The 57,671-nt window shown below is 62.5% G+C and carries 50 protein-coding genes, 1 other RNA gene and 1 pseudogene (1 of these 52 cut by a window edge); 30 read left to right on the top strand and 22 right to left on the bottom strand.

What is annotated here, in order from left to right:
- Both VRB54_RS04225 and VRB54_RS04230 read left to right on the top strand, forming a co-directional pair.
- Positions 1-1,441 carry the 3' portion of a LuxR C-terminal-related transcriptional regulator gene (locus VRB54_RS04225; protein ID WP_338479641.1) on the top strand. It extends 1,289 nt beyond the left edge of the window, so 1,441 of the gene's 2,730 nt are visible here — the last part of the coding sequence; its start codon lies off the left edge, out of view; the stop codon is at positions 1,439-1,441.
- Positions 1,442-1,716: 275 nt separating this feature from the next.
- Complete coding sequence (locus VRB54_RS04230) at positions 1,717-2,490, top strand: OmpA family protein (protein ID WP_338479642.1); 774 nt, start codon at positions 1,717-1,719, stop codon at positions 2,488-2,490.
- Between the two features lie 69 nt (positions 2,491-2,559).
- Here VRB54_RS04230 and VRB54_RS04235 read toward each other — a convergent pair whose 3' ends face one another.
- The 4 genes from VRB54_RS04235 to VRB54_RS04250 form a co-directional block, all read right to left on the bottom strand.
- A complete protein-coding gene (locus tag VRB54_RS04235) occupies positions 2,560-3,141 on the bottom strand; it encodes a BON domain-containing protein (RefSeq protein WP_004371998.1) in 582 nt (193 codons plus the stop codon).
- Positions 3,138-3,731: a phosphoheptose isomerase gene (locus VRB54_RS04240; protein WP_007904374.1), complete on the bottom strand. Its 594-nt coding sequence runs from the start codon at positions 3,729-3,731 to the stop codon at positions 3,138-3,140. Before VRB54_RS04240 ends, VRB54_RS04235 begins: the two co-directional genes overlap by 4 nt.
- A 92-nt stretch (positions 3,732-3,823) precedes the next feature.
- Entirely contained in the window at positions 3,824-4,195 is a 372-nt protein-coding gene (locus VRB54_RS04245; RefSeq protein ID WP_338481047.1) for a YraN family protein, read from the bottom strand.
- The gene (locus VRB54_RS04250; protein ID WP_338479643.1) at positions 4,195-6,006 is read right to left on the bottom strand and encodes a penicillin-binding protein activator; all 1,812 of its coding nucleotides are present in this window, start codon (positions 6,004-6,006) and stop codon (positions 4,195-4,197) included. Before VRB54_RS04250 ends, VRB54_RS04245 begins: the two co-directional genes overlap by 1 nt.
- A gap of 207 nt (positions 6,007-6,213) precedes the next feature.
- Here VRB54_RS04250 and rsmI point away from each other — a divergent pair, with 207 nt between their 5' ends.
- The 20 genes from rsmI (at position 6,214) to VRB54_RS04350 (ending at position 28,260) form a co-directional block, all read left to right on the top strand.
- On the top strand, positions 6,214-7,086 hold the full coding sequence (gene rsmI, locus VRB54_RS04255) for a 16S rRNA (cytidine(1402)-2'-O)-methyltransferase (protein ID WP_338479644.1): 873 nt from the start codon (positions 6,214-6,216) through the stop codon (positions 7,084-7,086).
- Between the two features lie 95 nt (positions 7,087-7,181).
- An RNA gene (gene rnpB, locus VRB54_RS04260) (RNase P RNA component class A) lies at positions 7,182-7,532 on the top strand.
- 354 nt (positions 7,533-7,886) lie between these two features.
- Positions 7,887-8,342, top strand: coding sequence for a division/cell wall cluster transcriptional repressor MraZ (gene mraZ / locus VRB54_RS04265; protein ID WP_004371993.1), 456 nt, complete (start codon positions 7,887-7,889; stop codon positions 8,340-8,342).
- On the top strand, positions 8,339-9,286 hold the full coding sequence (gene rsmH, locus VRB54_RS04270; RefSeq protein WP_422396074.1) for a 16S rRNA (cytosine(1402)-N(4))-methyltransferase RsmH: 948 nt from the start codon (positions 8,339-8,341) through the stop codon (positions 9,284-9,286). Before mraZ ends, rsmH begins: the two co-directional genes overlap by 4 nt.
- Entirely contained in the window at positions 9,283-9,576 is a 294-nt protein-coding gene (gene ftsL / locus VRB54_RS04275; protein WP_004371991.1) for a cell division protein FtsL, read from the top strand. The genes rsmH and ftsL overlap by 4 nt, the downstream gene beginning before the upstream one ends.
- On the top strand, positions 9,576-11,318 hold the full coding sequence (locus tag VRB54_RS04280) for a peptidoglycan D,D-transpeptidase FtsI family protein (protein ID WP_163000907.1): 1,743 nt from the start codon (positions 9,576-9,578) through the stop codon (positions 11,316-11,318). The genes ftsL and VRB54_RS04280 overlap by 1 nt, the downstream gene beginning before the upstream one ends.
- Complete coding sequence (locus VRB54_RS04285; RefSeq protein ID WP_338479645.1) at positions 11,318-12,781, top strand: UDP-N-acetylmuramoyl-L-alanyl-D-glutamate--2,6-diaminopimelate ligase; 1,464 nt, start codon at positions 11,318-11,320, stop codon at positions 12,779-12,781. Before VRB54_RS04280 ends, VRB54_RS04285 begins: the two co-directional genes overlap by 1 nt.
- Entirely contained in the window at positions 12,774-14,144 is a 1,371-nt protein-coding gene (locus VRB54_RS04290; RefSeq protein WP_338479646.1) for a UDP-N-acetylmuramoyl-tripeptide--D-alanyl-D-alanine ligase, read from the top strand. The genes VRB54_RS04285 and VRB54_RS04290 overlap by 8 nt, the downstream gene beginning before the upstream one ends.
- Positions 14,144-15,226: a phospho-N-acetylmuramoyl-pentapeptide-transferase gene (gene mraY / locus VRB54_RS04295; RefSeq protein ID WP_004371987.1), complete on the top strand. Its 1,083-nt coding sequence runs from the start codon at positions 14,144-14,146 to the stop codon at positions 15,224-15,226. Before VRB54_RS04290 ends, mraY begins: the two co-directional genes overlap by 1 nt.
- A 6-nt stretch (positions 15,227-15,232) precedes the next feature.
- Entirely contained in the window at positions 15,233-16,579 is a 1,347-nt protein-coding gene (murD, locus tag VRB54_RS04300) for a UDP-N-acetylmuramoyl-L-alanine--D-glutamate ligase (RefSeq protein ID WP_338479647.1), read from the top strand.
- Positions 16,576-17,799: a putative lipid II flippase FtsW gene (gene ftsW / locus VRB54_RS04305; protein ID WP_422396075.1), complete on the top strand. Its 1,224-nt coding sequence runs from the start codon at positions 16,576-16,578 to the stop codon at positions 17,797-17,799. The genes murD and ftsW overlap by 4 nt, the downstream gene beginning before the upstream one ends.
- Entirely contained in the window at positions 17,789-18,859 is a 1,071-nt protein-coding gene (murG, locus tag VRB54_RS04310) for an undecaprenyldiphospho-muramoylpentapeptide beta-N-acetylglucosaminyltransferase (RefSeq protein WP_338479648.1), read from the top strand. Before ftsW ends, murG begins: the two co-directional genes overlap by 11 nt.
- Positions 18,852-20,297 (top strand): UDP-N-acetylmuramate--L-alanine ligase, encoded by a 1,446-nt coding sequence (gene murC / locus VRB54_RS04315; RefSeq protein ID WP_338479649.1) that lies wholly within the window; start codon positions 18,852-18,854, stop codon positions 20,295-20,297. The genes murG and murC overlap by 8 nt, the downstream gene beginning before the upstream one ends.
- Positions 20,294-21,250, top strand: a complete 957-nt coding sequence (locus VRB54_RS04320; RefSeq protein ID WP_338479650.1) for a D-alanine--D-alanine ligase — start codon at positions 20,294-20,296, stop codon at positions 21,248-21,250. The genes murC and VRB54_RS04320 overlap by 4 nt, the downstream gene beginning before the upstream one ends.
- Positions 21,251-21,253: 3 nt before the next feature.
- On the top strand, positions 21,254-22,123 hold the full coding sequence (locus tag VRB54_RS04325; RefSeq protein ID WP_338479651.1) for a cell division protein FtsQ/DivIB: 870 nt from the start codon (positions 21,254-21,256) through the stop codon (positions 22,121-22,123).
- Positions 22,124-22,138: 15 nt separating this feature from the next.
- Complete coding sequence (gene ftsA / locus VRB54_RS04330; protein ID WP_057006830.1) at positions 22,139-23,401, top strand: cell division protein FtsA; 1,263 nt, start codon at positions 22,139-22,141, stop codon at positions 23,399-23,401.
- 67 nt (positions 23,402-23,468) lie between these two features.
- Positions 23,469-24,665, top strand: a complete 1,197-nt coding sequence (gene ftsZ, locus VRB54_RS04335) for a cell division protein FtsZ (RefSeq protein WP_057006829.1) — start codon at positions 23,469-23,471, stop codon at positions 24,663-24,665.
- A gap of 112 nt (positions 24,666-24,777) precedes the next feature.
- The gene (gene lpxC / locus VRB54_RS04340; protein ID WP_003171886.1) at positions 24,778-25,689 is read left to right on the top strand and encodes a UDP-3-O-acyl-N-acetylglucosamine deacetylase; all 912 of its coding nucleotides are present in this window, start codon (positions 24,778-24,780) and stop codon (positions 25,687-25,689) included.
- Between the two features lie 150 nt (positions 25,690-25,839).
- Positions 25,840-27,045 (top strand): ISL3 family transposase, encoded by a 1,206-nt coding sequence (locus VRB54_RS04345; RefSeq protein WP_338481051.1) that lies wholly within the window; start codon positions 25,840-25,842, stop codon positions 27,043-27,045.
- Between the two features lie 207 nt (positions 27,046-27,252).
- Positions 27,253-28,260, top strand: a complete 1,008-nt coding sequence (locus VRB54_RS04350; protein WP_338479652.1) for a hypothetical protein — start codon at positions 27,253-27,255, stop codon at positions 28,258-28,260.
- 44 nt (positions 28,261-28,304) lie between these two features.
- On the opposite strand, the gene VRB54_RS04355 is transcribed toward VRB54_RS04350, so the two are convergent.
- From VRB54_RS04355 to VRB54_RS04380, 6 genes are all read right to left on the bottom strand, one after another.
- Positions 28,305-29,801 (bottom strand): sensor domain-containing diguanylate cyclase, encoded by a 1,497-nt coding sequence (locus tag VRB54_RS04355; protein ID WP_338479653.1) that lies wholly within the window; start codon positions 29,799-29,801, stop codon positions 28,305-28,307.
- 87 nt (positions 29,802-29,888) lie between these two features.
- Positions 29,889-31,205 carry an OprD family porin gene (locus tag VRB54_RS04360; protein WP_338479654.1) on the bottom strand — a complete coding sequence of 439 codons (1,317 nt, stop codon included), beginning with the start codon at positions 31,203-31,205 and terminating at the stop codon, positions 29,889-29,891.
- Positions 31,206-31,311: 106 nt separating this feature from the next.
- Entirely contained in the window at positions 31,312-32,676 is a 1,365-nt protein-coding gene (locus tag VRB54_RS04365; protein ID WP_338479655.1) for a heavy metal sensor histidine kinase, read from the bottom strand.
- Positions 32,666-33,343: a heavy metal response regulator transcription factor gene (locus tag VRB54_RS04370; RefSeq protein WP_338479656.1), complete on the bottom strand. Its 678-nt coding sequence runs from the start codon at positions 33,341-33,343 to the stop codon at positions 32,666-32,668. Before VRB54_RS04370 ends, VRB54_RS04365 begins: the two co-directional genes overlap by 11 nt.
- Positions 33,344-33,352: 9 nt before the next feature.
- On the bottom strand, positions 33,353-36,439 hold the full coding sequence (locus tag VRB54_RS04375; protein WP_338479657.1) for a multidrug efflux RND transporter permease subunit: 3,087 nt from the start codon (positions 36,437-36,439) through the stop codon (positions 33,353-33,355).
- Positions 36,436-37,602 carry an efflux RND transporter periplasmic adaptor subunit gene (locus VRB54_RS04380; protein WP_338479658.1) on the bottom strand — a complete coding sequence of 389 codons (1,167 nt, stop codon included), beginning with the start codon at positions 37,600-37,602 and terminating at the stop codon, positions 36,436-36,438. Before VRB54_RS04380 ends, VRB54_RS04375 begins: the two co-directional genes overlap by 4 nt.
- Positions 37,603-37,813: 211 nt before the next feature.
- Here VRB54_RS04380 and VRB54_RS04385 point away from each other — a divergent pair, with 211 nt between their 5' ends.
- The 3 genes from VRB54_RS04385 (at position 37,814) to VRB54_RS04395 (ending at position 40,350) form a co-directional block, all read left to right on the top strand.
- On the top strand, positions 37,814-38,047 hold the full coding sequence (locus VRB54_RS04385) for a hypothetical protein (RefSeq protein WP_338479659.1): 234 nt from the start codon (positions 37,814-37,816) through the stop codon (positions 38,045-38,047).
- A gap of 132 nt (positions 38,048-38,179) precedes the next feature.
- Positions 38,180-39,007 (top strand): transporter substrate-binding domain-containing protein, encoded by an 828-nt coding sequence (locus VRB54_RS04390; RefSeq protein WP_422396076.1) that lies wholly within the window; start codon positions 38,180-38,182, stop codon positions 39,005-39,007.
- Positions 39,008-39,192: 185 nt separating this feature from the next.
- Complete coding sequence (locus VRB54_RS04395) at positions 39,193-40,350, top strand: transporter substrate-binding domain-containing protein (RefSeq protein WP_338479660.1); 1,158 nt, start codon at positions 39,193-39,195, stop codon at positions 40,348-40,350.
- Between the two features lie 9 nt (positions 40,351-40,359).
- Here the strand turns inward: VRB54_RS04395 and VRB54_RS04400 are convergent, their stop codons facing one another.
- The 5 genes from VRB54_RS04400 to VRB54_RS04420 form a co-directional block, all read right to left on the bottom strand.
- Positions 40,360-41,103, bottom strand: a complete 744-nt coding sequence (locus VRB54_RS04400) for a YkgJ family cysteine cluster protein (protein ID WP_338479661.1) — start codon at positions 41,101-41,103, stop codon at positions 40,360-40,362.
- 108 nt (positions 41,104-41,211) lie between these two features.
- Positions 41,212-41,694 (bottom strand): GNAT family N-acetyltransferase, encoded by a 483-nt coding sequence (locus VRB54_RS04405; protein ID WP_338479662.1) that lies wholly within the window; start codon positions 41,692-41,694, stop codon positions 41,212-41,214.
- Positions 41,695-41,697: 3 nt separating this feature from the next.
- Positions 41,698-42,600, bottom strand: coding sequence for a chemotaxis protein (locus VRB54_RS04410; protein WP_338479663.1), 903 nt, complete (start codon positions 42,598-42,600; stop codon positions 41,698-41,700).
- Between the two features lie 136 nt (positions 42,601-42,736).
- Positions 42,737-43,711 carry a D-glycerate dehydrogenase gene (locus VRB54_RS04415; RefSeq protein WP_338479664.1) on the bottom strand — a complete coding sequence of 325 codons (975 nt, stop codon included), beginning with the start codon at positions 43,709-43,711 and terminating at the stop codon, positions 42,737-42,739.
- A gap of 345 nt (positions 43,712-44,056) precedes the next feature.
- Positions 44,057-45,025, bottom strand: a complete 969-nt coding sequence (locus VRB54_RS04420) for a LysR family transcriptional regulator (protein ID WP_209988790.1) — start codon at positions 45,023-45,025, stop codon at positions 44,057-44,059.
- A gap of 181 nt (positions 45,026-45,206) precedes the next feature.
- Here VRB54_RS04420 and VRB54_RS04425 point away from each other — a divergent pair, with 181 nt between their 5' ends.
- From VRB54_RS04425 to VRB54_RS04440, 4 genes are read left to right on the top strand one after another with little or no spacing between them, the layout of a single operon-like run.
- Positions 45,207-46,664, top strand: a complete 1,458-nt coding sequence (locus tag VRB54_RS04425; RefSeq protein ID WP_338479665.1) for an efflux transporter outer membrane subunit — start codon at positions 45,207-45,209, stop codon at positions 46,662-46,664.
- Positions 46,661-48,796 carry an FUSC family protein gene (locus VRB54_RS04430; protein WP_338479666.1) on the top strand — a complete coding sequence of 712 codons (2,136 nt, stop codon included), beginning with the start codon at positions 46,661-46,663 and terminating at the stop codon, positions 48,794-48,796. The genes VRB54_RS04425 and VRB54_RS04430 overlap by 4 nt, the downstream gene beginning before the upstream one ends.
- Complete coding sequence (locus VRB54_RS04435) at positions 48,786-48,986, top strand: DUF1656 domain-containing protein (RefSeq protein ID WP_338479667.1); 201 nt, start codon at positions 48,786-48,788, stop codon at positions 48,984-48,986. Before VRB54_RS04430 ends, VRB54_RS04435 begins: the two co-directional genes overlap by 11 nt.
- Positions 48,987-48,996: 10 nt before the next feature.
- Positions 48,997-49,857 carry an HlyD family secretion protein gene (locus tag VRB54_RS04440; protein ID WP_338479668.1) on the top strand — a complete coding sequence of 287 codons (861 nt, stop codon included), beginning with the start codon at positions 48,997-48,999 and terminating at the stop codon, positions 49,855-49,857.
- Between the two features lie 229 nt (positions 49,858-50,086).
- On the opposite strand, the gene VRB54_RS04445 is transcribed toward VRB54_RS04440, so the two are convergent.
- From VRB54_RS04445 to VRB54_RS04475, 7 genes and pseudogenes are all read right to left on the bottom strand, one after another.
- Positions 50,087-50,989, bottom strand: a complete 903-nt coding sequence (locus tag VRB54_RS04445) for an HlyD family secretion protein (RefSeq protein WP_338479669.1) — start codon at positions 50,987-50,989, stop codon at positions 50,087-50,089.
- Positions 50,986-51,636 (bottom strand): annotated as a pseudogene (locus tag VRB54_RS04450) (ABC transporter ATP-binding protein); the annotation flags it as partial. The gene VRB54_RS04445 and the pseudogene VRB54_RS04450, both read right to left, overlap by 4 nt.
- Before the next feature lie 109 nt (positions 51,637-51,745).
- Entirely contained in the window at positions 51,746-52,876 is a 1,131-nt protein-coding gene (locus tag VRB54_RS04455) for an ABC transporter permease (RefSeq protein ID WP_338479671.1), read from the bottom strand.
- Positions 52,876-54,258 (bottom strand): efflux transporter outer membrane subunit, encoded by a 1,383-nt coding sequence (locus VRB54_RS04460; RefSeq protein ID WP_338479672.1) that lies wholly within the window; start codon positions 54,256-54,258, stop codon positions 52,876-52,878. The genes VRB54_RS04455 and VRB54_RS04460 overlap by 1 nt, the downstream gene beginning before the upstream one ends.
- Before the next feature lie 221 nt (positions 54,259-54,479).
- Entirely contained in the window at positions 54,480-54,881 is a 402-nt protein-coding gene (locus VRB54_RS04465) for a DUF4440 domain-containing protein (RefSeq protein WP_338479673.1), read from the bottom strand.
- Complete coding sequence (locus VRB54_RS04470) at positions 54,882-55,694, bottom strand: SDR family oxidoreductase (protein WP_338479674.1); 813 nt, start codon at positions 55,692-55,694, stop codon at positions 54,882-54,884.
- A 14-nt stretch (positions 55,695-55,708) separates the two neighbouring features.
- Positions 55,709-56,173, bottom strand: coding sequence for a multidrug transporter (locus VRB54_RS04475; RefSeq protein WP_338479675.1), 465 nt, complete (start codon positions 56,171-56,173; stop codon positions 55,709-55,711).
- Between the two features lie 278 nt (positions 56,174-56,451).
- Between VRB54_RS04475 and VRB54_RS04480 the strand changes: the two genes are divergently transcribed.
- Positions 56,452-57,657, top strand: a complete 1,206-nt coding sequence (locus tag VRB54_RS04480) for an ISL3 family transposase (RefSeq protein ID WP_338479005.1) — start codon at positions 56,452-56,454, stop codon at positions 57,655-57,657.
- Positions 57,658-57,671 lie beyond the last annotated feature (14 nt).

The raw sequence follows: 57,671 nt of genomic DNA on the forward strand, positions 1-57,671 counted from the left end.
GCCGCGCTTGATCGTGCTGTACAGCTGGGCATTGGGCCTGGCCTGCCAGTTGGATGCGGCAGAAGAATTGTCCAGCTACCTCAGTCGCTTTCTGCCGGCGCCGTCGGCCACGGCACAAAGGTCGATGCTGGCGCAGTGGCTGGCGCTGAGCGGTATCATCGCTCGGGGTCGGGGCGACCGCGAGTTGACCCAGCGTTATTGCAGCGAAGCGTTGGAGAGCCTGCCGCAGCGGCGTTATGGCCAGCGCCTGATATGCCTGTCGACGCTGTCCAACCTGGCCATCGTCGACGCCGATCTGTGGCACGCCCGTGGTCTGAACCGTGAGTCCCTGGAGCTGGCGCAACGCGTCGGCAACCCGTTGTTCGAGGCGCTGGCTCATTACGACCGCGCGCGGGTCTTGCAGGCGCGCGGCGAGATCCTGCGGGCCCTTGATGAGGTTCACCAGGGGCTGCAGCGCTTGAACGGCCTTGCGCCGCAACGGTTGTATGCGGTGCGCGCGCGGCTTTCGTTGTACGAAGGGTATCTACTGCTGATGCGCAATCAGTCCGACGCCGGTATCGCTCGCCTGCGCGCGGGCCTGACCGAGGCACGGGCGTGCCGCGATATCAGCGTACTGATCGGTCATTGCGTGATCGCCAGCTTCGAAGGGCGCCGTGCAGATTTCGCCAAGGCCTTTGCCGAACTGGCCGAGGCCGAGCGTCTGATGCATATCTGGGACGTACCGCCGATCTACTACCTGGCGATGATCACCCTGATCAAATGCGAACTGTGGCTGGCCCAGGGCCGCACCGACCTGGCCGAAGCCTGGCTGGCGCGGCTCGCGCAAACCTACAGTGGCGAGCATGCGGCCGCTGCGCCGGAATTTCATCCGCACCTGGCGCAGCATATCGAGCTGCAGCAGGCGACCCTCGATGCGATCCGCCATCAGCCCGATGCCGCACTGCAACGTCTCGACGATCTGGCGCAACACGCCCACGACAGCGGGCGGCAGATGATCGCCCTGCTGGCGCTGACCCAGCAGGCGCAATTGCTGCTCGACTGCGGACAGGAAGCCAAGGCGCGGCCGGTACTGTCGCGTGCACTCGAAGCGGGGGCGGGCGGCGCGCTGCTGCCATTCCAGCGACTGCTGGACGCGTACCCGGAGTGGATGCGCGAGCAACTGGGCAAAGACGCCCACGGCGTGCTCAATCAGGCCTTGCTGGCGCTGCTGCCGGCAACGCTGGCGCCAGATGCCACGCTTGCCCATGAAACCCTGAGCAATCGAGAGCTGGCGGTGCTGCAATTGATCGCCCTGGGCTGCTCGAACCAGGAGATCAGCAACCGGCTGTTTATTTCCCTGCACACGGTCAAGACCCATGCGAGCCATATCAACAGCAAGCTGGGGGTGGAGCGCAGAACGCAGGCGGTGGCGCGGGCGCAGGCGTTGAGGTTGATTGGTTAGCGGAAAAGGGGGAGGGGACAACCGGTTTCATGGCGCAATGATTCTGGCGACATTCGTCCGAAAAACGTATCGCCTTGCGCGCAGCGTTGCAGCAAAACCGCAGGCCGCGTTCAGCCTGAGTCTGCTACGGTCTGTAAAGCGACAAGAACGGGTTGCCCTCGATGCCCCTCGGCTAGCTGCCACGGAATCTTTGCCATTTGTCGCGTTCCAAACTCGGCACAGGCCAGTTGCCAATGTCCTCTGCATCACAGAATGCAAAAGTAGGAGCTCTCTACATGTTCACTCCGCGTCGTCTGCTTGTTGTCGCCACCGCCGTAGCCCTTTTGTCCGGCTGCGCTTCTCCTAATCCTTACAGCGGCAATCAGGGTCAGGCCAGCAATGGTTCCGAGGGCGGTATGAGCAAGACCGCCAAATACGGCGGCCTTGGCGCCCTGGCCGGTGCGCTGGCCGGTGCCGCCATTGACCACAACCATCGTGGCAAGGGCGCGCTGATCGGTGCGGCGGTTGCCGGTGCCGGCGCTGCCGGTTACGGCTACTACGCCGACCAGCAGGAAAAGAAACTGCGTGAAAGCATGGCCAACACCGGGGTTGAAGTGCAGCGCCAGGGTGACCAGATCAAGCTGATCATGCCGGGCAATATCACCTTCGCCACCAACTCGGACGCGATCGCCAGCAGCTTCTATCAGCCGCTGAACAACCTGGCCAACTCCCTCAAGCAGTTCAGTCAGAACACGATCCAGATCGTCGGCTACACCGACAGCACCGGCAGCCGCCAGTTGAACATGGACCTGTCCCAGCGTCGTGCCCAGAGCGTCGCCAATTACCTGACTTCCCAGGGCGTCAGCCCAGCCAACCTGAGTGCGCGCGGTGCCGGGCCGGATAACCCGATTGCCAGCAACGCCGATGTGAATGGCCGTGCGCAAAACCGTCGCGTCGAGGTCAACCTCGGCCCGATCCCTGGCCAGCAATACGGCCAACCTGCCGGTCAGCAGCAGGCGCCACAGCAAAACAACCAGTTCCAGGGCAATCCGTACCAGCAGTACCAATAAACGCTGGCCACTAAAAAGGGCGCCGTGCAATCAATGCACGGCGCCCTTTTTCATGGCGGCGGGTTTACATCAGTCGATGTATTCGAACACCTTCACAATCTTTTGCACGCCGGACACGCCCTGTACCAGGTTGGACGCGCGAGTCGCTTCCGCCTGGGTCAACAGGCCCATCAGGTAAACGATGCCGTTGTCGGTGACCACTTTGATCCGCGAGCCTGGCACCGCATTGTCGGTGAGCATCTGCGCCTTGATCTTGGTGGTCAGCAGGGCGTCGTTGCTGATGGCCAGCAGCGTGATCGGGTCCATGACCTGCAGCTCGTTGTGCACTTTCTTGACCCGCTGAACCGCCGAGGCGGCCTGTTCGGCCTGGGCCTTGAGGTCGGCGCGCGGCGTTTGCCCTGCCAGCAGCACAACGCCGTTGAAGCTGGTCACTACAATGCGCGAGGCGCCATTGCCCAGGTCGGTCGCGGCTTTGGCCACATTGACCTTGACCTTGGTTTCGATCAGCGAGTCATCAATGGTGCTGCCGAAGGTACGCGTGCCCCTGTCGTCCTGGATGGGGGTATCCCTTGTCGCGGTGATGGCCGTGCTGCAACCGCTGATGCCGAGGCACAGCGCAATAGTCACCAGGCTGAGTCGTTTAACGGTCATTCTTCACTCCCGAACAGTTGACTGTCGATCAGATCGCACAGGCAGTGGATCGCCAACAGGTGGACTTCTTGAATACGTGCGGTGACATTGGCCGGGACGCGAATCTCAACGTCTTCGGGCAGCAGTAGCGAGGCCATGCCGCCGCCGTCGCGTCCGGTCAATGCTACGACAATCATTTCGCGATCATGTGCGGCCTGGATCGCCTGAATAATGTTCGCCGAGTTGCCGCTGGTGGAAATCGCCAGCAGCACATCACCCGGTTGACCCAGAGCACGGATCTGTTTGGAGAAGATTTCGTTGTAGCTGTAGTCGTTGGCGATCGAGGTGATCGTCGACGAATCGGTGGTCAAGGCAATGGCCGGCAGGCTCGGGCGTTCACGCTCGAAGCGGTTGAGCAGCTCGGAAGAGAAATGCTGGGCATCGCCGGCCGAACCGCCGTTGCCGCACGAAAGCATTTTGCCCTCGTTGAGCAAGGCGTTGACCATGACCTGACTGGCTTGCTCGATGTGCGGTGCAAGTACGTCCATCGCCTGTTGCTTGGTGTCGATGCTGGCCTGGAAAAGCTGGCGAATTCGGGATTGCATGTCCATCTGTGTGACCTTAAGTAGCGCGGCTGTTTGGCACAGAAATGTGCAGCCCGCAAAGCAAAGAGCAAAAGTGTGGGGTGAAGATGCCCGGCGTATCAGCTGTCGAAGGCACTTTTGATCCAGTTCAGATCAGCCTTGCCAGACGGTGTGCTTTCTATGGCAACCACGTCGAAACGGCAGGGGGCGTCTGACCAGCGATGCTCCTTGAGCAGGAAAAACTGCGCGGCGAGTATCAGCTTCTGACGTTTGCGCCCGTCGATACTGGCGAGCGCGCCACCCCATTGTGCGTGTTTTCTGTAGCGGACTTCGACGAATACTACTGTATCGCCGTCAAGCATGACCAGATCAAGCTCTCCGCGTTTACACAACCAGTTCTGCGCCAGCAGGCGCAGACCCTGTTGCTGCAGGTAATTCAGAGCTTGCAGTTCGGCATCCTTGCCGCTTTGTGCGCTGGACCGCTCGGGCATCAGCGTGGGGTATCGGGCAGGCGCTGGACCTCGCCACCGACGAACTTCGCCCATGGCAGTTGGCGGTCAACGCGCTGGTTGGTGCTGATGCCCAGGCTACCCGACAGACCGTCAATGCGGCTGTCCGGCAGTGCCTTGAGCTGGCCCAGGCGCGGTGCCAGGCGGTAGGCATCGACGCCCATCGCGTACAGACGGCCGAGGCTGCCATTGGCTTGCGGCCACTGTGCAGCCACCTGGTTGCGCAGTGGATCGGTGGTGTTGAGCAGCCATGGTGTTTCGCAGAACATCACATTGGTCATGTCCAGGTACTGGTTTTTGTCACCGCTGGCGCTGAACACGTGGGACGTGGCATACACCGGCACATCGCCGGCGTACTGGAAATTCAGGGTCGGCTTGATCTGCTGGGCCAGTTGCGGCGGCACCGCCAGGAAAATGAACTCGATGTCCTGACGACGCGAAGGTTGGGCTGCGACGTCAGTACCTACAGTGTTCTGCAGGCTCTTGGCGCGGCCTTCGCTTTTGCGCAACTGGAACAGTTCGGCGATCTGCTGGGCGAGGGCGACCGGCTGATCGACGTACTCGACGCCCAGCACGGTACCGCCATTGGCTTCCCAATCCTCACGGAAGGCCTTGTAGACACGCTCGCCCCATTCGCCACGGGGCACCATCGCGGCGGCGCGGTGCAGGCCGTCGGCGCGGGCGCGGCGCGACACTTCGCGGGCTTCGTCTTCAGCCGCCAGACCAAACTGGAACAACTGCGCCGGGCTTTGATCGGCTTCGCTGTAGTTCAGCGCCAGGGTGGTGATTGGCAATTGAGGGCGCGCGCTGAGCTGCTTGACCAGCGGCTTCTCCAGCGGACCGACCACCAATTGCACGCCGGCCGCCTGGGCCTTGGCATAGAAGTCATCAAGGGAAGTCAGGCGCGAGCTGTCGTAGAACTCGATCACCGGCGCCTTCTGCCCAGCCTGTTCAGCCTGGTAGTGCGCAGCCATGAAGCCTTCACGCAGCGCCTTGCCGACGGCTGCCAGCGGGCCGTCCTGGGGCAGCAGCACCGCGATCTTGTTCAGGGGCTGGCTGGCCAGTTCCTTGAGCTTGGTCAGCGGCGTCGGCAACTGCACGGCGGCAGGATGGCCAGGGTTCTGCGCGCGCCAGGTGTCGATTGCCGCCTGTTGTTGCTCCAGGGTGCCGGCACCCTTGACCGCCTTGGCCAGGCTGATCCAACCGTCCAGCGTCGGGTTGCCACTGGCTTGCAGTTGCTCTGCCGGCAGTGCGGCAATCAGGGCCCAGATCGCGTCATGGTTGCTGTTGGCGGCATCGCCTTTGAGCAACGGTGCCATTGCCACGCGCTCGCGCGCAGCAGCGAGGGTCTGGCCATCGGCTTCATAGGCACGTGCATGCACGGTACCCGTACGCACCTGTTGCTCTGCGGGCAGTTGATTCAGGTTTTGCAGGCTTGGATGGTTCAGCGCGGCCAACGCTGCCTTGGGCTGGTTGCGCGCCATCGCCAGTTCGGCCGCCAGGGTGCTGGCAAAGACTTGCGGGGCCGGTTTGAGGGCGTCCAGGGGCACTTGCGCAAGAATCTGCGCCGAGCGGCCGGGGTTGTTCTGCCTGTAGGCCAGGTCGGCCGCGCTCAGGCGCAGCAGCGCAGCCTGTTCGGGCGTTTTGGCGGTAGTCGCCTGTTCGAGCAGTTGCTCGATACTGGCGTCCGGGGTCCGTGGAAGGTCGCCAAGGTTGGACGAGGGCGAGCTGGCACACGCGGCCAATAAGGCGGCGAGGCAGAGGGCGGAGAGCAGCCGCAGGCAAGCGATCATGTAAGTGTCCTGATACCGATCAAATTAGCGTGGAAGTGTACCCAAGCACTGGCCCAGGCGCGATGTTAGTGGCGTTAAAGCGTTGAATAAGGTCGTGCAAAAGGTGTTCATGACCACCGGCTGCCGAGCAGGCGCAGGCCGTGATGGCACATTCTCAGGGCATCTACGCGCTACAATGCGCATTTGCCAATCATCGAGGTGTGCGTTTTGACTGCTCCAGGTCCTTTGAATTCCACTGCAGGCTCGCTTTTTGTCGTGGCGACGCCTATTGGTAATCTGGATGACATCAGTTCCCGGGCGCTGAAAATCCTGCGTGAGGTCAAATTGATCGCGGCGGAAGACACGCGGCACTCACAGCGGTTGATGCAGCACTTTGGTATCAGCACGCCATTAGCTGCGTGCCACGAACATAACGAGCGGGAAGAGGGCAGTCGTTTTATCACCCGGCTGTTGGCGGGTGATGATGTCGCGCTGATCTCCGACGCGGGCACGCCACTGATTTCTGATCCGGGTTATCACCTTGTTCGTCAGGCGCGTGCCGCTGGTATCACTGTAGTGCCTGTTCCCGGAGCATGCGCTTTGATTGCTGCATTATCTGCTGCGGGTCTGCCATCGGACCGCTTTATCTTCGAGGGTTTCCTGCCGGCCAAGACGGTGGGCCGTCGTGCGCGCCTTCAGGCGGTAGAGGAAGAGCCCCGCACGCTGATTTTTTATGAGGCGCCGCACCGCATCCTTGAATGCCTGCAGGACATGGAGCTGGTATTCGGCGGTGATCGCCTGGCGTTGCTGGCGCGGGAGCTGACCAAGACGTTCGAAACCCTCAAGGGCTTGCCGCTCCAAGAGCTGCGCGCATTCGTCGAGGGCGACAGCAACCAGCAGCGCGGCGAGTGCGTGGTTCTGGTCGCGGGGTGGACCGCACCGGAGAGTGAGGACGCTGTCGGCAGCGAGGCCATGCGCATCCTTGATCTGTTGCTCAAGGAAATGCCGCTCAAGCGGGCGGCAGCCCTGGCAGCCGACATTACCGGGCTGCGCAAGAATGTCCTTTATCAGGTGGCGCTGGATAAACAGAAAGCCGAATAGTTCCGGGGGGAGGCGGCATTTCGTCAGAACGTGATGGCATTGCTGCACTTTTAATACTTGTCCTGAGGCCGCCGGGCCGTTAACCTTCTCGGCGGAGAGTCGATTGGACAGTCGCTGCCCTCTATGAAAATTAGGGGGAGGAAAGTCCGGGCTCCATAGGGCGAAGTGCCAGGTAATGCCTGGGAGGCGTGAGCCTACGGAAAGTGCCACAGAAAATAACCGCCTAAGCACTTCGGTGCCGGTAAGGGTGAAAAGGTGCGGTAAGAGCGCACCGCACGACTGGCAACAGTTCGTGGCTAGGTAAACCCCACTTGGAGCAAGACCAAATAGGGTCCCAAGGCGTGGCCCGCGCTGGGACCGGGTAGGTTGCTAAAGATGTCCAGTGATGGCCATCGTAGACGAATGACTGTTCAAGACAGAACCCGGCTTACAGATCGACTCTCCACCTTTTTCCTTCTGTCCGACTCTAGGACAGAAAACCGGTAGTAACGCAAGAATCCCTCCCTGCCAAATCATTGGCAGATGCGTCTTCGTAATACCAAAAAAATCTTACTCTTAATAAATCACTTTAACTTTTGGCTCTAGCTATTTGAGCTACTTACGCTTGATCAGCCAAAAACACCGTCGAACTCTGATTTCTCCTCCTTTAACGCTCCTAAATCTCCGTTCTGTAAGGCTTTTCCGCGTATTCGCGCCTTGACGGTGTGGTGGGCGCATTCCTATAGTGTGCGCAAGTGGCGGAAAGTGGCACAAAGTGGGTTTTTTGAACGTAAAACGCTAAAATTTGGAGAAACGCACCTGTGTTTCGCGGAGCTAATGCAATCAGTCTCGATGCAAAAGGCCGTCTCGCTATGCCGAGCCGGTATCGTGACGAGCTGATTTCGCGAAGTTCAGGGCAGTTAATCATCACGATTGACGCTGTTGACCCTTGTTTGTGTGTTTACCCGCTCGATGAGTGGGAGTTGATCGAAACCAAGCTGCGTGCCCTGCCTTCATTGCGTGAAGAAAACCGCCGTCTGCAGCGTTTGCTGATTGGTAATGCCGTCGACCTCGAGCTCGATGGCAGTGGTCGTTTCCTGGTGCCTCCGCGTTTGCGCGAGTACGCCCGGCTCGACAAGCGCGCGATGCTGGTTGGCCAACTGAACAAGTTCCAATTGTGGGACGAAGATGCCTGGGATGCTGTTTCCGCAGCTGACCTGGCGGCTATTCAACAACCGGGTGCCATGCCCGACGAACTGCGTGATCTGATCCTGTGACTATTGATAGCGGCTTTAACCACATCACCGTACTGCTTGACGAAGCCGTTGAGGCTCTCGCCGTACGCGCCGATGGCTGCTATCTGGACGGCACGTTCGGCAGGGGCGGGCATAGCCGCCTGATACTCAGCCAGCTCGGGCCCGATGGCAAACTCCTCGGGTTCGACAAAGACCCTCAAGCGATTGCCACCGGGCAAGCGCTAGCGGCCGAAGACGGCCGCTTTGTCGTTGTGCAGCGCAGCTTTGCCGAGCTGGGGGCCGAAGTGGCCGAGCGCGGCATGGCGGGCAAGGTGGCCGGGGTTTTGCTCGACCTGGGCGTGTCTTCGCCGCAGCTCGACGACCCGGAGCGCGGCTTCAGCTTCATGAACGACGGCCCGCTCGACATGCGCATGGACCCTACCCGTGGCGTCAGCGCTGCGCAGTTCATCGCCACTGCCCCGGTGGAAGAAATCGCCCGCGTATTCAAGGAATACGGTGAAGAACGCTTCGCCGGCCGCATGGCGCGTGCCGTGGTCGAGCGCCGTGAGATCCAGCCGTTCGAGCGCACCGCAGACCTCGCCGAGGTGCTGAAAGTCGCCAACCCCGCGTGGGAAAAGGGCAAAAACCCGGCGACCCGTGCGTTCCAAGGCCTGCGTATTCACGTCAACAACGAATTGGGCGATCTGGAAGCCGGCCTCCAGGCTGCTCTGGAAGCGCTGGAAGTGGGCGGTCGCCTGGTGGTGATCAGCTTCCACTCCCTGGAAGACCGCATCGTCAAACTGTTCATGCGCCGCCTGGTCAAGGGCGAGTCCGACAACCTGCCGCGCAACCTGCCGGTGCGGTTCGAAGCCTTTGTGCCGAAAATCAAAGTCCATGGCAAAGCGCAGTTCGCCTCCGAAGCTGAACTCAAGGCCAACCCACGTTCCCGTAGCGCTGTCATGCGCGTCGCGGAGAAGTTGCGGTGAGCAAGCTTTTCGCCAAACCCCTGCCGGGCGGCAGCTTCTTTATGTTGTTGCTGTTTGTCGGCGTGCTGGTGTCCGCTATTGCGGTGTCCTACAGCGCCCACTACAACCGTCAATTGCTCAATACCCTGTACGGGGAGCTGAGCGTGCGTGACAAGGCGCAGGCCGAATGGGGTCGCTTGATCCTGGAGCAAAGCACCTGGACGGCCCACAGTCGTATCGAGGTGCTGGCCACCGAACAATTGAAAATGCACATCCCTGGCGCGGCTGACGTACGCATGGTGGCGCCATGATGAAACTCGAGGGTGCACTTTACCCATGGCGCTTTCGCCTGATGCTCGGCCTGCTGGCCTTGATGGTGGGCGCCATCGCCTGGCGAATCATCGACCTGCAGGTGGTCGACCGTGACTTCCTGATCGGCCAGGGCGACGCTCGCAGCCTGCGGCATATCCCGATTCCCGCGCACCGTGGCCTGATCACCGACCGTAACGGCGAGCCGCTGGCCGTGAGTACGCCAGTGACCACGCTGTGGGCCAACGCCAAGGAGTTGCAGGTAGCCAAGGACAAGTGGCCGCAACTGGCCGCCGCCCTGGGTCAGGATCCGAAAGCCCTGGCCGAACGGCTTGAAGCCCAGGCCAATAAGGAATTCATCTACCTGGTGCGCGGCCTTACGCCCGAGCAGGGCCAGCAGGTGCTCGATCTTAAAGTCCCCGGTGTCTACGGCATCGAGGAATTTCGTCGTTTCTACCCGGCCGGTGAAACCACCGCGCACATGGTCGGCTTTACCGACATTGACGACCACGGCCGCGAAGGCGTCGAGCTGGCCTACGATGAGTGGCTGGCGGGCGTGCCCGGCAAGCGTCAGGTCATCAAGGACCGTCGCGGCCGCCTGATCAAGGACGTCCAGGTCACCAAGAACGCCAAGGCCGGCAAGCCTCTGGCGTTGTCGATTGACCTGCGCCTGCAATACCTGGCCAACCGCGAGCTGCGCAACGCGATCATCGAGAACGGTGCCAAGGCCGGCAGCCTGGTGATCATGGACGTGAAGACCGGCGAGATCCTCGCCATGGTCAACCAGCCCACCTACAACCCCAACAACCGTCGCAACCTGCAACCGGCGATGATGCGCAACCGCGCGATGATCGACGTGTTCGAGCCGGGCTCGACCATGAAAGCCATCTCCATGAGTGCCGCCCTTGAAACCGGACGCTGGAAACCCAGCGACAAGGTCGAGGTGTACCCGGGCACATTGCAGTTGGGCAAATACACCATTCGCGACGTATCTCGCACCGAAGGTCCGGTGCTGGACCTGACCGGTATCCTGATCAACTCCAGTAACGTTGGCATGAGCAAGGTCGCCTTCGATATCGGCGGCGAAACCATCTATCACCTGGCACAGAAGATCGGCCTGGGCCAACCCACCGGCCTCGACTTCCCCGGTGAGCGCGTCGGCAATCTGCCGAACTACCGTGACTGGAAAAAAGCCGAGACCGCCACGCTGTCCTACGGCTACGGCCTGTCGGTGACCGCGATCCAATTGGCTCACGCTTTCTCTGTATTGGCAAACAACGGCCGCATGGTTCCGTTGAGCCTGATCCACGTTGACGAGGCGCCGAAAGCCACCCAGGTGATACCGGAGAAGGTCGCCAAGACCATGCAGGGCATGCTGCAACAAGTGATCGAAGCGCCGCGCGGTGTATTCCGCGCCCAGGTGCCGGCTTATCACGTGGCTGGCAAGTCCGGTACCGCGCGTAAAACGTCGGTGGGCACCAAGGGCTACGCCGAGAACTCCTACCGCTCGCTGTTCGCCGGCTTCGGTCCGATGAGTGACCCTCGCTACGCCATCGTCGTAGTGATCGATGAGCCGAGCAAGGCCGGCTACTTCGGTGGTCTGGTCTCGGCGCCGGTGTTCAGCAAAGTGATGTCCGGCACCCTGCGCCTGATGAATATCACCCCGGATAACCTGCCGCCGACCCAGCAAGCCAACGCCGCACCTCCGGCCGCTGCTGTCAAAGCCAATGGAGGGCGCGGCTGATGTCTCTTAGCCTGAACAAGATTTTTGCCCACGCCGGCCGCGATCTGCTGATTCGCGAGCTGACCCTGGATAGCCGTAATGTCCGTGCCGGTGACCTGTTCCTGGCCGTGCCGGGTGGCAAGTTCGATGGCCGTGAACATATTGCCGATGCCTTGCAGCGTGGCGCCGCTGCGGTTGCCTATGAAGTGGAAGGCGCCACCGTGCTGCCGATCACCGACGTGCCGTTGATTCCGGTCAAGGGCCTGGCCCGGCAACTTTCGGATATCGCCGGGCGGTTTTACGGTGAGCCAAGTCGTCACCTCAATCTGGTAGGCGTCACCGGCACCAACGGCAAGACCAGCGTGACCCAACTGGTCGCCCAGGCCCTTGACCTGCTGGGTCAGCATTGCGGCATCGTCGGCACCCTGGGCACCGGCTTTTATGGCGCGCTGCAAAGCGGTCTGCACACCACGCCGAACCCGATTGCCGTGCAGGCAACCCTGGCCGACCTGAAAAAGGCCGGAGCCAGGGCCGTCGCCATGGAAGTGTCGTCCCACGGCCTCGACCAGGGTCGCGTTACCGCGCTGGCCTTCGACGTGGCCGTCATGACCAACCTGTCCCGCGACCATCTCGACTACCACGGCACCATGGAGGCGTACGGCGCCGCCAAGGCCAGGCTGTTTGCCTGGAACGACCTCAAGTGCCGGGTGATCAACCTGGACGATGACTTCGGCCGGCAACTGGCTGCGCAGCACAGCGAAGCGCGCCTGATCACCTACAGCCTGGAAGATTCCAGTGCGTACCTGTATTGCCGTCAGGCCCAATTCAATGACGAAGGTGTACGCGCCACCCTGGTGACGCCGCAAGGTGAGCACCACCTGCGCAGCACCTTGCTCGGCCGTTTCAACCTGAGCAACGTGCTCGCCGCTGTCGGCGCCTTGCTCGGCCTGGATTACGCCCTTGACGAAATTCTCAACGTGCTGCCAATGCTTGAAGGCCCAGCCGGACGCATGCAGCGCCTGGGCGGCGGCACGCAGCCGCTGGTGGTGGTCGATTACGCGCACACCCCTGACGCGCTGGAAAAAGTCCTGCTGGCCCTGCGCCCGCACGCCAAGGGCAAGCTGCTGTGCCTGTTCGGCTGTGGCGGTGACCGTGATCGCGGCAAGCGCCCGCTGATGGCCGGCATCGTCGAGCGCTTGGCCGACGGTGTGCTGGTGACCGATGACAACCCGCGCAGCGAAGACCCCGCGCGGATTTTCGATGACATTCGCCAAGGCTTCAAAGACACCGCGAACGTGACGTTCGTCGCCGGGCGCGGCGCCGCCATTGCCCAACTGATCGCCAGCGCCAGCGCGGACGACGTGGTGGTACTGGCCGGCAAAGGTCATGAGGACTATCAGGAAATCAACGGCGAGCGCCATGCCTTCTCCGACCTGGTCGAAGCTGAGCGTGCCCTGACTACCTGGGAGGCCGCCCATGCTTAAAGCCATGACGTTGCGCGAACTGGCCCAGGCCCTGTCGGCCCGGGTACTGTCCGGCGACTGCCGTTTCGACGGCGTCAGTATCGACAGTCGCAACATTACCCCCGGGCAACTGTTCGTGGCCCTGACCGGCCCGCGTTTCGACGGCCACGACTACCTGAACGACGTAGCCGCCAAGGGGGCCGTTGGCGCTCTGGTCGAGCGCGAAGTGACTGACGCTGCCTTGCCGCAACTGCTGGTCGCCGACACCCGTCTGGCCCTGGGCCAGTTGGGCGCACTGAACCGTGCCGCATTCGATAAACCCGTGGCGGCCATCACCGGCTCCAGCGGCAAGACCACGGTCAAGGAATTGCTCGCCGGCGTGCTGCGTACGCGCGGCCCGGTGCTCGCCACCCGTGGCAACCTGAACAATGATTTCGGCGCACCGCTGACCCTGCTCGAACTGGCCCCGGAACACACCGCCGCCGTGATCGAGCTGGGCGCCTCACGCGTCGGCGAAATCGCCTACACCGTGGCGCTGACCAAGCCCCACGTTGCCGTGATCAACAACGCCGGCACCGCCCACGTCGGTGAGTTCGGCGGCCCGGAAAAAATCGTCGAGGCCAAGGGTGAAATCCTTGAAGGCCTGGACGCGTCGGGTACGGCCGTTTTGAACCTCGATGACAAGGCCTTCGAGACCTGGCGCATCCGCGCCGACGGTCGCAAGGTGCTGACGTTTGCGGTGCTCAACGCCGCAGCGGATTTTCATGCCTCCAGCATCGCCGCCGATGCGCGTGGCTGCCCATCCTTCACCTTGCACACGCCACAAGGCAGCGTGCATGTGCAACTGAATCTGTTGGGTAACCATAACGTCGCCAACGCGCTGGCTGCTGCCGCCGCCGCCCATGCCCTGGGCGTCTCGCTGGCCGGTATTGCCAGCGGCCTGGGCGCGGTGCAGCCGGTCAAGGGCCGCACGGTCGCGCAATTGGCCGGCAACGGCATGCGCGTGATCGATGACACCTACAACGCCAACCCGTCTTCCATCAACGCGGCGGTCGACCTGCTCAACGGCTTTGCCGGGCGCAAGGTGCTGGTGCTGGGGGATATCGGTGAGCTGGGCGACTGGGCCGAGCAAGGCCATCGCGAAGTCGGCGCGTATGCCGCCGGCAAAGTCGACGCGCTCTACGCCGTGGGCCCGAATATGGCCCACGCCGTCGCGGCCTTTGGTGCCGGCGCGCAGCATTTCACGACTCAGGGCGAGTTGATCCAGTCGCTGACGGCGGCTGAACAAGACCCACATACAACCCTTTTGATCAAGGGATCGCGCAGCGCGGTGATGGAAAACGTCGTCGCAGCTTTGTGCGGTTCCAGTACGGAGAAACATTAATGCTGCTGCTGCTGGCTGAGTATCTGCAACAGTTTCACAAAGGCTTCGCGGTCTTTCAGTACCTGACCCTGCGCGGGATTCTCGGTGTGCTGACCGCGTTGTGCTTGTCGCTGTTTTTGGGGCCGTGGATGATCCGCACCCTGCAGAACCTGCAAATTGGTCAATCGGTGCGCAATGACGGCCCGCAGTCGCACCTGTCCAAATCCGGCACGCCCACCATGGGCGGCGCATTGATCCTGTCGTCCATCGGCATCAGCACCTTGCTCTGGGCCGACCTGCACAACCGCTACGTGTGGGTGGTGCTGCTGGTGACCCTGTTGTTCGGTGCCATCGGCTGGGTCGATGACTACCGCAAGGTGATCGAGAAAAACTCCAAGGGCCTGCCGAGCCGCTGGAAGTACTTCTGGCAGTCGGTGTTCGGCCTGGCTGCGGCGATCTTCCTGTACACCACTGCGCCAAGCGCCGTGGAAACCACCCTGATCATCCCCATGCTCAAGGACGCCAGTATCCCGTTGGGCATCGGCTTCGTGGTGCTGACCTACTTCGTGATCGTCGGCTCCAGCAACGCGGTCAACCTGACCGACGGCCTCGACGGCCTCGCGATCATGCCGACGGTGATGGTGGGCGGCGCGCTCGGCATCTTCTGCTACCTGTCGGGCAACGTGAAATTCGCTGAGTACCTGCTGATTCCCTACGTACCGGGCGCGGGTGAGCTGATCGTATTCTGTGGCGCGCTCATCGGCGCGGGCCTGGGGTTCCTCTGGTTCAACACCTACCCGGCGCAGGTCTTCATGGGCGATGTCGGCGCACTGGCGCTGGGCGCCGCACTGGGCACCATCGCCGTGATCGTGCGCCAGGAAATCGTGCTGTTCATCATGGGCGGTGTGTTCGTGATGGAAACCCTGTCGGTGGTCATCCAGGTGGCGTCCTTCAAGTTGACCGGGCGCCGCGTGTTTCGCATGGCGCCGATTCACCACCACTTTGAACTCAAGGGCTGGCCCGAGCCACGCGTGATCGTCCGTTTCTGGATCATCACCGTGATTCTGGTCCTGGTCGGCCTTGCCACCCTGAAACTGAGGTAGAAACGAGTGTCCCTGATCGCTTCAGACCACTTCCGCATCGTTGTCGGCCTCGGCAAGAGCGGCATGTCCCTGGTTCGCTTCCTGGCGAACCGGGGCACGTCGTTTGCCGTGGCCGACACGCGGGAAAATCCACCGGAGCTGGTCACGCTGCGCCGTGACTACCCGCATGTGGAAGTGCGTTGTGGCGAACTGGACGTCGAGTTCCTGTGCCGCGCCGATGAGCTCTACGTGAGCCCCGGCCTGGCCCTGGCGACCCCCGCCCTGCAAGCGGCGGCGGCACGTGGTGTGAAACTGTCCGGCGATATCGACCTGTTTGCGCGTAACGCCGAAGCGCCGATCGTGGCCATCAGCGGTTCCAACGCAAAAAGCACCGTGACCACCCTGGTGGGCGAAATGGCCGCTGCGGCCGGCAAGCGCGTGGCGGTAGGCGGCAACCTTGGCGTGCCGGCGCTGGATTTGCTCAGCGACGACGTCGAGCTGTACGTGATGGAACTGTCGAGCTTCCAGCTGGAAACCACCCACGACCTGGGCGCCGAAGTCGCCACCGTGTTGAACGTGAGTGAAGACCACATGGACCGCTACAGCGGCCTGCCGGCCTATCACTTGGCCAAGCACCGGATTTTCCGCGGTGCACGGCAAGTGGTGGTCAACCGCCAGGATGCCCTGAGCCGTCCACTGATGGGCGAGGGCCTGCCGTGCTGGACCTTCGGCCTGGGCAAACCCGATTTCAAGGGCTTCGGCATTCGTGAAGAGAACGGCGAGAAATACCTGGCCTTCGAATTCCAGAACCTGATGCCGGTGCGCGAGCTGAAAATCCGTGGCGCCCATAACCAGTCCAACGCTCTTGCGGCCCTGGCGCTGGGGCATGCCGTGGGCCTGCCGTTCGACGCCATGCTGGCGAGCCTGCGCACCTTCGGCGGTCTCGAGCATCGCTGCCAGTGGGTACGCGACCTCGACGGCGTCAGCTATTACAACGATTCCAAGGCCACTAACGTCGGCGCGGCACTGGCGGCCATCGAAGGCCTGGGCGCCGATATCGACGGCAAGCTGGTGCTGATCGCCGGTGGCGACGGCAAGGGCGCCGACTTCAAGGACCTCAAGGCTCCGGTCGCCGCCCATTGCCGCGCCGTGGTGTTGATGGGCCGGGATTCGGGCCTGATCGCCGCCGCCCTTGGCAACGATGTGCCACACGTACGTGCCGCCTCCCTGGACGACGCGATTGCCCAGTGCAAGGCCCTGGCCCAACCGGGCGATGCGGTGCTGCTGTCGCCGGCGTGCGCCAGTTTTGACATGTTCAAGAACTATGAAGAGCGCGGCCAGTTGTTCGCCCGCGCCGTGGAGGCTTTGGCATGAGCCTCAACCTGAGAAACATCATCAAGCCGTACCCGTCGCCGATCATCACCGGGCGGGGCATCGACCTCGATTTCCCGATGCTCGCCGGCTGCCTCGCGCTGCTGGGCCTGGGCTTGGTGATGATTACCTCGGCGTCGTCCGAAGTGGCCGCCGTGCAGTCGGGCAACACGCTGTACATGATGATCCGTCACCTGGTGTACCTGGTGATCGGCCTCGGCGCATGCATCGTCACCATGATGATCCCCATCGCCACCTGGCAACGCCTGGGTTGGCTGATGCTGATCGGCGCGTTTGGCCTGCTGATCATGGTGATCCTGCCCGGCATCGGGCGCGAGGTGAACGGTTCGATGCGCTGGATCGGCTTCGGCGCGTTCAACGTGCAACCTTCGGAAATCGCCAAGGTGTTCGTGGTGATCTACCTCGCCGGCTACCTGGTGCGTCGCCAGAAAGAAGTGCGCGAAAGCTGGATGGGCTTCTTCAAGCCGTTCATCGTGCTGCTGCCGATGGCCGGCCTGTTGCTGATGGAACCCGACTTCGGCGCCACCGTGGTGATGATGGGCGCGGCGGCGGCGATGCTGTTCCTTGGCGGCGTCGGCCTGTTTCGCTTCACCTTGATGGTGGTGCTGGCGGTGGCTGCGGTCACCGTGCTGGTGCAGGCGCAACCCTATCGGATGGCTCGTCTGATTACCTTTACCGATCCCTGGTCCGATCAGTTCGGTTCCGGTTACCAGTTGACCCAGGCGCTGATTGCCTTCGGTCGCGGCGAGTGGCTGGGCGTGGGCCTGGGCAACAGTGTGCAGAAACAGTTCTACCTGCCGGAAGCCCACACCGACTTCGTATTCTCGGTACTCGCCGAAGAGCTCGGCGTGGTCGGCTCGCTGTGCACCGTCGCGCTGTTCGTGTTCGTGTGTGTGCGCGGCATGTACATCGGCTTGTGGGCCGAGAAGGCCAAACAGTATTTCGCCGCTTATGTGGCGTACGGCTTGTCGTTCCTGTGGATCGGCCAGTTTCTGATCAACATCGGCGTGAACGTCGACCTGCTGCCGACCAAGGGCCTGACCTTGCCGTTCCTCAGTTACGGCGGCAGTTCGTTGGTGATTTGCTGCGCGTGCCTGGGCCTGTTGCTGCGCATCGAGTGGGAGAGTCGAACGCACCTGGGCAGCGAAGAGATGGAGTTCAGCGAAAGCGACTTCGCCGAGGAGCCGACCCATGGGCGCTAATGTGCTGATCATGGCGGGCGGCACCGGGGGCCACGTGTTCCCGGCCCTGGCGTGTGCGCGTGAGTTCCAGAACCGTGGCTACAGCGTGCACTGGCTCGGCACACCGCGTGGCATCGAAAACGAACTGGTGCCCAATGCCGGCTTGCCGCTGCACCTGATCAATGTCACCGGCCTGCGCGGCAAGGGCAAATTGTCCCTGCTCAAGGCGCCGTTCGTCTTGCTCAAGGCGGTGTGGCAGGCACGCAAGGTCATCCGTCAATTGCAGCCGGTGTGCGTGCTCGGTTTTGGTGGTTATGTGACCGGCCCTGGCGGCGTGGCGGCAAAGCTCGCCGGCGTGCCGGTGATCGTGCACGAACAGAACGCCGTCGCCGGCACCGCCAATCGTCTGCTGGTGCCGTTGGCGGCGCGTGTGTGCGAGGCCTTCCCGAAGACCTTTGGCGCCTCGGACAAATTACGCACCACCGGCAACCCGGTGCGCACCGAGCTGTTCATGGGCATTGCCCGTCAGGCACTCGCAGGGCGCAAGCCGCACCTGCTGATCCTTGGCGGCAGCCTGGGTGCTGAACCGCTGAACAAATTGCTGCCTGAAGCGCTGGCGCAACTGCCCGTGGACCTGCGTCCCGAGGTGTTTCATCAGGCCGGCAAACATCACGATGAAGTCACCGCCCAGCGTTATCGCGAGGCGGGTGTGGAGGCTGATGTGCAGCCTTTCATCAAAGACATGGCCCATGCCTATGGCTGGGCCGACCTGGTGGTCTGCCGCGCTGGTGCGCTGACCGTCAGTGAACTGGCCGCCGCCGGTCTGCCGTCGCTGCTGGTGCCTTTGCCCCATGCCATCGACGATCACCAGACCCGCAACGCCGAATATTTGGCCGGGGAGGGCGCTGCCTTCCTGCTGCCGCAAAGAACGACTGGCGCCGCCGATTTGGCCGCACGCCTGACCGAGGTTTTGATGCAACCGGAACGACTCAACAGCATGGCGAGCACCGCAAGCCGCCTGGCCAAACCTGACGCAACCCGTACCGTGGTCGATATCTGCCTGGAGGTGGCCCATGGTTGAGAATCAGAAAGCCATGCCGCAACCCGAAATGCGCCGCATCCGTCGCATCCACTTCGTCGGCATCGGCGGTGTGGGCATGTGTGGTATTGCCGAAGTGTTACTGAACCTGGGCTACCAGGTGTCCGGCTCGGACTTGAAAGAGTCGCCGGTGACTGATCGCCTGAAAACCTTCGGCGCGCAGATCTTTATCGGTCATCGTGCCGAGAACGCCGCCGAGGCTGACGTACTGGTGGTGTCCAGCGCCGTGAACACGTCCAACCCGGAAGTGGCCACTGCCCTTGAGCGCCGCATCCCGGTGGTGCCGCGTGCCGAAATGCTCGCCGAGCTGATGCGCTACCGTCACGGTATCGCCGTGGCCGGCACCCATGGCAAGACCACCACCACCAGCCTGATCGCCTCGGTGTTCGCCGCCGGTGGTCTGGACCCGACTTTCGTTATCGGTGGCCGCCTGAATGCAGCCGGCACCAATGCCCAGCTCGGCACCAGCCGCTACCTGATCGCCGAAGCCGATGAAAGCGATGCGAGCTTCCTGCACTTGCAACCGATGGTCGCCGTGGTCACCAACATCGACGAAGACCACATGGCCACCTACGACGGTGACTTCAACAAGCTGAAGAAAACCTTCGTCGAGTTCCTGCACAACCTGCCGTTCTACGGGCTGGCGGTGCTGTGCCTGGATGATCCGGTGGTGCGTGAAATCCTGCCGCAGGTGAAACGTCCGACCGTGACCTACGGCTTCAGCGAAGATGCCGACGTGCGTGCAATCAACGTGCGCCAGGAAGGCATGCAGACCTACTTCACCGTGCTGCGCCCCGACCGCGAGCCGCTGGATGTATCGGTCAACATGCCGGGCAACCACAACGTGCTCAACTCCCTGGCAACCATCTGCATCGCCACCGATGAAGGCGTCAGTGATGAAGCCATCGTCGAAGGCCTGTCGCGTTTTGCCGGCGTTGGCCGCCGCTTCCAGGTCTACGGCCAACTGCCGGTGGAAGGCGGCGACGTGATGCTGGTGGACGACTACGGTCATCACCCCACCGAAGTGGCAGCCGTGATCAAGGCCGTGCGCGGTGGCTGGCCGGAGCGCCGACTGGTGATGGTCTACCAGCCGCATCGCTACAGCCGCACCCGCGATCTGTATGACGATTTCGTCAATGTATTGGCCGATGCCAACGTGTTGCTGTTGATGGAGGTCTACCCGGCCGGTGAAGAGCCGATTCCGGGTGCCGACAGCCGCAAACTGTGCAACAGCATCCGCCAGCGTGGGCAGTTGGACCCGATCTACATCGAGCGTGGCGTGGACCTGGCGCCGATCGTCAAGCCGCTGCTGCGTGCCGGCGACATTCTGCTGTGCCAGGGTGCCGGTGACATCGGTGGCCTTGCCCCGAAATTGCTGGCAAGCCCGCTGTTTGCGTCCGCAAAGGGGGCGTCGAAATGATCACCGACTACGCCTCCCTGTTCTCCACCATCACGCCTGCCGACTTCGGCCGCGTGGCCGTGTTGTTCGGCGGCAAGAGCGCCGAGCGTGAAGTGTCGCTCAAGTCCGGCAACGCAGTGCTCCAGGCGCTGCAGAGCGCCGGTGTGAACGCTTTCGGTATCGATGTGGGCGATGACTTCCTCGCGCGTCTGCAGGCCGAAAAAATCGACCGTGCCTTCATCATCCTGCACGGCCGTGGCGGTGAAGACGGCAGCATGCAGGGCCTGCTGGAATGCGCCGGCATCCCTTACACCGGCAGCGGCATCCTCGCGTCGGCACTGGCGATGGACAAGCTGCGCACCAAGCAGGTTTGGCACAGCCTGGGCATTCCGACGCCGCGTCACCGTGTGCTGCGCAGCGAAGAAGATTGTATTTCTGCAGCCAAGGAACTGGGCCTGCCTTTGATCGTCAAACCAGCCCATGAAGGCTCCAGTATCGGCATGGCCAAAGTGAACTCGGCCGCCGAATTGATCGACGCATGGAAAGCGGCCAGTACCTACGATTCGCAAGTGATGGTTGAACAGTGGATCCAGGGTCCCGAGTACACCATCGCCACCCTGCGTGGCCAGGTATTGCCGCCCATCGCATTGGGCACGCCCCACACCTTTTACGACTACGACGCCAAGTACGTGGCTTCCGATACCCAGTACCGGATCCCTTGCGGCCTTGACGCAGACAAAGAACAGCAATTGATGGACCTCACGGCCAAAGCCTGTGAGGCGCTGGGTATCGCCGGTTGGGCGCGGGCAGACGTGATGCAGGATGACCAGGGCAACTTCTGGTTTCTGGAAGTCAACACGGCGCCGGGCATGACCGACCACAGCCTGGTCCCCATGGCAGCCCGTGCCGCCGGTCTGGATTTCCAGCAGTTGGTGCTGGCGATCCTTGCCGAAAGTATTGAGCCAAGAGGCTAAGACATGAAAGGCGCATCGCTTCGTCATCAGCCCTCCCAAGCACCGAGCCGCAAGCCGGTGCCACGGGGTGCCAGCCGCATGGTGGCCAAAGAGCCGATGTCGGCGCGCCTGCCGAAAGCCAATTTTGGATTCCTCAAGGCGCTGTTCTGGCCGGTGCTGCTGGTAGTGCTGGGCTTTGGCACCTATGAAGGTGCGCAGCGGCTGTTGCCGTATGCCGACCGGCCGATCACCAAAATCAGCGTGCAGGGTGACTTGAGTTACATCAGCCAGCAGGCGGTACAGCAGCGCATCGGCCCGTACCTGGCGGCGAGCTTCTTTACCATCGACCTGACCGGGATGCGCTCGGAGCTGGAGCAGATGCCATGGATCGCCCACGCCGAGGTGCGCCGCGTCTGGCCGGACCAGGTGACGATCCGCCTGGAAGAACAATTGCCGGTGGCGCGTTGGGGCAACGAGGCGCTGCTGAACAACCAGGGCCAGGCGTTTACCCCGCGTGAGCTGGCCAACTATGAGCACCTGCCGCAGCTGTTCGGGCCGCAGCGGGCGCAACAGCAAGTGATGCAGCAGTACCAGGCCTTGAGCCAGATGCTGCGGCCGCTGGGCTTCTCCATTGCACGCCTGGAACTGCGTGAGCGGGGCAGCTGGTTTTTGACCACCGGGGCAGGCAGTTCCGGCCCGGGTATCGAGTTGTTGCTGGGACGCGACCGCTTGGTGGAGAAGATGCGCCGTTTCATTGCCATCTACGACAAGACCTTGAAAGAACAGATTACGAACATTGCGAGCGTCGACCTGCGTTACGCCAACGGCCTGGCCGTCGGCTGGCGTGAACCGGCTGCGCCGACGACAGACAAACCCGCTGTCGCGAAGAATTAAGAAGAGGCAGGACCCATGGCAAACGTGCAAAGCGGCAAAATGATCGTCGGTCTCGATATCGGCACCTCCAAGGTGGTGGCGCTGGTCGGTGAGGTCGGTGAAGACGGCGTGATCGAGATCGTCGGTATTGGCACGCATCCGTCCCGGGGCCTGAAGAAGGGCGTGGTGGTGAACATCGAGTCCACCGTGCAGTCGATCCAGCGCGCCATCGAAGAAGCGCAGCTGATGGCAGGTTGCCGAATTCACTCGGCGTTCGTCGGCGTGGCCGGCAACCATATCCGCAGCCTGAACTCCCACGGCATCGTGGCGATCCGCGACCGTGAGGTCAGCGCCGCCGACCTTGAGCGCGTACTCGATGCCGCCCAGGCCGTGGCGATCCCGGCGGACCAGCGTGTGCTGCATACCCTGCCGCAGGACTACGTGATCGATAACCAGGAAGGCGTGCGTGAGCCCCTGGGTATGTCGGGCGTGCGCCTGGAAGCCAAGGTCCACGTGGTGACCTGCGCCGTCAACGCCGCACAGAACATTGAAAAATGCGTGCGTCGCTGCGGCCTGGAAATCGACGACATCATTCTGGAGCAACTGGCTTCGGCGTATTCGGTACTCACCGACGACGAGAAAGAACTGGGCGTGTGCCTGGTCGATATCGGCGGTGGCACCACTGACATTGCAATCTTCACCGAGGGTGCGATCCGTCACACCGCTGTGATCCCAATTGCGGGCGATCAGGTCACCAACGACATCGCGATGGCGTTGCGCACACCGACCCAGTACGCCGAAGAAATCAAGATTCGCTACGCCTGCGCCCTGGCCAAACTGGCTGGCGCCGGCGAGACCATCAAGGTGCCAAGCGTGGGCGACCGTCCACCGCGCGAGCTGTCGCGCCAGGCCCTGGCCGAAGTGGTCGAGCCGCGCTACGACGAGCTGTTCACCCTGATTCAGGCTGAACTGCGCCGCAGCGGCTATGAAGACCTGATCCCGGCCGGCATCGTGCTGACCGGTGGCACCTCGAAGATGGAAGGCGCGGTCGAACTGGCCGAGGAAATCTTCCACATGCCGGTGCGCCTGGGCGTGCCCCATGGCGTCAAAGGCCTCGGCGATGTCGTGCGCAACCCGATTTATTCCACCGGTGTGGGCTTGCTGTTGTACGGGCTGCAAAAGCAGACCGACGGCATCTCCATGTCGGGCCCGAGTATCCGTGACAGCTACCGCAGCGACGACGAAGCGAAAGCGCCGTTGTTCGAGCGGCTGCAGGCTTGGGTCAAAGGCAACTTCTAACGATTTACCGCAACACCGCAGCAAAGCAGTAGGCGAAAAAACTAGAGAAAATGAAAGGAGAGGGAACATGTTCGAACTCGTAGACAACATCCCCGCTAGCCCGGTTATCAAAGTAATCGGTGTCGGCGGTGGCGGCGGTAACGCTGTCAACCATATGGTCAAGAGCAACATTGAAGGCGTTGAATTCATCTGCGCCAACACTGATGCCCAGGCGCTGAAAAGCATCGGCGCGCGGACCATCCTGCAATTGGGCACAGCCGTGACCAAGGGCCTCGGCGCTGGCGCCAATCCGGAAGTCGGCCGTCAGGCCGCCCTGGAAGACCGCGAGCGTATTGCCGAAGTGCTGCAAGGCACCAACATGGTGTTCATCACCACCGGCATGGGCGGCGGTACCGGTACCGGTGCTGCGCCGATCATTGCCGAAGTGGCCAAGGAAATGGGCATTCTGACCGTTGCCGTGGTAACGCGTCCGTTCCCGTTCGAAGGCCGCAAGCGCATGCAGATCGCCGACGAAGGTATCCGTCTGCTGTCTGAAAGCGTCGACTCGTTGATCACCATCCCCAACGAGAAGCTGCTGACCATCCTGGGCAAGGACGCAAGCCTGCTGTCCGCGTTCGCCAAGGCTGACGATGTACTGGCCGGTGCCGTGCGCGGTATTTCCGACATCATCAAACGTCCAGGCATGATCAACGTCGACTTTGCCGACGTACGTACCGTCATGAGCGAAATGGGCATGGCGATGATGGGCACTGGCTGCGCCAGCGGTCCGAACCGTGCGCGTGAAGCCACCGAAGCGGCCATCCGCAACCCGCTGCTCGAAGACGTGAACCTGCAAGGTGCACGCGGCATCCTGGTGAATATCACTGCCGGCCCTGACCTGTCCCTGGGTGAGTACTCCGACGTGGGTAGCATCATCGAAGCCTTCGCGTCCGAGCACGCCATGGTCAAGGTCGGTACCGTTATCGATCCGGACATGCGCGACGAGCTGCACGTAACCGTGGTTGCCACCGGCCTGGGTGCGAAAATCGAGAAGCCTGTGAAGGTCATCGACAACACCCTGCACAGCAGCCAGGCGAGCCAGTCGGCTGCCGCTCCAGCGCCTGCGCGCCAGGAACTGCCGTCGGTGAATTACCGTGACCTGGACCGTCCGACCGTGATGCGCAATCAGGCTCAGGCCGGTGCTGCTGCGTCCCGTAGCCCGAATCCGCAAGATGACCTGGATTACCTGGACATCCCGGCATTCCTGCGTCGTCAGGCCGATTGATGGAATGTATCAGGGCTATGAAGGTGATTGGTGTTCAGCAAAGGTCTGGTCTGCTATTATCGCCAGCCTTTGTTGATACCAGTTCGCAATTTGCGCTGAAGCGGTCCAAGCCATGATTAAACAACGCACTCTGAAGAATATTATTCGTGCCACAGGTGTAGGTCTGCACTCCGGGGAAAAGGTCTACCTGACCCTCAAGCCTGCACCTGTCGACACCGGCATCGTGTTTGTGCGTGCCGACCTGGACCCTGTCGTGCAGATACCTGCGCGCGCGGAAAACGTTGGCGAAACAACCATGTCGACCACGTTGGTCAACGGTGACGTCAAGGTGGACACGGTGGAGCACTTGCTCTCGGCCATGGCCGGTCTGGGCATCGATAACGCCTACGTCGAGCTCTCCGCGTCCGAAGTCCCAATCATGGATGGCAGCGCTGGACCCTTCGTATTCCTGATTCAATCTGCCGGCCTGGAAGAACAGGACGCAGCCAAGAAGTTCATTCGCATTCTGCGGGAAGTGACAGTAGAAGACGGCGACAAGCGCGCCACCTTCGTCCCGTTCGAAGGCTTTAAAGTGAGCTTTGAGATCGATTTCGATCACCCGGTATTCCGTGACCGCACCCAAAGTGCAAGCGTGGATTTTTCCAGCACTTCGTTCGTAAAAGAAGTCAGCCGCGCCCGTACCTTTGGTTTCATGAGTGACATCGAGTACCTGCGCAAGCACAATCTCGCACTCGGCGGCAGCGTTGAAAATGCCATTGTGGTCGACGCGGATGGTGTACTGAACGAAGACGGCCTTCGCTATGAAGACGAATTCGTGAAGCACAAGATCCTCGATGCAATCGGTGACCTCTACCTGCTGGGCAATAGCCTGATAGGCGAGTTCAAAGGCTTCAAGTCGGGCCACGCCCTTAACAACCAGCTGCTGCGCAAGTTGATTGAGCAGACAGACGCCTGGGAAGTCGTGACCTTCGAAGATGCCAGCACCGCACCGATCTCTTACATGCGTCCCGTTGCGGCGGTGTAAGTAACAACTCTCTTTCTTTAGTTTTTAAAGGCTGCCTTCGGGTGGCCTTTTTTTGGTTCTTCACGGAATCCCGGGAAACACAGAAACAAGAACGCCGATTTGATTGATGATGTTCGTGCGAGCAAACACATCTACCAAACCGGCGTTCTTATGCACGATATTAATACTTTCCTTCCTTTTTGGGAGGGCTTTTCTGTCGTCAACATCAAGCCTGATGGTGACGGTCTCCAGATCGATCTCACACCCCACACCACCCGCTTCCCTTCCTGCGGAGGGTGCCAAAAAACCTGTTCAACCACTCATGAGTATTGCGAGCGAGTGATTCGTGATCTACCCATTCTCGGTCGTGCGGTGCGCCTCAGCGTTTTGCTCAGGCGTGTTGGTTGCCGCGACTGTGGCAAACGCATGGAGGCCGTCAGTTGGCTGGATCGCTATGCCCGCATGACGCGTCGCTTGGCCGATGCGGTCATTCAAGCCTGCGAGCGACTTCCCACCCTGCACGTGGCCCAGATGTTTGGGCTGCATTGGGACACCGTTCGGTTGCTGGAGCGTCGAGCCTTACAGGCGGCGTTGACCACGCTGCCGAAGGCGCAACCACGACGCCTGGTGATGGATGAATTCGCGCTGTTCAAAGGGCATCGCTACGCCAGTGTGGTGTTGGATGCCGATACACGACGAGTGCTATGGATCGGCGAAGGCCGTAGCCGGGCGGCGGTTCGGCCCTTTTTCGAAGAGCTGGGGCCAGAGGGATGTGCTCGAATCGAAGCGGTTGCGATGGACATGAATACCGCTTTTGACCTGGAGGTCCGTCAACACTGCCCGAGAGCGCGAGTGGTGTACGACCTCTTTCATGTGGTGGCCAAATATGGCCGAGAGGTGATTGATCGGGTCCGCGTCGATGAAGCTAATCGGCTACGCCATGACAAGCCTGCCCGAAAGGTCATCAAGCAAGCGCGATGGCTGTTGCTACGCAACCCGCAGAACCTGAAAACGCCGGAGCAACAGGTACGTTTAAAGGACCTGCTGGCGGCCAACCAAGCATTGATGACAGTCTATCTAATGAAGGCTGAACTCAAAACGCTTTGGGCACCTAGCAGCGCCTGGGGCTGGCGATCAGCCTGGCAGCAATGGCTGCATCATGCTCATGAAAGCGAGATACCACCTCTGATCCAGTTTGCCAAACGGCTAAAGGGTTACTGGCGGGGCATCGTCAGCCGGGTTCGCTGGCCGATGCATACGGGTCAGTTGGAAGGAATAAACAATCGAATAAAGGTCATCAAGCGGATGGCGTACGGTTACCGGGATAGCGAATTCTTTTTCATGAAGATCAAGAGCGTCTTTCCCGGTAATCCGTGAAGAACCTTTTTTTTGCTGAAAATTCGGCGCAGATGACATTTGTTGAAACTACCTACGCCGTACCTGTAGGAACTGTTACTTCGCTATGTCCCACACAGTCTGCGTAGACCCGTTGAATTACGACATTCGGATAGATAAGCAACGTTCGGATAGTTAATCGTCAATTCATGAGGTGCTACACAAACCAATAAAGCGAGTGTATTAGTCATGAGCCAGATTTATGCAAATCCGCTGTATCGTTCGCCCACCCTACAGCCACAAAACAATAATGAGGTGAATAAACAACAACCTCCGCGGGCCTTGACTGCCCCCTATACCGCCAAGGTCTTCGGAGGCGAGGCCAAGTTTCAACCCATTCCAACCGTCACTTTTGTTCCGGCTACGTCTGCCACCATCGCGGCCAGGCTCACTCCGCTGCCTGGCGGCCCAAGTGTTGGGGCAAGCGCGACGGCGCGGTTTTTACCCGAAATTACCTTGCGTCCAAACGATGCGGGCGGCCTCAATGTCAGCGTGACGCCAAAGATGCAGCTCGAACTGAACGCGGATTTAACGGTTGGCATTCCCAATATTCTGGGGACGGGAATTGGCGTCAAGGGCGGCGGCGGCGCGTCCAAGTGGTTTACGTTCAATGCACCGCAGGCCAGTTTCAATCTGAATCCGGACCTGTCATTTAATGTAAACGCCAATTTCAATCCCGCACTGACGACTACCCAGCGTATTGGGTTGAATGGCGGGGTGCAGGGCAGTGTTTCATCTTCGGGATTTGGGGCCGGCGCTGGTGTGGAGCAGGCGTTCACGCATCAGATGCAGCAAGAGTTCAAGCTCGGCGGCCCAGGCGTCAAGTTCGAAATGACGCCTGTCGGAAAGCCTACGATAACGGCGAATCTCGATCGAACGGTGTCCATCTCCAACAGTTACAGCTTTCTGCCGCGAACATCCGTCAATGCGAATGCCCAGGCCGGCCCCGTTACTGTCAATGTGGGGGCCGGTATTTCACCGGGTGTCACGGTCAAGTACAAAGTGACATTAAGCACTGACCTTGCAAGCAAGACCCCTCCAAAAACTGAGGTGTCTGTGTCGCCCGGAGTGCGGGTGGACGGGTCCTTTGGCGTCGGCGTGTCGTTGTTGCCTCGTGATTGGCCGGTCAGTCTCAGCGCTTCCGTCGCGGCTCAACCCTATGTCAGAGTCTCGGCGGACGCCAGCTACACGATTTAAACGCCGGCATTCAGAAAGCGCCTGCCCCAGGGGACAGGCGTTTTTCAACCCAGAGCTGCAGCATCCACAATCCGGTTGCGGCCCGTGTGCTTGGCTTCATACAACGCCTGATCCGCGCTGAGCAACAACGCCTCCAGGGAAGTTCGACTGCGCTTGTTCCAGGTGCTCATGCCGATGCTCACGGTGATGGGGCGATCATCCTCGGCCACCCTCGGCAAATGTTCCACGGCACTGCGGATATGCTCGGCAATCACCCAGGCGCCCGTGGCGTCGGTATGTGGCAGCACCACTGCAAACTCTTCCCCGCCATAGCGCGCCGCCAGATCTGCCGGGCGACGAATGTTGCTGCCGATCACCTGGGCCACGTTGCGCAGTGCCTCATCGCCGCCGTTATGACCATGCCGGTCGTTGAAGGCCTTGAAGTGGTCCACATCGATCATCAGCAGCGTAAGCGACTCGGTGGAGCGTTGGGCGCGGTCCCATTCCAGGCGCAGGCGCTCGTCAAGGATGCGACGGTTGGGCAGGCCGGTCAGCGCATCGGTGGCGGCCAGTTCCGACAGCACGCGCTCGGCGCGATGACGACGTCGCAGTTCGCGTCGCAGCATCCAGCTCAGCCACAGCACGCCAATGCACAATATGCCGGTGGCCCCGCCGGTCAGCAGCGCCGCGCGGTGCCATTGAGCGAAGACATCCTCGCTGGACAGCGCCACCACCACGATCAGTGGCAGCGCGCCGACACTGGTGAAGGTGTACAGGCGTTCTTTGCCGCTGATGGCGGAAATCGCCTGGAAACTGCCCATGCCCTCACGCAGTATTCGCTTGAAGTTGGGCCGGTCGCTCAGGTCCTTGTCGATCATGTCGCGCTCCAGCAGCGGCTGCTGGGCCAACAGGATGCCGTTGCTGCTCAACAGGTTGATGCTGCTGCCGTTGCCGATGGTCAGACTGCTGAACAACTGGTCGAAGTAGGCCAGGCGCATGGTCGCCACCGCGACGCCGGCGAACTCACCGTTGGGCCCCGACACACGCCGGCTGAATGCCATGCGCCAGACCTGGTCGCAGTTGCAGTGAATCCTGAAAGGGCGGCTGATGAACAAACCGGCTTTCGCGTCGCTGGCGTGCGCCTGGAAATAATCACGTTTGGCAAAATTACGCGGCGTGGGCTTGAGGGTCGAGGAGTCCGCGATCACGTCGCCGTTGGCGTCCAGCAATAGCACTTCGCCCTTGTAGGGCGCGGCGGTGGACAGATCAAACTGCACCTGATGGCGGATATCCGCAGCCACCCCGGACAGGTCTTCGCGCTGTCTGGCCTCGATCAATCCGGTAAGGGCCAGGTCGTACAGCTCGACGTTGCGCAGCACATCGGCATTGATCAACTGGGCAATGTTGGTAGTCGAGCGCGTGGCCGCCAGCAGCGTGCTGGCATGCTCACGGATCAACAGCGCCGTGACGATGATCACAATCAGAGCGACGGTAAGACCGCTGCCCAACATCAGCAACAGTTCCGGGTGAGCAGGCGGGGTGCGACCAGAGCGTTTATTCATCGGGCAGACTTCAGCAGCGCAGATGCTGGCAGTTTAGTTCTACCCGATGAAAAGTGAATGCCCTGCTAAAAAGAAAGATTTTGCGCGTCAGAACACTTCGAATGGATAGTCGAGGGTCATGCGGTACTCATCCACGTCCCGGTCCACCGCCGAGTAGCCGTTGCTGCCCCGGTGGGTGGCCCATTGCAGACGCACGGCGAGGTCCTTGGCCTTGCCGCTCTGCACCACATACTTCAAGTCAATATCCCGCTCCCAGTGCCTGGCATCCTTGCCGTCGGCGCTGTACCACGCGCTGTAGCCACGGCTCTGCGGGTCGACGCTGGTCAGGTCGGTCTGGCCGCTGATGTAGGACACGGCCGAGGTCAGGCCGGGCAGGCCCAGGCCACCGAAGTTATAGGCGTACTTGAGTTTCCACGAGCGTTCGTTGGGGCCGTTGAAGTCCGAGTACTGCTGGGAGTTGTCGAGAAATACGCTGTCGCCTTGGGCAATGTAGTCAAACGGAGTGTTGCCGTTGACCCGCTGGTACGCGGCAGTGACGCTGTGATGGCCAGCGGCGACGGTGAAGTGCAGGCTGTAGGTGTTGTTGTCGATCGCCCCCAGCAGCGACTGTCCGGTGTCCTGGGTGTGATAGTAGTGCAGGCCGGGATTGAGACTGATCATCTCGTTCACCACATAGGTGTAGTCCAGGTCGTAGTAGTACTGCCGCCACACGTCCTTGAGTTCGGAGGCGTAGAGGTTGCTGGTCACGCTGGGAATGGCGCTGAACGATACGCCGGCCCAGTTCAGGTGCTGGCTGTCGGTGTTCAGCGGCAGCGCGCCGTAACTGGTGCCGATGCGCCGGTGGCCGCTCTGGTTGTAGAGCTTGGTGAAACTGGCCTGGCCGCCTTCGAACAGCCAGCCGTCGATGCTGTGGTTGGTCAGGCTGATGCCGCGGAAGGTCTGGGGCAGCATGCGGGTCATGCCGCCGGCGATCACCGGGTTGTTGAGGAACAGGTCGCCGGCCTTGAGCTCCGTGTCGAACGCGCGCATTTTCAGGGTGCCGCCAGCGGTCGAGAACGCGCCGGGCGCCTTGCCGTTGCCGCCGCCGTAGGGAAGGATGCTGGAACCGTCAGTGCCGCCACCGCCGTCGAGCTTGAGGCCGAGCATGGCATGGGCGTCGAGGCCGAAACCCACGGGGCCCTGGGTGTAGCCGGATTCGAACGTGCCGAGAAAGCCCTGGCCCCACTCCTTGCTGTCATCGGTATGAATGTCGCGACGGTCGCGGTTCATGTAGTAGTTGCGGGCATTGAGTTTGAGGCTGGAGCCTTCGACGAAGCCGTCGGCGGGAGTGGTGTCGGCTGCGTGGGCAAGGGGGCTGATCGTTGTTGCAATGGCGAGGAATAACGGGGTGAGCGAGGTCTGCACCGGTGGGCTCCTTTATGGATGGCAAAAAAAAACCGCTGAAGAGCAGCGGCTTTTGGAAGCGAGGAGTGTAACAAGATAATGACTGTTGCCCAAACCGCAACAGTGCTTAGAGGGGCAGGGTGATGCCGAAGGTATTCGCACCACTTTCGCTGCGCACGAACACATCGCCGCCGTGCATCAACGCAATCGCCTTGACGATGGCCAGCCCCAGCCCGTGATTGGCCCCGCTGTTGCTGCGCGACGCGTCCACCCGATAGAAACGCTCGAACAACCGTGGCAGATGCTCGTCGGCAATCGCCTCGCCGGGGTTGGTCACGCCAATCGCCACTTGATCCTGTTGCACATCGATATTCACCTCGATGACCTGTCCCGGCGTGGTGTGTTGCACCGCATTACTCAGCAGGTTGATCAGTGCACGGCGCAGGTGGGCTTTTTCGATCTGCACCTGGGCGTCGCCCTGTACCCGCACCTCAACCTGGGCGTCTTCGAGGATGAAGTCCAGGTAATCGAGCGTGGTCGCAACTTCATCGGCCAGGGAGCTTTCGATCAGTTTGGTGGCCTTGCTGCCCTGGTCGGCGCTGGCCAGGAACAGCATGTCGTTGATGATCGAGCGCAGGCGCTCGAGTTCTTCCAGGTTCGATTGCAGCACCTCGAAGTAATGCTCTGCCGAGCGCCCGCGTGTGAGGGCCACCTGGGTCTGGCCGATCAGGTTGGTCAGCGGTGAGCGCAGTTCGTGGGCCACGTCTGCGTTGAACGATTCCAGGCGCGAATAGGCCTGCTCGACGCGGTCGAGGGTAGCGTTGAACGAGTTGACGAACTGACTCAGCTCGGGCGGCAGCGGCGACAGTTGCAGGCGCCCGGAAAGTTTGGGCGGCGCCAGCTTGTGCGCTTCGCCCGAGAGCCTTTCCAGCGGCTTGAGGCCGATACGCGCCACCCAGAAACCCAGCAGCGAGGCCAGCACCACGCCGGCCAGCGCCAGGCTGACCAATGCCACCAGCAGGTGGTGCTGGGTGGCGCGGAAGTTCTCGGTGTCGATGGCAATCATGAAGCGCAGCGGCGGGCGCTGCTCCCTGGCGGCGAACTGACTCACCAGCACCTTGAACGGGTAGGCATGGCCCGGCAGGCGCAAGTCGCGCTTGCCGACGGGGCCTGCGGCGAATGCGCGAATCTGCGCGTCCGGCTCGCCGTACTCGTAGTTGGGATCACTGCTGACCACCCAGAAGCGGATGCGCTTGTCTTCTTCACCGAGCAGCTTGAGCTTGGCGCGGATCTTCACCCAGTGCTCCGGCGTGCCAAAGCGATTGACCGAGGACTCCAGCACGCTGTAACGCGCATCCAGCTCCGCCCCCGGCAACAGGCCCAGGCCGCGATCCACCTGCTGATACAGCACGCCGCCAATCAACAGAAAGATCAGCGCCGCCACCAGGGTGAACAGGCCGCTCAGACGCACGGCAATCGAGTTAACCGACACTGCGGTTCTCCAGCACATAGCCCATGCCACGAATGGTGTGCAGCAGTTTGTGCTCGAACGGCCCGTCGAGCTTGGCGCGCAGGCGCTTGATCGCCACTTCGACCACGTTGGCGTCGCTGTCGAAATTGATGTCCCAGACCATTTCGGCAATCGCCGTCTTGGAGAGAATTTCACCCTGGCGCCGGGCCAGCACGCTGAGCAGCGAAAACTCCTTGGCGGTGAGGTCCAGGCGCACGCCGTTGCGGCTGGCCTTGCGGCTGATCAGGTCGATCCACAGGTCGGCGACCGTCACCTGCACCGGCTCGTGGCCGCCGCTGCGCCGGGTCAACGCCTGCAGGCGCGCCACCAGCTCCAGGAAGGAAAACGGCTTGCCCAGGTAATCATCGGCGCCTTCACGCAGGCCGCGAATGCGGTCTTCCACGCGTTCGCGGGCAGTCAGCATGATCACCGGCGTCTGCTTGCGCGCGCGCAACGCCCGCAGCACGCCGAAGCCGTCGAGACCGGGCAGCATCACGTCGAGCACGATCACCGCGTAATCGTTCTCCAGCGCCAGGTGCATACCCTCGACGCCCTCGCGCGCCACGTCGACCGTGTAGCCTTGCTCGGTGAGACCGCGGTGCAGGTAGTCCGCGGTTTTTTCTTCATCTTCGATAATCAGGACGCGCATGACACCGCCTCAGCGTGTGGTCGCCAGCTCGGCAGCTGGTTTGGGCCGGTGGAAAAACTTCTCGAGGTACAAGTATATGACCGGCGTGGTGAACAGCGTCAGTGCCTGGCTCACCAGCAACCCGCCGACCACCGCGATGCCCAATGGCTGGCGCAACTCGGCACCGGGGCCGGCACCCAGCATCAGCGGCACGGCGCCGAGCAGGGCGGCGAGGGTGGTCATGATGATTGGCCGGAACCGCGTGACACAGGCCTCGTAAATCGCTTCGTGGGGTGGCAGGCCGCGCACGCGCTGTGCCTCCAGGGCGAAATCGATCATCAGGATGCCGTTTTTCTTGACGATACCGATCAGCAGCACCAGGCCGATCAGCGCCATGATCGAAAAGTCCTGGCCCATCAACGTCAGCATGATCAGCGCCCCCAGCCCGGCTGACGGCAAGGTGGAAATAATCGTCAGTGGGTGCACGAAGCTTTCGTACAGCACCCCCAGGATGATGTAGACCGCCACCAGCGCCGCGAGAATCAGCCAGGGCTGGCTGGCCAGCGAACTCTGGAACGCTTGGGCCGCGCCCTGGAAGTTGCCGATGATCGTGGTCGGCATGCCGATTTCATTCTTGGCCTGCTCAAGCATGATCACGGCATCGCCCAGGGCCACGCCGGGCGCCAGGTTGAACGACAGGTTGGCGGCCGGAAACATGCCGTCATGGCTGATCGACAACGGCCCCACCGTGGGCGCGTCGACCTTGGCCAGCGCCGACAGCGGCACCATTTCGTTGGTCAGTGGCGAGCGCAGGTAAAAATAGTGGAGGCTTTCGGCCTTGCCGCGTTGCCGAGTGTCCAGCTCCAGCACCACCTGGTACTGGTTGGTCTCGGTCTGGAACTCGTTGATCTGGCGCTGGCCGAACGCGTCGTACAGCGCCTGGTCGACATCGGTGGCGGTGAGGCCGAAGCGCGCGGCGGCCTGGCGGTCGATGCTGATGTGGGTGATGCTGCCGCCCAGTTGCAGGTCGTTGGACAGGTCGCGAAACGCCGGGTTGCCGCGCAGTTTTTCGGTGAGGCGCTGGGTCCAGGTGTTCAGCGTCGCACCGTCGTTGCTCTTGAGCACGTACTGATACTGGGCGCGGCTGGGGCCGGAGCTGAGGTTGATGTCCTGCCCCGCGCGCAGGTACAGGACGATGCCCGGCACCTTCGCCAGTTTCGCGCGGATGCGATCGATGAACTGGCTGGCGGACACATCGCGTTCACCCCGGTCCTTCAAGGCGATCCAGAAGCGGCCGTTGGCGATGGTCTGGTTGCTGCCGGTAACGCCCACCGAATGGGAAAACGCCAGCACCGCCGGGTCGTCCTTGACGATCTCGGCCAGGGCCTTGTGCTTGGCGACCATGTCCGGGTACGACACGTCAGCCGCCGCTTCGCTGGTGCCGAGCACAAAGCCGGTGTCCTGCACCGGGAAAAAGCCCTTGGGGATAAACACGTAGCCGACCACGGCCAGCGCCAGCGTCACCAGAAAGAGTGCCGCCATGCTGCGCTGATGGGCCAGCGCGCGGCGCAGGTTGCGCGCGTAACCGGCCAGCAGGCGTTCGCTGAAGCCCGGTTTGTCGTGGGCCGGGTGCGTGGGCGCGCGCATGAACAGCGCGGCGAGGGTGGGCGCCAGCGTCAGCGAGACCACCACCGAAATCAGGATGGTCGAGGTCGCCGTCAGCGCGAACTCCTTGAACAGCCGCCCGACCACACCGCCCATGAACAACAGCGGAATAAACGCCGCCACCAGCGAAAAGCTGATGGAAACCACGGTAAAGCCGATCTCGCCGGCGCCCTTGATCGCCGCTTCGCGCTGGCCCAGTCCGGCCTCGAGGTGACGGTGGATGTTCTCCACCACCACGATTGCATCGTCCACCACAAAGCCCACGGCGATCACGATCGCAACCAGCGTCAGGTTGTTCAGGCTGAATCCCATCAGGTACGTCAAGGCGAAACTGGCGATCAGCGACACTCCCAGCACGCTGGACACAATGAGGGTGGCCGACAGCTGGCGCAGGAACAGCGCCATCACCGCTACCACCAGCAGGATGGCGATCAGCAGGGTCACTTCCACTTCATGCAGCGAGGCGCGAATGGTCCGGGTGCGGTCGGTCAACACGCTGACCTGCACCGACGCCGGCAACATCGCCTCCAGGCGCGGCAACTCGGCCTGGATGCGGTCCACGGTCTCGACGATGTTGGCGCCGGGCTGGCGCGAGATCACCAGGTTGACGCCGGGCGTATCGCCGGACCAGGCCTGCACGTAGGCGTTTTCCGAACCGTTGACGACGTTGGCGATGTCGCGCAGTTGAACCGGTGCGCCGTTTCGGTAGGACACAATCAGTTGGGCGTAGTCCTCGGGTTGAAACAGCTGGTCGTTGGTCGACAGGGTCGACACGCTGTCCTTGCCGTAGATCGCGCCCTTGGCCAGGTTGAGGCTCGATTGCTGGATGGCCAGGCGCACGTCGGCCAGGGTCAGGCCGATGGCGGCGAGTTTGTCCGGCGAGGCCTGCACACGAATCGCCGGGCGTTGCTGGCCGGTGATATTGATCTGGCCGACCCCGTCGATCTGGCTGATCTGACGCGCCAGCAGGGTTTCCACGTAGTCGCTCAGTTCGGTGCCGGGCATGCTGCTGGAGCTGACGCTGAGGATCAGCACCGGGCTGTCGGCCGGGTTGACCTTCTTCCAGGTCGGCAGGTTGGGCATGTCACGGGGCAACTTGCCGGCCGCGGTATTGATCGCCGCCTGCACTTCCTGCGCGGCGGTGTCGATGCTCTTGCTGAGGGTGAACTGCAGGGTCAGCAGGCTTGAGCCCAGTGCGCTGCTGGAGGTCATCTGCGTCATGCCGGGGATGGCGCTGAACTGCACCTCCAACGGCGTTGCCACCGATGAGGCCATGGTGTCGGGGCTGGCGCCGGGCAGTTGCGCGGTGACCTGAATCGTCGGAAATTCCGCCTCCGGCAGTGGGGCGATGGCCAGGCGCGGGAAGGCAATGATCCCGAGCAGCACCAAGGCGAAGGTCAGCAGCAGGGTGGCGACCGGGTGGTCGACGCACCAGGTCGAGGGCGACTTCATGGCTGCACCTTGGCGTCGACGGTCTGGATCACCTGCGGCGGCTCCTTGAGGACGTCCACCTGGGCACCGGCCTTGAGCCGCGATTGCCCATCGCTCACCAGCACGTCGCCGGCCTGCACGCCCTTGATGATGTTGAGGTCGCTGTCCTGATAGGTCACTTGCACGGGCACCACTTCAACCTTGCCCGCGTTGACCCGGTACACAAAGTGCGTGTCCAGCCCGCGTTGCACCACGGTGGGCGGCACCACCAGGGCATTTTTGTCGAGGGCGGTCTGGATCTTGATGGTCACCAGTTGACCCGGCCACAGGCGTTGCGTGGCGTTATTGAACTCGGCCTTGGCGCGCAGGGTGCCGGTGGTGGAGCTGATCTGGTTGTCGATCAGGCTCAAGTGGCCGGCGCCGAGCAGGTCACCGGTCTGGCCGTCGGTGTCGGCGCCCAGATATGCGTTGACGCTGGCTTTGTCGGGGGCAGCGATCAGGGCCTGCAGGGTGGGCAGCATCTGTTGCGGCAGCGAGAACTCGACGGCAATCGGGTCGATCTGGGTGACCGAGAACAATCCCTGAGTGTCGCTTGTGCGCAGGAAGTTGCCTTCGTCGACGGTACGAATCCCCACGCGCCCGCTGACCGGTGAGCGAATTTGCGTGTAGGAAAGCTGCACTTGCGCCGCATCAATCGCCGCCTGGTTGCCTTGTGCGGTGGCCTTGAGCTGGTTGACCAAGGCCTGTTGCTGGTCATAGGTCTGCTTCGACACGCCGTTATCGACGCTCAGCTCCTTGTAACGTTTGAGGTTGATCAACGCCACCTGCAACTGGGCCTGGTTCTCGCCCAATTGCGCCCTGGCCTGGGCGAGGCTGGCGCGGATCGAGCGGTCGTCGAGGGTGGCGAGCAGGTCGCCGACCTTGACCAATTGGCCTTCCTTGACCAGCAATTGGGTAAGAATGCCGTCCACCTGAGGTCGAATGACCACGCTGTGCAACGACAGCACCGTGCCGATGCCGCTGACAAAGCGCGGGACGTCCTGCTGCGCCACGGTCACCACCCTTACGGGTATGGCACTGGGCGCTGCCAGCCGGGTTTTGGCCGGGCGGGTCAGGGCCCAGGCGGTAACGGCCAGCACCGCGAGGAGGCCGACGACAAGAGCGATTTTGCGTTGATTGGGCATCAGGTAGGCGCGCCGGGGCAAGGATGGAGACGTGAGCGTTCTTTATAGCCGGGCAATCGGGTCAGCACGGTGACTGCCAACTGACAGCGCTGTCAGTAAACACCGACCATTCGTACGGACGTGCTTAAACATCTGAACCGCGCAGGTATACTGCGCGCCAACGTGGCCCGCAAGCCGGCCTCGCATCATTTTTTGCACGCCCGGAGCCCCCATGACTTCCCCGACACAACCCCCTGTTGAAGCGACCCATCTCGTCGATCCGGCCAGCGCTGACGGCGTTGAAAAAACCGAGATTGCGCCGTTCAAATTCCCGTTCAAACCGGGTGAACTGGCCGGCGCCAAGCAGACTGCCCAGCCCTGGTACAAGAACGGTGCCAAAAACGGTCACACCAAGTCACCCGGCATGGCGCCACCAGGTACGCGTCGATCAATGGGCAAACGTTGAGAATATTCGGTTGAGCACTGTATCGGCCTTTGCCTACAAGGCTGGCTGATATTTCCGCTTGTAGGTCCACGTCCGTTTCTTGAAAGCTTGCACGGCATTCGCCCATGGCCCCTCCGAAAGGGTCCGTTGCCCATGCCGATCTCTCTGGAAAAGGACGTTCCCGTGGCCCAGATACGCGTCTGCGTAGTGTTTGCCTTAGCGCTGTCGACTGGTATTTTTCCCTTCGCCCTGGCGGATGATTCGCCGCGAAACGAAATCCGTTTTGCCGTCGTCGCACAATTTCCGCCCTTCCAAAGCCGCAATCGACAGGACCAGTTGGTAGGGCTGCATATCGAACTGGGCAGTGCCTTGTGCCAGCAGCTCAATGTGCAGTGCACCTGGGTCGACCAGGTGTTGTCAGAAAATTTCTCGGGCCTTGAGGCCAGGCAATTCGACGCGATCATGGGCATCGCCCCGACACCGCAGCGTCGCCGACAGGTGAGCTTCACCGACGACCTCTATCCGTTCACCACGCGCCTGGTTGCGCGCAAAAACTCCGGCCTGATGCCCTCCGCGCGCGAGCTCAAGGGCAAGTGCGTGGGCGTTTTGCTGGGCAGCAATCGCGAGGCCTTCGCCTTGTCCGAGTGGGCCCCCAAGGGGGTCAGGGTCAAGAGTTACTGGCTCAACGATCAACTGATTCGCGCGCTGGTGGCGGGGGATATTGACGCTACACTACAAGGCACCGTTGAAATTCGCGAGGTGCTGCTCGACACCGCCATTGGCCAGGATTTCGGTTTTCTCGGCCCGGTTGTCTCCTCGAGCCTCCTTGGCAACAGCGTGGCGATCGCGGTGCGCAAGTCCGATACCGCGTTGCGGCGCGATCTCAACGGCGCGCTTGAGCAGTTGATGCACAACGGCGAGTACCAGCGGATCGTCCAGCCTTACCGCCTCGATACGCTCGCTCCCCATGGTGATGGCTGACCGATCTGTATCGGTTGCTTCATGCCGTCCGATGCTTTTGGGAAAATTCCTACGCGATAAACGGACATGTCGCGCTTAGACACTTTCAAGCGCCTGCTAAAAAGTTGCCTGCTGGAAATTTGAGTGCGTTCGGGCGTGAGTGATTGACCGGACGCCTCCCACCCTCTTTGCACAGGACAGTTTGTATGACTAGAAGAATACTTGCGCTTTCCCTGGTGCTGTTTGCCGGGAGCGGATGCGCGGTCCCGCCGCCGCCTGCCGCACCTTGGAGCGAGATACGTTTTGGCGTCGAAGCCGATGTGAAGCCGTTCGAGTACCGGGATGAGCGAGGCGAGCTCAAGGGTCTGGATATAGAACTGGGCAATGCGCTGTGTGCCGAACTCAACGCACGCTGTGTGTGGGTCGATCAGCCCTATGCCACCAATATTGCGGCGCTGCAGAGCGGGCGCTTCGATGCAATCATGCCGATGACGCCGACCCCGGCGCGGCGCGAAACCCTCGACTTCACCGACTTGCTTTATCCGTTGGAAAGCCGCCTGGTAGCACCTGCCGGGGCCAATCTGCTGCCCGATGCGCAATCGCTCAAGGGCAAGCGTGTCGGCGTATTGGCCGGCACCAGTCGCGAAGCCTTCGCCAAGGCCCGCTGGGCGCCCCAGGGTGTGGTGATACGCAGCTTCAACCTCAATGGCGAGTTGATCGCCAGCCTGTTGAAAGGCGAGTTGGACGCGACCTTGCAGAACACCATCGAAATCACCGAAGCCTTGTTGAACACCCCGAAAGGCGCTGCGTTTGCCTTCGCTGGACCCAGCATTGTCGATGAAATGCTCGGCGGCGGTGTTGCGATTGCCACACGCAAGACTGACCCCACTTTGACGCAAGCCCTCAACCGTGCCCTGCAACGCTTGAAAGACAACGGCAAATACGCGGCGATCACCCAGTCGTACCTGGCGCCGGTGGCCGCCGGGCCACAGCAGGCCACGATGGTTCACGTATCGGCAGGCGCTGGTCTGCCGTTTTCGCAAACCGTGCAACTGGGGCAAACCCTCTACCTCTCCGGGGTGCTGGGGCAGGATGAAAGCGGCAAGCTCGTGCGCGGCGGCATTCGCGCAGAAACGGCCCAGGCCCTTGAGAATCTGCGCAACACCCTCAAAAGCAGAGGCTTGGGAATGGACAGGGTGGCCAAGTGCACGGTGACTCTTGCCGACATCAACGATTTTTCGGCGATGAACAGCGTCTACACCCGCTATTTTCCGTCTGATCGCCTGCCGGCGCGTACCACGTTCGCCGCCGGCAAGCTGTTGGACGATGCCCGCATAGAAATCGAATGCCTGACCGGGCTGTGAGCTGGCGCGCTAGGACGCGCGCAATGAAATAAAGGCGTAATTGGCCGGCACCTGGGTGGCAATCCGGGCGCCGGCATCGAGCATCTGTTCGGCAATGTCCATTGCCGACACATGAAACACCCACTCGTTGCTCTCTGCAGGCCGTTCCATCGCCAATTCGATCGCCTGGGCAAAGGCGTTCATATCCGGCAGGTACGCGGCAAATCCATCCCCTTTCAGGGCGGTGGTGCAGATGCCCAGCAGCGCACACACCGCCTCCTTGGTCTGCACGTCATCGCGGTCGGCCTGGCGTGAACGCCTGATCAGCTCGACCAACTCCCCATCCACCAGTTCACCGCCAACGATCAGTGCCGGGCCCTGTTCCCAGGATTCCGGCGGGCAGTCCTTGGCACCGGGGTTGAGCGGGATGTGCGGGTTGATTTCCATCGGGTAGATGCGACACACCAGCGGACGACGCTCATAGATGCCGCAGCGGTTGTCTTCGTCAAGATTCCGGCAGCGCCCGGCGTTGTAGGCGGCAAAGGTGATCGCCACGAACGCCTCGGCCGTGCCGCTGGGCACCACCACCGAGCGGCGCTCGGCATGCTCGCGTTGGTCTGCCGGAAGGCCCAGGCCATTGCCGAGAAAAGCTTCCACCAGAATGATGACATTGCCGCCGTCGGCCGCCCACTGGCGGGCCTCTGCGAGGGTGAGGGGCACATGATGGTCAGTGCAGCACTTGCCGCAACCGACGCAGGAAAAATGAGTGTTCATGGCGTATCTGTCACCAGGCAAGGTCAGAGGGCGCTCTTGAACGGCGGCGGTTTTTTACCGCTACCCAGCGTTCAGACTCTCTGGAAGCAAGTTATGCGCCAGTGGTTGTCAGGTGTCAGGCACCAGGCCGCGCAGGACGAATCTCATGCCGACACTTTCATACAGCTGCCGAGCGCGCAGGTTGCTTTCACGTACCTTGAGGTCGACACAGGGTTCGCCGCGCTGCTTGAATACTGCAAAAGCGTGCAACAACAAGGCCCGGCCAAGCCCCTGGCCCTGGGCGCAGGGGTGTACGGACAGGTTCTTGATAAATGCGCTGGTCCAGCATTGCGCCACGCCAAGGACGGAATCCGCGCGCCTGACCACCAGGCACAACGCAGGATCGAACTCGGCATCGGTGAAAAACGACTGGCGCCATTGCGCCAGGCTGGCAACGCGGCCACCGCCCTGGTCTTCGGTCAGGCGCAACAGCGCATGAATCAACGGCGCCAGCTCGTCGCGGTACGGCTCCAGCCGAATATCCTGCGGCCACTGCGGCGCGGGCAGACTGCCCGTGAGGTCGCGCCGCAGCAACTGGTAATACTCGGTCACCCTTTACAGGCCCTTTTGCGCCACGGTTTGCGCGGCCACCACCAGGCACTTGGTCAACTCGGGCGAGGAGAACTTGGTCAGCACCGCATCGGCCCCGGCCAGGCGGGCTTTTTCGCTGTTCATCGCGCTGTCCAGGGAGGTGTGCAGCAGCACGTAGAGGTTCTGGAAGTCCGGGGTTTCACGCAGGGTGCGGGTGAGGGCGTAGCCGTCCATTTCCGACATTTCGATGTCCGATACCACCACGTTGATCTGCTCGGCGGTGCCTTGCAGCTCCAGCAGCACATCGATGGCTTCCTTGGCGCTGCGCGCGGTGTGGCAGGTCAGGCCGAGGTTGCGCAGGGTGTGCACCGATTGCTGCAGGGCCACCTGGCTATCGTCCACCACCAGAATGCGGGCGTTGCCGAGCACTTCGGCCTCGTCCATGGTCAAGTCGGTGGGCGCCGCCTCAATCGGTGCCGGCGCGATGCCGTGGATCACCTTCTCGATATCCAGCACTTGCACCAGGCCGCCTTCCACCTGAGTCACCCCGGTGATAAACGCACGGTTACCGCCCGAGCCGTAGGGCGGCGGGCGGATGTCGGTGGTCAGGCAATGCACGATCTTGCTCACCGCCTGCACATGCAGGCCCTGCTTGGAGCGACTCACATCGGTGACGATCAGGCAGCCACCGTCCGGGTCCGCCAGGGGCATTTCACCCAGGGCCCGGCTCAGGTCGATCACGGCCAGCGAGTTACCGCGCAGGGTGGCGATGCCTTTGACGTGCGGGTGCGACTCCGGCAGCTTGGTCAGCGGCGGGCAGGGGATGATTTCGCTGACCTTGAGCAGGTTGATCGCCATCAGCTTGCCGCTGCGCAAGGTAAACAGCAGAAGCGAGAGTGAGTCTGCGCGGGCTTTGGTGGTGGGCATAAAAACCTTCTGTGGATCAGGGAAGACAGTCTATGAACCTTTATCGACTTGAAGAAGCCAGCCTTTAACCGATTTTTCGTTCATGTGGCGACCCAATGTGAGAGGGAGCAAGGCCCCTCCCACAATGTGTGTGCTGTCAGCCCTTCCACACCTGCGGGTTCACCAGATCCTGCGGGCGCTGGCCCAGCAGGGCGCTGCGCAGGTTGTCGAGCGCGCGGTTGCCCATGGCTTCGCGGGTTTCGCCAGTCGCCGAGCCAATGTGCGGCAGGGTTACCGCATTGCTCAACTGGAACAGCGGCGACTCGGCCAGCGGTTCCTGCTCGTACACATCCAGCCCGGCGCCGCGAATGGTCTGATTCTGCAAGGCCTGGATCAACGCCGGTTCATCCACCACCGGGCCTCGGGAAATGTTGATCAGGATGGCACTGGACTTCATCAGCGCCAGCTCCCGGGTGCTGATCAGATGACGCGTCTTGTCGCTCAATGGCACTACCAGGCAGACAAAGTCTGCCTCGGCCATCAGTTGCTCCAGGCTGCGAAACTGCGCACCCAGCTCCTGCTCGAGGGCGGTCTTGCGGCTGTTGCCGCTGTACAGGATCGGCATGTTGAAACCCAGGCGCCCGCGCCGCGCCACGGCGGCACCGATATTACCCATGCCGACGATACCCAGGGTCTTGCCGTGCACATCGCAGCCAAACAGCGGCGCGCCAACGCTGGCTTTCCACTGCCCGGCCTTGGTCCAGGCGTCCAGCTCGGCGACCCGGCGTGCGCTGCTCATCAGCAGCGCAAAGGCGAGGTCAGCGGTGCTTTCGGTCAGCACATCCGGGGTGTTGGTGAGCATGATCCCGCGCTCATTGAAATACGCCACGTCATAGTTGTCGTAGCCCACCGACACGCTGGACACCACCTCCAGTTTGCTCGCGCCCTGCAACTGCTCGCGGCCCAGCTTGCGCCCCACGCCGATCAGACCGTGGACATGGGGCAGGGCTTCATTGAACTGCGCGTTGATGTCGCCGAGCTTGGGATTGGGCGCGATTACCTCGAAATCCTGTTGCAGGCGTTCGATCATGGGCGCGGTGATACGGCTGAAGGCGAGGACAGTCTTTTTCATGGCAGGCGGGCTCATCGACTACGGAAGAATGCCAGGCACGCTAACATCCCCACTGACAATTGTCAGGCCGCGCAGCCAGCACGAGCGGGCTTTGTTGTGGCAAGCCCTAATGCCGTTCAGTTAAGGAAAATGTGTGGGCTTATTGTGGCGAGCGGGCTTGGCCCGCGTTGGGGTGCGAAGCGCCCCCAATCAAGAAACCCTCGGTATACCTGATACTACGTGCAGGCTGGTTTTGGGGCTGCTGCGCAGCCCAACGCAGGACAAGCCTGCTCGCCACAGGAATCTGCGCTTAACTGGACGGCCTTTTAAGCCACAGCGATCTGGTCACCTGAAATAGCGGACAGCTCAGTTCGCCAGCCGCGCCCCGCTGAGGCTGCCGCTCAGCTCATACGCCACCAGCTCCGCCTGATGCGCCGCCAGAATCTCCGGCAACGAACCGCGCAGGTATTCCACCCAGGTCTTGATCTTCGCATCCAGGTACTGGCGCGACGGGTAGATGGCGTACAGGTTCAGTTCCTGGGAGCGGTAGTTGGGCATCACCCGCACCAGCGTGCCGTTGCGCAGGCCCTCGATGGCCGCATACACCGGCAGCAGGCCGATGCCCATGCCGCTGGTGATCGCGGTTTTCATTGCGTCGGCCGAGTTCACCAGAAACGGCGAGCTGTTGATCGCTACGCTTTCCTGGCCTTCGGGGCCGTTGAAGATCCATTTGTCCAACTGGATCACCGGGCTTACCAGACGCAGGCAGGCGTGGTTGAGCAGGTCATGGGGGCGATGGGCGCAGCCCTTGGCCTTGACGTAATCCGGTGAGGCGCAGGCGATGCTGTAGGTGATGCCCAGGCGCTGGGAGACGAAGCCCGAGTCCGGCAGCTCGCTGGCCAGCACGATGGACACGTCGTAGCCCTCGTCCAGCAGGTCGGGCACGCGGTTGGCCAGGGTCAGGTCGAAGGTCACGTCGGGGTGCGTGCGGCGGTAGCGGGCGATGGCGTCAATCACGAAATGCTGGCCGATACCGGTCATGGTGTGCACTTTCAATTGCCCGGCGGGGCGCGCATGGGCATCGCTGGCTTCGGCCTCGGCTTCCTCGACATAGGCCAGGATCTGCTCGCAACGCAGCAGGTAGCGTTTGCCAGCTTCGGTCAGGGCGATGCGGCGGGTGGTGCGGTTGAGCAAGCGGGTTTGCAGGTGGGCCTCAAGGTTGGAGACCGCGCGCGAGACGTTGGCGGTGGTGGTGTCCAGTTGCACGGCGGCGGCGGTAAAGCTGCCGGCTTCGGCCACGCAACTGAACGCGCGCATGTTTTGCAAAGTGTCCATGGAGAGTTCTCAGGGGAGATGACAAATTGTGACAGAAAGTGGCCCCGTCCAGTGATCCCTACCAGCGGATTGTCGCGTGAACGGTAACAAAGATTCACAGGAATGCCAGCTTATCCTCCTCCAACGCCCCGCCTAGAATTGCGCCGCCTCTCCCGCACCCCACCTCAGGAATTCGCTTGCCGTGCCGCGTCGCATCAGCAGAGAGCTGAAGACTCTCAGTGTTTGGGCTTTATCGTTAGCAATCAGCGGCTGTCTCGGAACCGCAGGCATCGCCCCCCAAGGCCAGTCCTTGAACGCCGATAACCTGGCCACCGATGAGGCTATCCAGCACGCCGCCCAGGACGCGCACTGGCCCACCGCGCAATGGTGGCAGGCCTACGGCGATCTTCAGCTCAACCGCTGGGTCGAGCTTGCCACCCAAAGCAGCCCGAGCATGGCCATGGCCGCCGCCAGAGTGCGTCAGGCACGGGCGCTGGCCGCAATTGCCGAGTCGGCCGAATCCCTGCAGATCAACAGCGACACCACCCTCAACCGCCACCACTGGCCGACGGATCAGTTCTATGGCCCTGGCGAGCTGAGCGGGTCGACCACCTGGGACAACACTTCATCCCTGGGCCTGAGCTACGCCCTTGACCTGTGGGGCCGCGAAAGCAATGCCACCGAGCGTGCCGTCGACCTGGCCCATGTGAGCGCGGCCGAGGCGCGCCAGGCTCAACTCGAGCTGCAAAACAACGTGGTTCGCGCCTATATTCAACTGTCGTTGCACTACGCCAATCGCGATATCGTGGCGGCCACGCTGGCCCAGCAACAGCAAATTCTCGACCTGGCCAATAAGCGTCTGGACGCGGGCATCGGCACGCACCTGGAGGTTAGCCAGGCCGAAACCCCATTACCGGAAACCCGTCGCCAACTGGACGCTCTCGACGAAGAAATCGCCCTCGGCCGCAACCAGCTGGCGGCGCTCGCCGGTAAAGGACCCGGCGAGGGCGCGCAGTTGCAGCGCCCGACGCTGTCACTCGCCGCGCCGCTGAAGTTGCCATCGCGCCTGCCTGCGCAGTTGCTCGGTCAGCGCCCGGACGTGGTCGCCAGTCGCTGGCAGGTCGCGGCGCAGGCACGTGGCATCGATGTCGCGCAGGCCGGTTTCTACCCCAATGTCGACCTGGTCGGCGGCCTTGGCTACATGGCCACCGGCGGCGGCTTGCTGGCCTTTCTGGCCGGCAACAAATTCAATTACACCCTCGGGCCGGCGATCACCTTGCCGATTTTTGATGGCGGGCGTTTGCGTGCCGAGCTGGGTGAAGCCAGCGCCGGGTATGACATCGCCGTAGCGCACTACAACCAGACCCTGGTCAATGCACTCAAGGGCATCAGCGACCAACTGATCCGCCGCGAATCCATGGACAAGCAAGCCTCTTTCGCCGCGCAATCGGTGGCGTCAGCGCAGAACACCTATGACATCGCGACCATCGCCTACCAACGCGGCCTCACCGACTACCTCAATGTGCTGAACGCGCAGACCCTGCTGTTCCGCCAGCAGCAGGTCGAGCAGCAGGTGCAGGCCGCACGCCTGAGTGCCCATGCCGAACTGGTGACGGCACTGGGCGGCGGCCTCGACGCCGGGCAGGATGCGCCGCAATGAAATACCTGCAGGCCCTTGAATGGCGCCGTGGTTTCTTCGACTGGGCGCGCAGCGACGGCGTGACCTGGGTATATATCTTCAAGGTGCTGATCGCCGCGTTCCTCACGCTGTGGCTGGCCATGCGCCTTGAATTGCCGCAACCGCGCACCGCCATGATCACCGTGTTTATCGTGATGCAGCCGCAGAGCGGCCAGGTGTTCGCCAAGAGTTTCTATCGCTTGCTCGGCACCCTGGCCGGCTCGGCGGTGATGGTGTTGCTGATCGCGCTGTTTGCGCAGCACACCGAACTGTTCCTCGGCGCGCTGGCGATCTGGGTTGGCCTGTGCACGGCGGGCGCAACGCGCAACCGCAACTTTCGCGCCTATGGTTTTGTGCTGGCCGGCTACACGGCGGCAATGGTCGGCTTGCCGGCGCTGGCACACCCGGACAGCGCCTTTATGGCGGCGGTGTGGCGCGTGCTGGAAATCTCCCTGGGGATCGTGTGTTCCACTCTGGTCAGCGCCGCGATCCTGCCGCAGACCGCCAGCGCCGCCATGCGCAATGCGCTGTATCAGCGTTTTGGCGTGTTCGCGCTGTTTGTCACCGACGGCCTGCGTGGGCGCAACCAACGCGATGGTTTCGAAACCGCCAACGTGCGTTTTATCGCCGAGGCCGTGGGCCTGGAAGGGCTGCGCAGCGTCACGGTGTTCGAAGACCCGCACATGCGTCGGCGCAACGGTCGGCTCAACCGCCTCAACAGCGAATTCATGAGCCTCACCACGCGCTTCAACGCCCTGCATCAGTTGCTGGCGCGACTGCGGGCGGGCGCCGCCGATCACGGGGTGGATGCGATCAAACCGGGCCTGCAGGAACTCGCAGATCACCTCGATGGTTTCTCGGGCCGCGCCCTCACCAGTGCCGACGCCGCACGCCTTGCCGAGCAACTGCGCGCCTATCGGCAAGACCTGCCCACTGCGCTGCGCAGCCTGCGTGCGCACTTTGAGCAGGGCAGCCCGGGCGACGCCGAGCACCTGGATTTTCATACCGCCTGCGAGCTGCTCTATCGCTTCGTCGACGACCTTTACAACTACGCGCAAACCCACGCGTCCCTGGCCGATCATCGCCATGCGCGCGAACAAGGGAACGAACCCTACACCCCCAAAACCAACTGGCTGGCTTGCGCCGCTTCGGGCATTCGCGCGGCGTTCATCCTGATTGTTCTGGGCAGTTACTGGGTGGCCACCGCCTGGCCCAGCGGCGCCACCATGACGCTGATCGCCGCTGCGACGGTCGGCCTTTCAGCCGCCACGCCCAACCCCAAACGCATGGCGTTCCAGATGGCCTGCGGCACCTTGATCGGCGCGCTGGCCGGGTTTGTCGAAATGTTCTTCATCTTCCCCTGGATCGACGGTTTCCCGCTGCTGTGCGTGGTGCTTGCGCCGGTGATCGTGCTGGGTGCCTTCCTCGCCTCACGCCCGCAGTACGCCGGGGTGGGACTTGGCCTGCTGATTTTCTTCAGCACCGGCTCGGTGCCGGACAACCTCACGGTCTACAACCCCTACACCTTTATCAACGATTACCTGGCCATGGTGATCGGCATGCTGGTGTGCGCGGCGGCCGGGGCGATCATCCTGCCGCCCAACAGCCGCTGGCTGTGGCGCCGCCTCGAACAGGACCTGCGCGAGCAAGTGGTGTACGCCATCGGCGGCAAACTCAAGGGCCTGGCCGCACGGTTTGAAAGCCGCACCCGTGACCTGCTGCACCAGGCCTACGGCCTCGCCGTCGCGCAGCCGCAGGTGCAACGCGACCTGCTGCGCTGGATGCTGCTGGTGCAGGAAGTCGGCCACGCGATCATTGAGTTGCGCAACGAGCAGGCGATGCTGCCGGTGCACCCGGCCTACGCCGAATTCCAACCGTGGCGCCACGCCATCCGCGTGATGGGCCGTGCGCTGATGCGCCTGTTCCTGCAACCCAACGCCGGCAATCTGGAGCGCGGGTTGATCGCCGTCGACCACGCGATCAGCCGCGTGCAGGCCACTGACGAACCCTTCGCCCCGCACTTCGACACTTCCGCCCTGCGCCGGGTCAAAAGCTACCTGCACTTTATCCGCACCTCGTTGCTCGACCCGCAAGGACCGCTGCATGCCTCGTGAAATCGCGTTCCACGGCCTCTACATGCCAAGCATCACCCTGATATTCCTGATCGCGGCGGGCCTTGCCTGGGCGCTGGATCGCTGTATGGCGGGGTTTGATCTGTACCGGTTCTTCTGGCACCCGGCGTTGCTGCGCCTGAGCCTGTTCGTCTGTCTGTTCGGCGCCCTGGCGCTCTGCATCTACCGTTGAGAATGTCCCGATGAAAAAGTTTTTCAGCCTGCTCGCCACCTTGCTGGTATTGGCGCTGGCGATCTGGATTGGCCGCACGCTGTGGGTGCATTACATGGACACACCCTGGACCCGCGACGGCCGCGTGCGTGCCGACATCATCAACGTCGCGGCCGACGTGACCGGCGAGGTGATCGAGGTGCCCGTGCGCGATAACCAGTTGGTCAAAAAAGGCGACCTGCTGATGCAGATCGACCCCGAGCATTACCGCATTGCGGTCAAGCAGGCGCAGTCCCTGGTGGCCTCCCGCAAAGCCACCTGGGACATGCGCAAGGTCAACGCCCATCGCCGCGCCGACCTCGACGCGCTGGTGATCTCCAGGGAAAACCGCGACGACGCCAGCAACATCGCCGACGCGGCCCTGGCCGATTACCAGCACGCCCTGGCGCAACTGGAGGCCGCCGAACTCAACCTCAAACGCACCCGGGTGCTCGCGGCGGTCGACGGCTACGTCACCAACCTCAACGTACACCGAGGCGACTATGCACGCATCGGCGAAGCCAAAATGGCCGTGGTGGACATGAACTCGTTCTGGGTCTACGGCTTCTTTGAAGAAACCAAGTTGCCCCATGTGAAGGTGGGCGACAGCGCCGATATGCAATTGATGAGCGGCGAGACCTTGAAAGGCCATGTGGAAAGCATTTCGCGCGGCATCTACGACCGTGACAACCCCGAGAGCCGGGAACTGATTGCGGATGTGAACCCCACCTTCAACTGGGTGAGACTGGCCCAGCGCGTGCCGGTGCGCATTCATATCGATCAGGTGCCGGAGGGTGTTTTGTTGGCGGCCGGGATTACCTGCACCGTGATCGTGAAGCCAATGCGGCACTGAACCTTGGCGAACTGTGGCGAGCAAGCTGTGACGGCGGTCTTTTGTGGCGAGCGGGCTTGCCCCGCGTTGGGGGGCGAAGCGCCCCCAATCCAGCAAAATGCGGTGTACCTGATACGCCTCAGCGCCTGGTTTTGGGGCTGCTGCGCAGCCCAACGCAGGACAAGCCTGCTCGCCACAGTAGCGGGCTTGCCACAGTAGCCCGTCTGCACAGGGCAGCATATGCCGATAGCTAAGGCCCAAACCGCACCAGCATGCGCTGCCCCACCCGCAGCGATGCCGGCGGTGGTTGGTCAAACGCGAGTATGCATTCGACTGTGCGCATATTGGCCCTGACCTGGGGGTCGTCTTCCAGGGTGCTGCTGCCCAGTACTGAGCTGATGCGCACAACATGGGCGGTCAGCGGCGTGGAGCCGTTGACGCTGTCGTCGGTGACCTCAGCTTTCATCCCCGGAACCACCACGCCGGTGAATGACTCATTCAACTCGGCGCGCACGATGCGTGGCTGGTTGGGCAGCAGCACGAATGCTGCGCCCGATTGTGCGGAGACGGCGGCGCCAGGCTGGATCAGGCGGCGGACCACCTCGGCGTCGATGGGCGCACGCAGGCTGCGCCGGGTCAGTTCGTGGCGGGCCGCCGTCAGCTTTCTTGCGGCTGCCTGGGCGTCGCCCTGATTCTTTTCAAGCGCGTCGCGTAACCGCGCAGCGCGCTCGCGGGCCTCGTCGGCGCTCTGGCTATCGCCGGCACCGGCGGCAGCGGCCGTGCTCAGGCGCGTGGCCGTTTGCTCGGCAAACGTGAGTTGCCTGGCCAGTTGCCGGGCCTCAACCTCCACCTGCTGTTGCTCCCCCAACGCGGCAGCCACCGCCAGTTGCGCGGCCTCACTGTCCAGTGTGGCGAGCAGTTGGCCCTGCTTGACGGACTCGCCTTCATTGACCTTGATCTCGGCCACTACGCCGTCACGCGTGACGCCCAGCCTGAGCAGGCCGCCCTCCACGTCGATGCGGCCGCGCGCCACCGCGAGGTAGGTCGGGGGCGCCGCAGCAGGCCTGGTCGGGACGTCTTCACGGGAGCAGGCGCTCAGCACCAGCAGTGCGCTGCTCAACAACAGCCAGGGGCGAAACAGACGTGGGTTCATGCGCAGGGTTCCTGGGCACCGGCGGTCGCCGCCGGTTGGAAGGGAGAAGGGGTGTCATTGAGGATGCGGCCGTCTTCAATGGTCAACACCCGGTCGGCATTGCTGATCAACCGCGGATCGTGACTGACGCACAGCACCGTGGTGCCCCGGGTGCGGGCGATGCGGTGCAGGATGTCGATCACGATGTGGCCGTTGGCGGCGTCCAGCGCACTGGTCGGTTCGTCGGCGAACAACAACTCGGGCGCCTTGGCCACTGCCCGCGCAATCGCAACGCGCTGCTTTTCGCCGCCGGACAACTCTGCCGGGCGCAGTTTCAGCCGGGCACCCAGGCCGACCTCTTCCAGCGCTTCGATGGCGCGTTGCTGGATTTCCCTGGCCGGCAGCCCGAGGTAGCCCAACGGCAGCGCCACCTGCTGCAGCGCGGTCAACGCCGGAAACAGGTTGAAGCCCTGGAACACAAAGCCGGTGTGCCGCAGGCGAAACTGCTCCAGGGCGCGTGCGTCGAGGCTGGCCAAGTCGTGGCCGAGTGCGCTGGCGCTGCCGCGGTCGGGCCGTTGCAGGCCGCTGAGAATCGCGAGCAGGGTGCTTTTGCCGCAGCCGGACGGGCCGGAGATCAGGGTCAGCTCGCCGGGGCGTATCGCCAGGGTGATGTCGTGCAGCACGGGGGTCACCACCCGTCCCGAGGTGAAGGATTTGCTGATCCCGCTGGCGTGCAGGGTGATGGGGGCTGCCGAGGTCAGGATGCTCATGGGCGGGTCATCTCAAAAGGCTCGCCGGGTCGGCGTGACGTAAGGTGCGGATGGCCGCCAGGCCTGACACCAGGGCCAGGGTCATGCTCAGCAACAGACACGCCAGGGCTGCGATGGGCGAGAGCTGCAGTGGCACGTTGTAGTAGCCGGCCAGCACGAAGAACAGCCCGGCCAGCACCGAACTGCCGAGCAGGCCCAGGGCCCCGACCCAGAACGCCTGCTCCATTACCACTTTGCGCAGGGCCGTGACGCCGACGCCGAGGGCGTTCAAGGTGGCGTATTCGCGGATCGAGCCGACGACCGCAGCCACCAGCGTCTGGCTGGTGATCACGGCGCCCACCAGAAACACGATGGCCGCCAGAAACAGCACGCCGGCCCCGGCGCCCGTGTCGAACATCCAGTACAACTGCGAGCGCTGGGCGAACTGTTGTGCCGTCCACACCGCGTAGCTGCCGAACGCGGCGCCGTCGCCCAGGCGTGCGGCAACCGCCTCGGACTGAGCCGGGTCGCGCACCTTGGCCACCAGGTAGGTAATGCGGTCTGCGGGCGCGGTGGTGTCGAGTTGTCGCGCGGTGGTCAGCGACGCCAGCACGTTCACCCCGCCCAACGCACGCAGGCCGCTGGCGATGCCGACCACGCGCACGCGATGGCCGTTGATGGTTGCGGCGTCCCCCAGGTTGACGCCCAGGCTGTCGAGGTCGGCGCGGTCGACGATCACGGCGCCGGGTTCGTCCAGGCGTGCGCGCAGATCGGTCGATAGCACGCGTTCAAACATCAGGCCTTGCGGGCCCGCGTCGATACCCGACACAAACACCGACACGCCGCCGGTGTCCCGTGCGCCGCGCCAATCGGCGTCGACCCAGCGAAACGGTTCCACTCGCACCACATCGGCGTCCATGCGCAAGCGCATCTCTACGCCGGCGTCGATGGGCCTGCCGAGGTTGACGCTCTGGGTGCCGGGGTAGCCAACCCACAGGTCGGCCGTGGAGCCGGTGATATAAACGCTGGCGCTGCCAAAGATGCCCAGCACGAGCGCGGCCTGCAGCAATTGCAGCAACCCGGCGAAGCCCACGGCAATGATTGCCGGCAGGAAGCGGCGCCATTCATGGATCAGGGTCAGGCGGGCGAGCGCGACCATCAGTGCGCTTCCTTGATTGCGCCTGCCGGCAACGGCGCGCCACCGAGCGCCTTGTACAGCGCGATGTAGGCGATACCCCGTTCAGTGCTGGCAGCGTCGGCCTTTTGCAGGGCCTGCTGGGCCTGCATCTCGGCGCCGACCAGCTCCAGCGTGCTCATCAACCCCAGCTGCGTGCGCTGTCGCAAGGCGTGCAGGCGTGCTTGCGTTGCTGCCTGGGCCTGGCGGGATGCCTGTTCACGCAAGCGTGTCTGTTCCAGGTCCCCCAGCGCCATTTCCACCTGGGTGACGCCTTGCAGGACTGCCTGGCGATAATCCAGCAGGGCGGCCTGCAGCAGGTGGTCGCTGGCGCGAGCGGCGCTGGCGCGTTGGCCCCAGTCGAACAACGGAATGCTGATGCCCGGCCCGGCCGAGAAAATGCCGTTGCCGCTGGGCGTGCGTTTGCGGTTGCTGGCGATGTTCACCGACCACTGCAACGAGGCGCCCAGGCTCAGGCGTGGGTACATGTCGGCGCGGCTCATGCCCAGCTCACCGGCGGCGACCAGCACCTGGGCCTCGGCGCCGGCGATTTCCGGGCGTGTGCGCAACAGGTCCGCCGGGAGGTTGTCGAGTTGCCACGGGCCAAGGGTGGGCAGCGGTCGCGGTTGCAGCCAGCGCGGTTCAGGTTCGGATTGGCCCGCCAGCAGCGCCAACTGTTGCGCGTGGCGGTTGATCAACTGACGCGGCGTGCTCAGGCTCATCTCGGCCTGTGCCAGTTCCACTTCAGCGGCGGCCACCTCGGCGGGCGAGGCCAGGGCGAGGTGCTCGCGCACCTGCAGCAGCGCCAGTTTTTCCCGCTGGGTGTCGCGCTGGCGTGTCAGGCTGAGCTGAGCCTGTTGCGCCGAACGCAGCTCCAGCCACTGCCGCGTGAGCTCGGCCACCAGTGACACCTGCACGCTGCGCACCTCGGCCTGCACCAGCGCCTCATGACCCCGGGCCAGGCGCTCGGCACTCTGCCGGGCGCCGAACAGGGGCAACTCCCACTGCGCATCGAAGCCGATCAGAAAGTAAGAGGTGCTGGTGTCGGGGCTGATCGCATCATGGGTCTTCACGCCCAGCGACGGCAGGTAAGGCGCCTGCGCGCTGCGGCTGAGCGCGCGGGTGGCACGCAATCGCTCGATGGCCGCGCCCACCTCAAGATTGTTGTGCAGGGCACGCATCACCAGGGCATCGAGTTCGGGGTCGTTGAAGGCGCGCCACCACTGATTGAAGTCGGGCTTGCGCGGCGCCAGGTCTGGCGGTGTGTTGCGCCAGGCCTGTGGCATGGACGGGTTCAAGGCCGGCAGGGGGGCTACCGAACAGCCGGCGATCAACACCAGAGACAGGATGCATAGCGTGCGACACAAGCGCGATCTGCTGAGAAACTTGATAGGGGTCACCCAAGGGAGTGATGGGGTCGAGGCGGACTGCGATCAACGACAAACACGAGAGGGGTCTGAGGATGCTGAGTCTGGATTCAGGACGCGACTCTACCCATAGCGCCCGTTCAGTTCTGTAGCGAAATTGTATTGCGGCGAAATGAGGGGGCTGGCGACCGCGCGCGGGCCAGCCTTGGGGAAGCGGCCGATCAGGCCTGGCAATAGGTCTCGTGCAAATGGCGCCACAGCAGGGCGCCGCTGGCCAGCTTCTCGAACACCACCGTGGCCCGGCGGTCTGTCTGGGTGCCGCTGTCATCGACCTGATGCTCGCGGTAACTGACGATGGCCCCACGCGCGTGCCGGTCAATGCCGGTCAGCTCGCTCAAGGTGATCTTCAACCCCGGCCGCTGTCCGCCGAGCCGCGTAAACAGATAATTGACACCGGCGGCATTCATGCGCGTTCCGGTGGACGGCGCAATCATGGTGAACTCCGGCGAAAAGCGCGGCAGCAACTGTTGCAGCGTGCCCTCCGGCGCGACACCGGCGAACCATTGCTCGATCTCGATGTGGGTCTGGATCACTTCTTCGAAAAAGTCGCTGTAGTCGATCATTTATAAACTCCCATTCAAGTCAAAGCGTTTCTTCAATGCTTTTTCCAATAAGCCCTTGGGCAACAACGCCGCCATCAGCGGCAACACCCGGCTGCCATTGCCCGAGCGCAGCAGGCGCGGGGGCTGTTGCCGTTGCGCGGCCTTGAGCACATGCGCCGCGAATACGCTGGCGGGTGTCGGCTTGTCCTGTGAGGCCTGGGTGCGGGCGCGGATGCTTTCGCGCAGGGGCCACCAGGGTGATTGTTCGTTGATCAACTGCTCGGCCTGGGCGCCGGCGTTTTTTGCGAAGTGGGTGTCGATCGCGCCGGGCTGCACTTCCATCACGCGGATGCCGAACGGCGCCAGTTCCATGCGCAGGGCATCGCTCAGGGCGTGCACGGCGGCTTTGGAGGCGCAGTAGGCACCGGCAAACGGGGTGACCAGCACACCGGAGACGCTGCCGATGTTCACCACCAGGCCCTTGCTGCGACGCAGGGCCGGGAACAGCGCCTGGGTCACGCCGACAATGGAAAACACGTTGGTCTCGAACTGGCGCTGCATGGCCTCGGTACCGCCGTCGAGCAGCGGCCCCATGCCGCCGTAGCCGGCGTTGTTGACCAGCACATCCAGCTCGCCCAGTTGTTCGGCCAGGTGCTGCAGGGCGGCGCTGTCGTTGACGTCCAGTTGCACGGCCCGCAAGCCTGCGGCGGCGAGGGCGGCGACATCGTCCGCGCGGCGGGCGCTGGCCCACACGTCGAAGCCTGCGCCTTTAAACGCGTCGGCCAGGGCGCGGCCGATGCCGCTGGAGCAGCCGGTGATGAGTACGTTGGGCATGGGTCAATCCTTTGTCAGTCCGAGAAGCTGCCTTGCAGGTGCTCGGCACGAAATTCCAGGGTTTGCGCGCGGTAACCGGGGCGCAGCGGCGGGGTGGGCAGGCAGTCGTCCCAGGTGGCGCCGGCCTGCAGCTCACCGGGGCCGCGATAGCGCGGAGCGGCGTAGACGTTGTCGGCCAGGTTCACGCTGTCGCCCGGTGCGTAGGCGGCGACGCGCCAGCGCAGTTCGGTGAGGGGTACGTCGTTGCCGTTGTTCAGGGTCAGTTTCAGTGGGCGGTCGGCGGGGCATTCCTGGGGTGCGTAGACGATGCGCAGTTCAAGGTGCGCCAGTTGCGAGGCTTCGCGGTTGTCCAGCCACACCACCCACACCGCGACCAGACCCAGGCCTGCGGCGGCGGCCAGGGACACCGGCAAGGCTTTGGCCGGGTAGCGCAGCAGCAGGATCAGCCAGGTGATGATCAGGAGAACGCCGAAGAACATGGAGACTGCCTCGCGAATGGATGGACCATCCTACTGTGGGGGAGGCGGGTTGACTATCCGGTGTGCTTTCGCACGCTATCGCAGGCAAGCCAGCTCCCACAGTTGACGGTGTTCGCAGACCTGAGTGTGGGAGGGGGCTTGCTCCCGATGGGGCCTTCACAGTCGCCAGCAATCCAAAAAAAGGTTCTTCACGGAATCCCGGGAAAGACAGAAACAAGAACGCCGATTTGATTGATGATGTTCGTGCGAGCAAACACATCTAACAAACCGGCGTTCTTATGCGCGATATTAATACTTTCCTTCCTTTTTGGGAGGGCTTTTCTGTCGTCACGATCAAGACTGATGGTGACACCCTACAGATCGATCTGGCTCCCCACGCCACTCGATTTCCTTCCTGCGGTGGCTGCCAAAAACCTTGTTCAACCACTCATGAGTATTGCGAGCGAACCGTTCGTGATCTTCCCATTCTCGGTCGCGCGGTACGCCTCAGCGTTTTGCTCAGGCGGGTTGGCTGCCGCGACTGTGGCAAACGCATGGAGGCCGTCAGTTGGCTGGATCGCTATGCCCGGATGACGCGCCGCTTGGCGGATGCGGTCATTCAAGCCTGCGAGCGCCTTCCAACCCTGCACGTGGCACAGATGTTTGGCCTGCATTGGGACACCGTTCGGTTGCTGGAGCGTCGAGCCTTACAGGCGGCGTTGAGCACGCTGCCAAAGGCGCAGCCACGACGCCTAGTGATGGATGAATTCGCGCTGTTCAAAGGGCATCGCTACGCCAGTGTGGTGTTGGATGCCGATACGCGAAGAGTGCTATGGATTGGCGAAGGCCGTAGCAGGGCGGCGGTTCGGCCCTTTTTCGAAGAGCTGGGGCCAGAGGGATGTGCTCGAATCGAAGCGGTTGCGATGGACATGAATACCGCTTTTGACCTGGAGGTCCGTCAGCACTGCCCGAAAGCGCGAGTGGTCTACGACCTCTTTCATGTGGTGGCCAAATATGGCCGAGAGGTGATAGATCGGGTCCGCGTCGACGAGGCCAATCGACTGCGTCATGACAAGCCGGCTCGCAAGGTCATCAAGCAGGCGCGATGGCTGTTGCTGCGCAATCCGCAGAATCTGAAAACGCCGGAACAACAGGTTCGTTTGCAGGATTTGTTGGCGGCCAACCAATCGCTGATGACGGTTTATTTGATGAAGGCTGAGCTCAAAACGCTCTGGACAGCAAGCGCTGCCTGGGCTTGGCGAGCGGCTTGGAAACAATGGCTGCGCCATGCTCATGAAAGCGAAATACCGGCTCTGGTGCAGTTTGCCAAACGGCTAAAGGGTTACTGGCGAGGCATCGTAAGCCGGGTGCGCTGGCCGATGCACACCGGTCAGCTGGAAGGAATAAACAATCGAATAAAGGTGATCAAGCGGATGGCGTACGGTTACCGGGATAGCGAGTTCTTTTTCATGAAGATCAAGAGCGTCTTTCCCGGTAATCCGTGAAGAACCAAAAAAGC

The sequence above is a fragment of the Pseudomonas trivialis genome, assembly GCF_036864995.1.
GTDB classification, from domain to species: Bacteria; Pseudomonadota; Gammaproteobacteria; order Pseudomonadales; family Pseudomonadaceae; genus Aquipseudomonas; species Aquipseudomonas trivialis.

Coding starts and splice junctions, on each gene's coding strand:
- VRB54_RS04230 (WP_338479642.1), top strand. CDS start 1,717: ATGTTCACTCCGCGTCGTCTGCTTGTTGTCGCCACCGCCGTAGCCCTT.
- VRB54_RS04235 (WP_004371998.1), bottom strand. CDS start 3,141: ATGACCGTTAAACGACTCAGCCTGGTGACTATTGCGCTGTGCCTCGGC.
- VRB54_RS04240 (WP_007904374.1), bottom strand. CDS start 3,731: ATGGACATGCAATCCCGAATTCGCCAGCTTTTCCAGGCCAGCATCGAC.
- VRB54_RS04245 (WP_338481047.1), bottom strand. CDS start 4,195: ATGCCCGAGCGGTCCAGCGCACAAAGCGGCAAGGATGCCGAACTGCAA.
- VRB54_RS04250 (WP_338479643.1), bottom strand. CDS start 6,006: ATGATCGCTTGCCTGCGGCTGCTCTCCGCCCTCTGCCTCGCCGCCTTA.
- VRB54_RS04280 (WP_163000907.1), top strand. CDS start 9,576: ATGAAACTCGAGGGTGCACTTTACCCATGGCGCTTTCGCCTGATGCTC.
- VRB54_RS04285 (WP_338479645.1), top strand. CDS start 11,318: ATGTCTCTTAGCCTGAACAAGATTTTTGCCCACGCCGGCCGCGATCTG.
- VRB54_RS04290 (WP_338479646.1), top strand. CDS start 12,774: ATGCTTAAAGCCATGACGTTGCGCGAACTGGCCCAGGCCCTGTCGGCC.
- mraY (WP_004371987.1), top strand. CDS start 14,144: ATGCTGCTGCTGCTGGCTGAGTATCTGCAACAGTTTCACAAAGGCTTC.
- ftsW (WP_422396075.1), top strand. CDS start 16,576: ATGAGCCTCAACCTGAGAAACATCATCAAGCCGTACCCGTCGCCGATC.
- murG (WP_338479648.1), top strand. CDS start 17,789: ATGGGCGCTAATGTGCTGATCATGGCGGGCGGCACCGGGGGCCACGTG.
- murC (WP_338479649.1), top strand. CDS start 18,852: ATGGTTGAGAATCAGAAAGCCATGCCGCAACCCGAAATGCGCCGCATC.
- VRB54_RS04320 (WP_338479650.1), top strand. CDS start 20,294: ATGATCACCGACTACGCCTCCCTGTTCTCCACCATCACGCCTGCCGAC.
- VRB54_RS04325 (WP_338479651.1), top strand. CDS start 21,254: ATGAAAGGCGCATCGCTTCGTCATCAGCCCTCCCAAGCACCGAGCCGC.
- ftsA (WP_057006830.1), top strand. CDS start 22,139: ATGGCAAACGTGCAAAGCGGCAAAATGATCGTCGGTCTCGATATCGGC.
- ftsZ (WP_057006829.1), top strand. CDS start 23,469: ATGTTCGAACTCGTAGACAACATCCCCGCTAGCCCGGTTATCAAAGTA.
- lpxC (WP_003171886.1), top strand. CDS start 24,778: ATGATTAAACAACGCACTCTGAAGAATATTATTCGTGCCACAGGTGTA.
- VRB54_RS04345 (WP_338481051.1), top strand. CDS start 25,840: ATGCACGATATTAATACTTTCCTTCCTTTTTGGGAGGGCTTTTCTGTC.
- VRB54_RS04350 (WP_338479652.1), top strand. CDS start 27,253: ATGAGCCAGATTTATGCAAATCCGCTGTATCGTTCGCCCACCCTACAG.
- VRB54_RS04355 (WP_338479653.1), bottom strand. CDS start 29,801: ATGAATAAACGCTCTGGTCGCACCCCGCCTGCTCACCCGGAACTGTTG.
- VRB54_RS04370 (WP_338479656.1), bottom strand. CDS start 33,343: ATGCGCGTCCTGATTATCGAAGATGAAGAAAAAACCGCGGACTACCTG.
- VRB54_RS04375 (WP_338479657.1), bottom strand. CDS start 36,439: ATGAAGTCGCCCTCGACCTGGTGCGTCGACCACCCGGTCGCCACCCTG.
- VRB54_RS04380 (WP_338479658.1), bottom strand. CDS start 37,602: ATGCCCAATCAACGCAAAATCGCTCTTGTCGTCGGCCTCCTCGCGGTG.
- VRB54_RS04385 (WP_338479659.1), top strand. CDS start 37,814: ATGACTTCCCCGACACAACCCCCTGTTGAAGCGACCCATCTCGTCGAT.
- VRB54_RS04390 (WP_422396076.1), top strand. CDS start 38,180: ATGCCGATCTCTCTGGAAAAGGACGTTCCCGTGGCCCAGATACGCGTC.
- VRB54_RS04395 (WP_338479660.1), top strand. CDS start 39,193: ATGACTAGAAGAATACTTGCGCTTTCCCTGGTGCTGTTTGCCGGGAGC.
- VRB54_RS04400 (WP_338479661.1), bottom strand. CDS start 41,103: ATGAACACTCATTTTTCCTGCGTCGGTTGCGGCAAGTGCTGCACTGAC.
- VRB54_RS04410 (WP_338479663.1), bottom strand. CDS start 42,600: ATGCCCACCACCAAAGCCCGCGCAGACTCACTCTCGCTTCTGCTGTTT.
- VRB54_RS04415 (WP_338479664.1), bottom strand. CDS start 43,711: ATGAAAAAGACTGTCCTCGCCTTCAGCCGTATCACCGCGCCCATGATC.
- VRB54_RS04420 (WP_209988790.1), bottom strand. CDS start 45,025: ATGGACACTTTGCAAAACATGCGCGCGTTCAGTTGCGTGGCCGAAGCC.
- VRB54_RS04430 (WP_338479666.1), top strand. CDS start 46,661: ATGAAATACCTGCAGGCCCTTGAATGGCGCCGTGGTTTCTTCGACTGG.
- VRB54_RS04435 (WP_338479667.1), top strand. CDS start 48,786: ATGCCTCGTGAAATCGCGTTCCACGGCCTCTACATGCCAAGCATCACC.
- VRB54_RS04440 (WP_338479668.1), top strand. CDS start 48,997: ATGAAAAAGTTTTTCAGCCTGCTCGCCACCTTGCTGGTATTGGCGCTG.
- VRB54_RS04445 (WP_338479669.1), bottom strand. CDS start 50,989: ATGAACCCACGTCTGTTTCGCCCCTGGCTGTTGTTGAGCAGCGCACTG.
- VRB54_RS04455 (WP_338479671.1), bottom strand. CDS start 52,876: ATGGTCGCGCTCGCCCGCCTGACCCTGATCCATGAATGGCGCCGCTTC.
- VRB54_RS04465 (WP_338479673.1), bottom strand. CDS start 54,881: ATGATCGACTACAGCGACTTTTTCGAAGAAGTGATCCAGACCCACATC.
- VRB54_RS04470 (WP_338479674.1), bottom strand. CDS start 55,694: ATGCCCAACGTACTCATCACCGGCTGCTCCAGCGGCATCGGCCGCGCC.
- VRB54_RS04475 (WP_338479675.1), bottom strand. CDS start 56,173: ATGTTCTTCGGCGTTCTCCTGATCATCACCTGGCTGATCCTGCTGCTG.
- VRB54_RS04480 (WP_338479005.1), top strand. CDS start 56,452: ATGCGCGATATTAATACTTTCCTTCCTTTTTGGGAGGGCTTTTCTGTC.